The 57671-nt window shown below is 44.8% G+C and carries 51 protein-coding genes (2 of these 51 only partly in view); 35 read left to right on the forward strand and 16 right to left on the reverse strand.

The features are described from left to right. Together ACKTT9_RS17710 and ACKTT9_RS17715 are read right to left on the reverse strand one after the other, a co-directional pair. Positions 1–1054, reverse strand: the 5' portion of a protein-coding gene (locus tag ACKTT9_RS17710; RefSeq protein WP_407872607.1) for a response regulator. It extends 389 nt beyond the left edge of the window; 1054 of the gene's 1443 nt are visible here — the first part of the coding sequence; it begins with the start codon at positions 1052–1054; its stop codon lies beyond the left edge, outside the window. Beyond that, complete coding sequence (locus ACKTT9_RS17715) at positions 1051–2760, reverse strand: sensor histidine kinase (RefSeq protein ID WP_407872608.1); 1710 nt, start codon at positions 2758–2760, stop codon at positions 1051–1053. Before ACKTT9_RS17715 ends, ACKTT9_RS17710 begins: the two co-directional genes overlap by 4 nt. 204 nt (positions 2761–2964) lie before the next feature. Here ACKTT9_RS17715 and ACKTT9_RS17720 point away from each other — a divergent pair, with 204 nt between their 5' ends. The 3 genes from ACKTT9_RS17720 to ACKTT9_RS17730 all read left to right on the forward strand — a co-directional run bounded on the left by ACKTT9_RS17720 (position 2965) and on the right by ACKTT9_RS17730 (position 6621). After that, positions 2965–3870 (forward strand): sugar ABC transporter permease, encoded by a 906-nt coding sequence (locus tag ACKTT9_RS17720; RefSeq protein ID WP_157326415.1) that lies wholly within the window; start codon positions 2965–2967, stop codon positions 3868–3870. A gap of 12 nt (positions 3871–3882) precedes the next feature. Further along, positions 3883–4818, forward strand: coding sequence for a carbohydrate ABC transporter permease (locus tag ACKTT9_RS17725; RefSeq protein WP_315949994.1), 936 nt, complete (start codon positions 3883–3885; stop codon positions 4816–4818). Positions 4819–4917: 99 nt separating this feature from the next. Beyond that, the gene (locus ACKTT9_RS17730; RefSeq protein ID WP_407872609.1) at positions 4918–6621 is read left to right on the forward strand and encodes an ABC transporter substrate-binding protein; all 1704 of its coding nucleotides are present in this window, start codon (positions 4918–4920) and stop codon (positions 6619–6621) included. A 58-nt stretch (positions 6622–6679) separates the two neighbouring features. Here the strand turns inward: ACKTT9_RS17730 and ACKTT9_RS17735 are convergent, their stop codons facing one another. Continuing rightward, positions 6680–7333 carry a DUF1796 family putative cysteine peptidase gene (locus tag ACKTT9_RS17735; protein WP_407872610.1) on the reverse strand — a complete coding sequence of 218 codons (654 nt, stop codon included), beginning with the start codon at positions 7331–7333 and terminating at the stop codon, positions 6680–6682. A 288-nt stretch (positions 7334–7621) separates the two neighbouring features. On the opposite strand from ACKTT9_RS17735, the gene ACKTT9_RS17740 reads away from it, so the two are divergent. From ACKTT9_RS17740 to ACKTT9_RS17775, 8 genes are all read left to right on the forward strand, one after another. Then, positions 7622–8665: a multicopper oxidase domain-containing protein gene (locus ACKTT9_RS17740; protein ID WP_407872611.1), complete on the forward strand. Its 1044-nt coding sequence runs from the start codon at positions 7622–7624 to the stop codon at positions 8663–8665. Between the two features lie 19 nt (positions 8666–8684). Beyond that, complete coding sequence (locus ACKTT9_RS17745) at positions 8685–9893, forward strand: ZIP family metal transporter (protein ID WP_407872612.1); 1209 nt, start codon at positions 8685–8687, stop codon at positions 9891–9893. Positions 9894–9923: 30 nt separating this feature from the next. Further along, positions 9924–10103 carry a twin-arginine translocase TatA/TatE family subunit gene (locus tag ACKTT9_RS17750; RefSeq protein WP_157326409.1) on the forward strand — a complete coding sequence of 60 codons (180 nt, stop codon included), beginning with the start codon at positions 9924–9926 and terminating at the stop codon, positions 10101–10103. Positions 10104–10201: 98 nt separating this feature from the next. After that, positions 10202–10855: a M48 family metallopeptidase gene (locus ACKTT9_RS17755; RefSeq protein WP_407872613.1), complete on the forward strand. Its 654-nt coding sequence runs from the start codon at positions 10202–10204 to the stop codon at positions 10853–10855. 306 nt (positions 10856–11161) lie between these two features. After that, positions 11162–14203: a family 43 glycosylhydrolase gene (locus ACKTT9_RS17760; protein ID WP_407872614.1), complete on the forward strand. Its 3042-nt coding sequence runs from the start codon at positions 11162–11164 to the stop codon at positions 14201–14203. A 125-nt stretch (positions 14204–14328) separates the two neighbouring features. Continuing rightward, positions 14329–15141: a phosphotransferase family protein gene (locus ACKTT9_RS17765; protein WP_407872615.1), complete on the forward strand. Its 813-nt coding sequence runs from the start codon at positions 14329–14331 to the stop codon at positions 15139–15141. Between the two features lie 51 nt (positions 15142–15192). Next, a complete protein-coding gene (locus tag ACKTT9_RS17770; protein WP_407872616.1) occupies positions 15193–16206 on the forward strand; it encodes an alpha/beta hydrolase family protein in 1014 nt (337 codons plus the stop codon). A 129-nt stretch (positions 16207–16335) separates the two neighbouring features. Further along, entirely contained in the window at positions 16336–17100 is a 765-nt protein-coding gene (locus tag ACKTT9_RS17775; RefSeq protein ID WP_407872617.1) for a sugar phosphate isomerase/epimerase family protein, read from the forward strand. Positions 17101–17139: 39 nt separating this feature from the next. Here the strand turns inward: ACKTT9_RS17775 and ACKTT9_RS17780 are convergent, their stop codons facing one another. Next, complete coding sequence (locus ACKTT9_RS17780) at positions 17140–17766, reverse strand: hypothetical protein (protein ID WP_407872618.1); 627 nt, start codon at positions 17764–17766, stop codon at positions 17140–17142. A 59-nt stretch (positions 17767–17825) separates the two neighbouring features. Here ACKTT9_RS17780 and ACKTT9_RS17785 point away from each other — a divergent pair, with 59 nt between their 5' ends. Further along, positions 17826–18323 carry a hypothetical protein gene (locus ACKTT9_RS17785; protein WP_407872619.1) on the forward strand — a complete coding sequence of 166 codons (498 nt, stop codon included), beginning with the start codon at positions 17826–17828 and terminating at the stop codon, positions 18321–18323. On the opposite strand, the gene ACKTT9_RS17790 is transcribed toward ACKTT9_RS17785, so the two are convergent. The 4 genes from ACKTT9_RS17790 to ACKTT9_RS17805 all read right to left on the reverse strand — a co-directional run bounded on the left by ACKTT9_RS17790 (position 18320) and on the right by ACKTT9_RS17805 (position 22227). Further along, complete coding sequence (locus ACKTT9_RS17790; protein WP_407872620.1) at positions 18320–18790, reverse strand: hypothetical protein; 471 nt, start codon at positions 18788–18790, stop codon at positions 18320–18322. The genes ACKTT9_RS17785 and ACKTT9_RS17790 overlap by 4 nt on opposite strands. A gap of 66 nt (positions 18791–18856) precedes the next feature. Beyond that, entirely contained in the window at positions 18857–20740 is a 1884-nt protein-coding gene (shc, locus tag ACKTT9_RS17795; RefSeq protein WP_407872621.1) for a squalene--hopene cyclase, read from the reverse strand. Positions 20741–20912: 172 nt separating this feature from the next. Then, the gene (locus ACKTT9_RS17800; protein WP_407872622.1) at positions 20913–21134 is read right to left on the reverse strand and encodes a PspC domain-containing protein; all 222 of its coding nucleotides are present in this window, start codon (positions 21132–21134) and stop codon (positions 20913–20915) included. A gap of 208 nt (positions 21135–21342) precedes the next feature. Beyond that, on the reverse strand, positions 21343–22227 hold the full coding sequence (locus ACKTT9_RS17805) for a TetR/AcrR family transcriptional regulator (protein WP_407872623.1): 885 nt from the start codon (positions 22225–22227) through the stop codon (positions 21343–21345). A gap of 194 nt (positions 22228–22421) precedes the next feature. Here ACKTT9_RS17805 and ACKTT9_RS17810 point away from each other — a divergent pair, with 194 nt between their 5' ends. The 4 genes from ACKTT9_RS17810 (at position 22422) to ACKTT9_RS17825 (ending at position 26247) form a co-directional block, all read left to right on the forward strand. Further along, a complete protein-coding gene (locus tag ACKTT9_RS17810; protein ID WP_407872624.1) occupies positions 22422–23126 on the forward strand; it encodes an MBL fold metallo-hydrolase in 705 nt (234 codons plus the stop codon). Next, positions 23123–24211 (forward strand): AbrB family transcriptional regulator, encoded by a 1089-nt coding sequence (locus ACKTT9_RS17815; protein ID WP_407872625.1) that lies wholly within the window; start codon positions 23123–23125, stop codon positions 24209–24211. The genes ACKTT9_RS17810 and ACKTT9_RS17815 overlap by 4 nt, the downstream gene beginning before the upstream one ends. Before the next feature lie 93 nt (positions 24212–24304). Then, a complete protein-coding gene (locus ACKTT9_RS17820; protein ID WP_407872626.1) occupies positions 24305–25147 on the forward strand; it encodes an RMD1 family protein in 843 nt (280 codons plus the stop codon). A gap of 128 nt (positions 25148–25275) precedes the next feature. After that, positions 25276–26247: an NAD(P)-dependent alcohol dehydrogenase gene (locus tag ACKTT9_RS17825; RefSeq protein WP_407872627.1), complete on the forward strand. Its 972-nt coding sequence runs from the start codon at positions 25276–25278 to the stop codon at positions 26245–26247. On the opposite strand, the gene ACKTT9_RS17830 is transcribed toward ACKTT9_RS17825, so the two are convergent. Next, on the reverse strand, positions 26244–27500 hold the full coding sequence (locus tag ACKTT9_RS17830; RefSeq protein WP_407872628.1) for a glycosyl hydrolase family 18 protein: 1257 nt from the start codon (positions 27498–27500) through the stop codon (positions 26244–26246). The genes ACKTT9_RS17825 and ACKTT9_RS17830 overlap by 4 nt on opposite strands. Positions 27501–27664: 164 nt before the next feature. Here ACKTT9_RS17830 and cdaS point away from each other — a divergent pair, with 164 nt between their 5' ends. From cdaS to ACKTT9_RS17870, 8 genes are all read left to right on the forward strand, one after another. Beyond that, a complete protein-coding gene (cdaS, locus tag ACKTT9_RS17835) occupies positions 27665–28288 on the forward strand; it encodes a sporulation-specific diadenylate cyclase CdaS (RefSeq protein ID WP_407872629.1) in 624 nt (207 codons plus the stop codon). Positions 28289–28514: 226 nt separating this feature from the next. Beyond that, positions 28515–30257 carry a methyl-accepting chemotaxis protein gene (locus tag ACKTT9_RS17840; protein ID WP_407872630.1) on the forward strand — a complete coding sequence of 581 codons (1743 nt, stop codon included), beginning with the start codon at positions 28515–28517 and terminating at the stop codon, positions 30255–30257. 286 nt (positions 30258–30543) lie between these two features. Then, positions 30544–31653 carry a hypothetical protein gene (locus ACKTT9_RS17845; protein ID WP_407872631.1) on the forward strand — a complete coding sequence of 370 codons (1110 nt, stop codon included), beginning with the start codon at positions 30544–30546 and terminating at the stop codon, positions 31651–31653. A 12-nt stretch (positions 31654–31665) separates the two neighbouring features. Continuing rightward, positions 31666–32130, forward strand: a complete 465-nt coding sequence (locus ACKTT9_RS17850) for a GNAT family N-acetyltransferase (RefSeq protein ID WP_407872632.1) — start codon at positions 31666–31668, stop codon at positions 32128–32130. Between the two features lie 18 nt (positions 32131–32148). Further along, complete coding sequence (locus ACKTT9_RS17855; RefSeq protein ID WP_407872633.1) at positions 32149–33375, forward strand: MFS transporter; 1227 nt, start codon at positions 32149–32151, stop codon at positions 33373–33375. 114 nt (positions 33376–33489) lie between these two features. Then, positions 33490–34770, forward strand: coding sequence for a serine dehydratase subunit alpha family protein (locus tag ACKTT9_RS17860; protein ID WP_407872634.1), 1281 nt, complete (start codon positions 33490–33492; stop codon positions 34768–34770). Positions 34771–35014: 244 nt separating this feature from the next. Continuing rightward, on the forward strand, positions 35015–35653 hold the full coding sequence (locus ACKTT9_RS17865; RefSeq protein WP_407872635.1) for a cell wall hydrolase: 639 nt from the start codon (positions 35015–35017) through the stop codon (positions 35651–35653). Positions 35654–35820: 167 nt separating this feature from the next. After that, positions 35821–36456 (forward strand): FMN-dependent NADH-azoreductase, encoded by a 636-nt coding sequence (locus ACKTT9_RS17870; RefSeq protein ID WP_157326390.1) that lies wholly within the window; start codon positions 35821–35823, stop codon positions 36454–36456. A gap of 77 nt (positions 36457–36533) precedes the next feature. Here the strand turns inward: ACKTT9_RS17870 and hflX are convergent, their stop codons facing one another. Then, entirely contained in the window at positions 36534–37808 is a 1275-nt protein-coding gene (gene hflX, locus ACKTT9_RS17875) for a GTPase HflX (protein ID WP_407872636.1), read from the reverse strand. A 483-nt stretch (positions 37809–38291) separates the two neighbouring features. On the opposite strand from hflX, the gene ACKTT9_RS17880 reads away from it, so the two are divergent. From ACKTT9_RS17880 to ACKTT9_RS17920, 9 genes are all read left to right on the forward strand, one after another. Beyond that, positions 38292–38711: a DUF1801 domain-containing protein gene (locus ACKTT9_RS17880; protein WP_407872637.1), complete on the forward strand. Its 420-nt coding sequence runs from the start codon at positions 38292–38294 to the stop codon at positions 38709–38711. Positions 38712–38904: 193 nt separating this feature from the next. Continuing rightward, complete coding sequence (locus ACKTT9_RS17885; protein WP_407872638.1) at positions 38905–39855, forward strand: ABC transporter permease; 951 nt, start codon at positions 38905–38907, stop codon at positions 39853–39855. Positions 39856–39874: 19 nt separating this feature from the next. Further along, positions 39875–40750: a carbohydrate ABC transporter permease gene (locus ACKTT9_RS17890; protein ID WP_407872639.1), complete on the forward strand. Its 876-nt coding sequence runs from the start codon at positions 39875–39877 to the stop codon at positions 40748–40750. Positions 40751–40788: 38 nt separating this feature from the next. After that, the gene (locus ACKTT9_RS17895; RefSeq protein WP_407872640.1) at positions 40789–42423 is read left to right on the forward strand and encodes an extracellular solute-binding protein; all 1635 of its coding nucleotides are present in this window, start codon (positions 40789–40791) and stop codon (positions 42421–42423) included. Positions 42424–42570: 147 nt separating this feature from the next. Continuing rightward, positions 42571–44430 (forward strand): sensor histidine kinase, encoded by a 1860-nt coding sequence (locus ACKTT9_RS17900; RefSeq protein ID WP_407872641.1) that lies wholly within the window; start codon positions 42571–42573, stop codon positions 44428–44430. Beyond that, a complete protein-coding gene (locus tag ACKTT9_RS17905) occupies positions 44423–45229 on the forward strand; it encodes a response regulator (protein ID WP_407872642.1) in 807 nt (268 codons plus the stop codon). The genes ACKTT9_RS17900 and ACKTT9_RS17905 overlap by 8 nt, the downstream gene beginning before the upstream one ends. A 247-nt stretch (positions 45230–45476) precedes the next feature. Beyond that, positions 45477–46247 (forward strand): SDR family NAD(P)-dependent oxidoreductase, encoded by a 771-nt coding sequence (locus ACKTT9_RS17910; RefSeq protein ID WP_407872643.1) that lies wholly within the window; start codon positions 45477–45479, stop codon positions 46245–46247. Between the two features lie 277 nt (positions 46248–46524). Further along, entirely contained in the window at positions 46525–48003 is a 1479-nt protein-coding gene (locus ACKTT9_RS17915; protein WP_407872644.1) for an Lsa family ABC-F type ribosomal protection protein, read from the forward strand. 154 nt (positions 48004–48157) lie between these two features. Further along, complete coding sequence (locus ACKTT9_RS17920; RefSeq protein WP_407872645.1) at positions 48158–48925, forward strand: sugar phosphate isomerase/epimerase family protein; 768 nt, start codon at positions 48158–48160, stop codon at positions 48923–48925. Between the two features lie 57 nt (positions 48926–48982). Here ACKTT9_RS17920 and ACKTT9_RS17925 read toward each other — a convergent pair whose 3' ends face one another. The 6 genes from ACKTT9_RS17925 to ACKTT9_RS17950 form a co-directional block, all read right to left on the reverse strand. After that, positions 48983–49396, reverse strand: a complete 414-nt coding sequence (locus ACKTT9_RS17925) for a DoxX family protein (RefSeq protein WP_407872646.1) — start codon at positions 49394–49396, stop codon at positions 48983–48985. A gap of 189 nt (positions 49397–49585) precedes the next feature. Beyond that, positions 49586–54292: a X2-like carbohydrate binding domain-containing protein gene (locus tag ACKTT9_RS17930; RefSeq protein ID WP_407872647.1), complete on the reverse strand. Its 4707-nt coding sequence runs from the start codon at positions 54290–54292 to the stop codon at positions 49586–49588. Between the two features lie 223 nt (positions 54293–54515). Beyond that, complete coding sequence (locus tag ACKTT9_RS17935; RefSeq protein WP_407872648.1) at positions 54516–54695, reverse strand: H-type small acid-soluble spore protein; 180 nt, start codon at positions 54693–54695, stop codon at positions 54516–54518. A 125-nt stretch (positions 54696–54820) separates the two neighbouring features. After that, positions 54821–55348 carry a C40 family peptidase gene (locus tag ACKTT9_RS17940; protein WP_407872649.1) on the reverse strand — a complete coding sequence of 176 codons (528 nt, stop codon included), beginning with the start codon at positions 55346–55348 and terminating at the stop codon, positions 54821–54823. 320 nt (positions 55349–55668) lie between these two features. After that, the gene (locus ACKTT9_RS17945; RefSeq protein ID WP_407872650.1) at positions 55669–56217 is read right to left on the reverse strand and encodes a DUF3231 family protein; all 549 of its coding nucleotides are present in this window, start codon (positions 56215–56217) and stop codon (positions 55669–55671) included. 50 nt (positions 56218–56267) lie between these two features. After that, a complete protein-coding gene (locus tag ACKTT9_RS17950; protein WP_407872651.1) occupies positions 56268–56615 on the reverse strand; it encodes a winged helix-turn-helix transcriptional regulator in 348 nt (115 codons plus the stop codon). Positions 56616–56798: 183 nt separating this feature from the next. On the opposite strand from ACKTT9_RS17950, the gene ACKTT9_RS17955 reads away from it, so the two are divergent. Both ACKTT9_RS17955 and ACKTT9_RS17960 read left to right on the forward strand, forming a co-directional pair. Continuing rightward, complete coding sequence (locus ACKTT9_RS17955) at positions 56799–57377, forward strand: TetR/AcrR family transcriptional regulator (protein WP_407872652.1); 579 nt, start codon at positions 56799–56801, stop codon at positions 57375–57377. A 25-nt stretch (positions 57378–57402) separates the two neighbouring features. Continuing rightward, positions 57403–57671 carry the 5' portion of a DMT family transporter gene (locus ACKTT9_RS17960; RefSeq protein WP_407872653.1) on the forward strand. 73 nt of this gene lie beyond the right edge of the window, so only the first 269 of its 342 coding nucleotides appear in the window; it begins with the start codon at positions 57403–57405; its stop codon lies off the right edge, out of view.

Consider the following 57671-nt stretch of genomic DNA (forward strand, 5'->3'; position numbering starts at 1 on the left):
GAGTAGCGAAATCAGGCATTGTGCCAACTATTTGGTTGTGATCACTAACAAGACTGAGAAACAACTCACGAAGTCTGATCTTGTGATCACAGTCAGGGAAATGAAGGTGCAGAGAATGCATCTCTTTTTCGATTTGCTCGAAAGCAATCAAGTAATTGTTCGCTTGGACTGGAGCCAATTCATGGCCGCTAGGTTCAGCATCTTTTCGATATACGCTGAAGCTGCAGTTTTCGAAGTGCCGGTTAAATAGCATGGCAGCCACCGCTTCCATGTAAAGCTCCCGCAAGCTATCTATATCCATGATTCTGCCGCTGCCGCCAATGGCAAGCCCGCTGTTTTGCGTGTTTCCGCTCTCTACTAAATCACCACAAGCATGCTGCAGCTCTGCCTCTGATGGCACATGCATCCCGTTCAGGATAAGCACAGTTTGCCTTAAAAACCGGGATTGAAAAGTGTAAGCCCTAAACTGCATCTCAGATAGCACGTTACACATCTGTTTCATGCGTTCAACCGTTAACATCGGCGTATCTTCATTAGGTTGAAAAACGAGGATTGTCATAAACGGATCAGGTAGAAGCGTGTGCAGCTGCTCCGGCTTGAGCGGCATGTCCTCATAGGGCATATCATAAAGGAGATGCTCCTTCAGCATCAGCAGGTCATGTTCTCTCATTTGGCGCTGTTCGATCCGAATCGTCTGTTCAACTTTTTCGAGCACGCCTACCAGTTCCACCTTATTAATTGGTTTTAATAAATAGTCAACGACTTGGTAACGCAGCGCTTGTCTAGCATACGCAAAGTCGTCGTAACCGGTAATAATTACGAAGCGGTTGCCAAAATGCTGCGCTTGTACTTCTTTAATAAGCGCGAGCCCGTCCATTTCAGGCATATGAATATCCGTTAGGATCAAATCGGGCTGAAAGGTTGCCAGCTTGTGCAGCGCGTCAATACCATCACTTGCTCCGACAATTTCGGTAAAAGAAGTGTTCGCTTTCTCTATCATACGAATAATGCCATTCAATATGATCGGTTCGTCATCGACAACCATAAGCTTCATTGAGCTGCCCCCTTGCCTAATTTGAGTAAACAAGTCGTTCCCTCGTTAAGTTTACTCGTGATCTGGGTACCTGAACCTTCGCCAAAAAACATTTTGATGCGTTCACTGACATTCACGATGCCGAGTCCGCCACCGCCGCTCTGCAGGTGAGAAGCATCCATTTTACCATTTAAAACACCTTGAACCCGTGCCAACCGATCTTCTCTAATACCCGCTCCCGTATCGCTAACAGAAATAAACATGAACGTGGCATCTTCCCAAATACGAATGGAGAGGGTAACTTGTTTTCTTACGGTTGCAATCCCATGGACGATACTATTTTCAATGATTGGCTGCAAAATATAGTGGGGACAAATAAAATGATCGATCGCTGCGTCAATCATGAAACTTACTTGCAGCCGGTCACCGAGCCTGATTTGCTGAATTTTGATATAGTCTTTGACATTTTCAACTTCTTCTTTCAAGGTCGTTTCATTTTTCGATCCCGATAAACTGTAGCGGAACAGCTTGCCTAATGTATAGGACATTTCGGCCGCTTCCGGATCATCATTTGCTTCTGCGATCATGCGTATGGATTCAAGCGTATTGTAGAGAAAATGAGGTTTGATTTGTGCTTGCATCATCTGATAAGCGGATTCTTTCCGCAGCATTTCAGAGCGGTGCACGGTATTGACCAGCTCGTCCATTCGCCGGATCATGGCATTATAAGAGGAGGTCAGATGCCCAACTTCATCTTTATTAATTTCTCCTACATACAGGGGGAAGTGGTTTTCATCGACACGCCGCATATGCTTGGAAAGCTTCAAAATCCGTTTCGTAATGGAACTTGCGATTAAGTAGTACATACCGGATAACGTTAATAATAGGATGGTTACGATCATCACAAGAACATATTTGTTTTTCTTAATTCCGCTAAAGACATCATCTACTTGCTCCATCATAACAAAATGCAGCTTCAAACTGTCAGCATAAAAGGATTCAATCAACATTTTATCTCCGCCTACAGTTTGATAGTAGTACTTCATGTTGGTTTGGAAGGCATCGTCCAATAGGGACTTTTCTGAAACTTTATTTAGTGAAATTTTCTCAATACGCGAGATGACTTGGTGATCCTGATCAAGCACATACAGATTGCTTTTGCTATTCAAATTTAACGATTCAAACAGCGGTTTAATCAGCTTGGAGGTAACTTTAATATCGAGTAGGCCGATGTCCTGCTCAAAATTCCGATTCCCTATTTTGTGAACATAATGGAGGTCGATGTTTGGATCGGATACATTGCTGAACGTTATCCATTTGCCTACACCCAACGGGAGCTTCCTGATGCCTTCTCCTAACTTGAACTCGTCCATTCTGGCCATTTCCGGTCGGAAAATCATCCCATTTTGCTGTTCCATGTAAATCGTCATACCATCAATCATTCGATTGGATGACAGGATATAGGAAAATAAAGGGCGAATATAGGTCAAGAAGTTGGAAACTTGTTCAAAATCGGTCCGATAATTCCCGCTTAGATAAGCGATCGTATTGGAATTATTTTGGAATAGCTGATAGGCGGACTCAATCTGCACCGTGCTGATGCTTATATTATTTAACACTTGATTCACGATTTTTTGTCTGCCTTGCGCGTATTCTTCCAGAAAGCTGTTATAGTTCTGATTATAAAGGAATAGTCCGAAAGAGATGATCGGAATAAAGATGATCACGATGTAGCCTATCGCCATTTTTTTGACAATAGACAAGTTCTGATAGTTGAAAGCAAGCTTCTTTGGAATGAGGCACACCACCTTATGAATGGACAGTTCATCTTAAAAATGATCCCTATAAATTTGTTCGACAGTCCATTATGATAGTCCTTGTAAGCGCTTAAACAAATAGGTTATTAAATGCATCTTGGAGGGAGAGTTACCATGAGTATAGCATTGAGAATGGTAAGGAAAAACTGGCAGCTCTATCTGATTATCCTGCCGTCACTTCTATATTTGCTTATTTTTAAATATGTACCGATGGCTGGCGTGCAAATTGCGTTTAAGAATTATGTCGTAACCAAAGGGATCTGGGGGAGCGATTGGATTGGCTTCAAACATTTCATTGAATTTTTCCGGCTGCCGATTTTCTGGCGAATTATTAAAAATACGGCTCTCTTAAGCCTATATTCACTAATTGTAGGTTTTCCTGCGCCTATCATTCTTGCATTAGCTTTAAACGAGTTGAGAAATGGCGTGTTTAAGCGAGCCGTACAGCTAGTCACCTTCGCGCCTTATTTCATTTCCACCGTTATCATGGTGTCGATCATTATGTTATTCCTTTCTCCACAACTTGGATTTGTCCATCTACTGGCCGATAAATTCGGTTTTCCAGCAGAAAATATTATGTCAAAGCCGGAGTATTTCAAAACTGTCTATGTGCTCTCCGATGTCTGGCAGTTTACCGGATATGCTTCGGTCATCTATATTGCGGCTTTGGCCGGGGTAGATCCGCACTTATATGAGGCGGCGAAAGTGGACGGCGCATCACGTTTCCAGCGGATGATCCATATCGATTTGCCGAGTCTTATGCCGACGGCTGTGATCTTGCTTATTTTGAATGCAGGACAGATCATGAACGTAGGGTTTGAGAAAGTGTATCTGATGCAAAATGCCATCAACGTTGGGGCTTCCGAAGTCATTTCGACCTATGTATACAAAATGGGATTAGTCGGAGCGAACTTTAGTTTCTCCGCAGCGGTCGGACTATTTAATGCCGTCGTGAACTTGCTGCTGCTCATCGTTGTAAATTATGTGGCAAGGAAAAATTCCGAGACAAGTCTGTGGTAGGAGGCAGTGTAGATGATGAATTCCGAACAAGCCTTAGCGTTAAAATCACGAAAATCAACGACCCGCATCGTTGAAAGCAGTATAGATCGTGTTTATCTGTTTTTCGTCTATCTGTTTTTGATCATTTGCTTAGTCATCGTAGCGTATCCACTAATTTATATCGTCAGCTCTTCATTCAGTTCATCATCTGCTGTAATTTCAGGCAAAGTGTGGCTTCTCCCTGTTGAGCCGACACTGCGAGGTTATCAAGCCGTATTTCAGAACCCGCAAATTTTAAAAGGGTACGGCAACTCTCTGTTCTATCTGGTCGTAGGGACCCTAATTAGCGTATCGTTGACAATTACGGCTGCTTATCCGCTTTCTCGTAAAAACTTTTATGGACGCAATGTGATCACGGCTTTGTTTGTTTTCACGATGCTTTTCAGCGGAGGTTTAATTCCCTATTATTTGACGGTAAAAGGATTGGGGATGCTCGATACGAGATGGGCCATGATTATCCCAGGTGCGATTTCCGTCTGGCAGGTCATTCTGGCGAGGACGTTTTTCCAAACGTCGATTCCTTCCGAGCTAACGGAGGCCGCACATTTGGATGGATGCAGCGACTTCAAATTTTTAACACGAATCGTCATCCCGTTATCTAAACCGATCATTGCCGTTCTAGTGCTCATGTATGCAATTGGCTACTGGAATTCTTATTTCGAAGCTCTAATCTTCTTGAAGAGCGCTAACTTATATCCGCTGCAGCTTATTTTACGTAACATTCTAATCCTGAACTCGATTGATCCTACAATGATTAAAGACGTCAGGGAACTAGCGGAGAGACAGGGCTTGAAAGAGCTGCTTAAATATTCACTCATTGTCGTTGCAAGTGCGCCTGTTCTTATTCTTTATCCTTTTGTGCAAAAGCATTTTGTGAAGGGGTTACTGATTGGTTCATTAAAAGGCTGATTCCTGGTGAAGGATGAAAGGCGGGATGCGAGGCAGCGGATAACTCCGGTTTGCCCCCACGAAGATGGATTGGCGAAGACAAACAAGGAGGGTTTGAGTATGGGGATGAAAAGAAACAATAGAACATGGAAATCGATAGCCCTAATCGTATTCATTACTACGTTTGTGGTCGGCTGCACATCAGGAGGCGGTGAGCCGAACAGCGCTACTCCCAATGGAGGCGGAAGTTCAGATGGAGGAAGCAACGTGAATGTTACGGGCTTTCCGATCGCCAAAAGCAAAATCAACATGAGTGCTTTCGCGCCGCAATCGGCGAATATTGCGGATTTGAATACAAACTGGTTTACCAAATATTTGGAAGATAAGACGAATATTCATTTGAACTGGCAGCTTGTACCTGGCGAAGCGGCAGCTTTGAAAGAGAAAAAGCAATTACTGCTGGCAAGTGGCGACTATCCTGATATTTTCATGTCAGGGGATCTCACGAAAGAAGAGCAGTTGTTATACGGTCAACAAGGCGTTTTGCTGCCGCTTAATAAGCTGATCGATCAATATGCGCCAAATATTAAAAAGGCGTTCAAAGATATTTCTTATCTGGAAAAAGCAATTACTGCGCCGGATGGCAATATCTATGCGATTCCTTCGGTCAATGAGTGCTATCACTGCCAATTCTCCGCCAAAATGTGGGTGAACTCGAAATGGCTGCAGAAGTTGGGTCTGAGTGCGCCGAAGACGACGGACGATTTCTACAACATGTTGAAAGCTTTCAAGGAGAAAGATCCGAATGGCAATGGCAAAGCCGATGAAATTGCGTTCACCGGTTCGCCAACGGGCTGGCATACGGATATTGAAACCTTCGTCATGAACGCGTTCGTATATTTTAATGCCGATAATAACTATTTCGTGTTAAATGGCGGTAAGCTCGGAACAGCTGTAGACCAGCCAGGCTTTAAAAAAGGATTGCAATATTTGAATAAATTGTATGCAGAAGGCTTGATTGATAAGGAAGCATTTACGCAGAAATCAGATGCGCTTTCACAAAAAGGGAACAGCCCTGACACGGCCATTGCAGGTGCAATTCCGGCAGGTTGGTTCGGTGAGTTCACCGATGCATCGCCGGCGGCGACTCGCCACAAGGACTATGATCCGATTGCTCCGCTGACGGGTCCGGATGGAGCCTCGTTCACTGCGCACTATATCGGGATTGGGAATTCCGTATTTGCCATTACGAACAAAAACAAAAATCCGGAAGCAGCCATTCGTTTGGCGGACTATCTCTATTCGGATGAAGGCACGACGTTGTCCAACTTTGGAGAGGAAAATCGCAACTGGGTGAAAGCGGATGCGAATGATAAAAACACGCGTGGAACTGCCGCTAAGTTCAAGGTGAAAGAAACTTCTTACGGCGTAGGCCAGGTACAGAACGACCACTGGAACCAAATGGGACCGAACCTTCGTTCAGCTGAATATCGTGAAACATCGTATGCTGCGAGCCAAGATATCTATACGATGGATGGATTGGAAACACGTTTGTACAAGGCAACGAAGGAATTGTACGAAGGGCATCAACCGAAGGAAGAGTTCCCGACGGATATTTTCTTGACAAATGAACAAGCGAATCAGGTTAAGCAATTAAAGCCAATTATTACGGATTACGTGAAACAATCCATGCTGCAGTTCATTATGGGCGCCAAAAGCATTGATAAGGATTGGGACGCTTACTTGAAAGGTCTTAAAGATTCCGGTATGGATCAATTCATCTCCATCTATCAAGACGCGTACGATAAGGTGTATAAAAAATAATGCCGAATAGCAGGTGGATTGGCTGAATAACGCCGATCACTCCTGCTTTTCTCTTTTCCTAGTTGATCTTAACCCCTTGGAAGACATAATCCCATGTTGCATTCCGATTAGGGTCAGCAGGAACCTCCACCGCACATACTCTTTCAATGCCCCAATCCAATAATGTCACCGCATTGGTGCCCTCAGCTGGACAGAGGATCAGGACGCTAAACTGACCATCTACCAATTCGGATAAAACCGATTGTAACTCAACGGCCTGGTCATAATTGGCGGCCCATCTCACAAATAACATGCTTCTGCTGGTTTGCATCTTATCCATCAATCTGTCTATTCGACGGCTCATTTTCTCCCGATAGGAAGGGTATGTCATCGTCCAGTGTTGGTTTGGGTCAATGGGAAAATCATGTACGGAAAGAATATTATAAAAAGTATCTTTTACAAAATGCGACTTTACAGATTGAATAGGGACGCCGTCATCTAATAAATGAGCAACTCCGTCTATTAATCTCATATTGTTCAAATCCATAAAGTTATGGAATTTATTCTTCAACAAACGGTTTACGTCAGAAAGTGAAAGAGATACATGCCAATCCAGCGGACCTGAAAACGTTCTCAACTGGTGACGTTTTAATTGAAGCGAAGGATTGCAAGCACTGCCTAAACTAACGATTGCGTCATAGGAACCTTTTATTTCAACCAATTTCAATGCCATTCCCTCCTCTGGGATGCTCCTACTATACTAGATGATCTATGGATTAAATTTGATTGGACACCTTAGTAGATAGGGCAAAATAGAGGCGCGCAGATAGCAGTGGCGATATAAATATATTTTTTCTTAACAAAAAAATGGTTTACAAAAACCAGGTTACAGCATATATTTAAGTCAAAGTGTTTCCTTGGGCAAACTTTTTGTCCCATTGGAAACAAAATTTTTACGCAAAATGTTTCCTTAGTGCAAAATAATTGTAAACAAGCAATATTAATGGGGGAGGGTACAACAATGCTGCGTGGCTCGAGTGATAAGATCTCAAGACGTAAACTTTTAAAAATGGGAGGTGCCGGGGCTTTTGCTGTAATTGGAGCTGCTTTATTACATCCATCCACTTTATTTGGAAAGTCGACCTTGGTAGCGGATAAACATGACATTCATAAGGCGATGAAAGGGCAGCTGCATGAAGGCATGAAGCATGGCTATGTGCCAAGTAATGATGCTACCGAAGGATTTAAAGCCGCCCAGAAGGCATTGACAGCATTTGATTATGGCAAGGTAAGTAAACTTCCGGACGGAAGAACATTGCGTGAGTATGAAATTACCGCCTATGAGAATGAAGTTCAGATCGCCAAGGGCATTAAGTTCCCAGGTTGGACATTTAACGGCACAATTCCTGGTCCGACCATTCGTTGTACCGAAGGCGATGTGCTTCGTATTCATTTCGGAAATGCAACGAGCCATCCGCATTCCATTCACTTTCATGGGATGCATCCGACGAATATGGATGGGTTGGAAGCTGTCAATGCCGGAGATACGTTTACTTACGAATTTGAAGCCAAACCAGCCGGTATGCATGTGTATCATTGCCATGTTGCTCCATTAGCCAGACATATTCATAAGGGATTATATGGAAATTTCATCATTGATCCCAAGAAACCAAGAGCTGCAGCGCGAGAGTTCAGTATGGTCATGAACGGGTTTGATTTGGATCTCGATGGAGAAAACGAAATTTACACGGTGAACGGGTATGCTTTTGCCTATCAACAAGAACCGATTAAAGTGCAGGTCGGAGAACTTGTACGCATTTATCTCAGTAATTTGACGGAATTCGATCTGATTAATTCTTTTCACCTTCATGCGAACTTTTTCAACTATTACGCAACCGGCGCGGACCCTGAGGCTCGTCCTCAATTTACGGATACGATCATGCAATGCCAAGGGGAACGCGGTATTCTGGAAATCGTGTTTCCATCCGCCGGGAAATATATGTTTCATGCTCATCAAAGTGAATTTGCCGAGCTTGGTTGGATGGGCTTCTTCATAGCTGAATAAGAAAGGAGGTAATGGCTCAATGAGTTACGCAGATCAAAGGGAAACCAAAACGTCATCCATTTCATTAAAAGCTATCTTATGGGGAATTCTCCCGCTCATTTTGTTAATTGCAATCATTGGTACGATTGCCAAAGTGGGTACTGGTATAGAAAGTGAGCCCGCTGCACCTATTGAAGTTGTGAACGTTGAGAAAATCACGCTGAATGATGATGGTATTCAAGTGAAGGTTCTGAACTCAGGCCCTGAGGCAATAACAATTGCTCAAGTCGTTGTGGACGGAGCGTTTTGGAACGCAGAGTTTTCACCAAGTGACACCTTGCAACGATTCGAGAGAGGAACGATTCATATTCCCTACCCGTGGGTGCAAGGGGACCCGCATGAAATCAAATTAATCACGTCCAATGGATTAATTTTCACAGGTGAGGTTGCAGCAGCAGCAGCTACGCCAACTCCGACAGGAAAGCTTTTTGCTCAATATGCCTTAATTGGATTTTATGTCGGTGTCATTCCTGTGGGGTTAGGACTGCTATGGTATCCGTTCTTACGTCGGTTTTCAGTGAAAGGCATGCACGTGATTCTTTCCTTGACGATAGGGCTCTTATTTTTTCTTGTCATTGATACGTTCGAGGAAGGGTTTGAAATGGCAGCCGCAGCTCCTGGTGTGTTCCAGGGTACTGGCTTAGTATGGTTTGGCGCACTTCTCAGCTGTTTATTCTTGATCGCCGTTGACCAGTCGAATGACCGCAAATTAAGCAGCAGAACGCTTGAGGGGAGCAGAGTGTCCCGGAAAATCGCTACAGGCATCGGTTTGCATAATTTCGGTGAAGGCCTTGCCATTGGGTCCGCATTTGCTGTCGGAGAGGCAGCGCTGGGAACTTTTTTGATCATTGGTTTTACCCTGCACAATATTACAGAAGGCGTGGGGATCGCTGCTCCATTGCTTAAAGAGCGTCCTAGCTGGAAGACTTTTGTTACATTAGCTTTAATCGCAGGAGGGCCAGCCATCATCGGAACTTGGGCCGGTGGATTCATTTTCAACGATACATTGGCGGCTTTATTCTTCGGAATCGGCGCTGGCGCTATTCTTCAAGTCATTTATGTAATTTCCAAAATGATGCTCAAAGAATCCGAAAAACGCAGTTTGTCGCCTGTTTCCTGGTTGAATTTTGGCGGCTTATCGGCAGGGATTCTCATTATGTACATCACAGCGCTTATGGTGAAATTTTAATGAATTCAGGTCAGAAGGTAGGTGCTTTTCATGCTTTCAGGTATTGGTGTTTCAGGTGTTATCATCATTGCAGTAGTGGCGTTATTGTTGTTCGGACCTACGAAACTGCCTCAATTGGGCCGTGCGTTCGGTACGACGATCAAGGAGTTTAGACAAGGAACGAAGGGATTATTGGAAGAAGACACCGTTGAGAAACAAAAAAGCGAGTAAGCAGGAAGGCCAGTCCCCAACATTGGGATTGGTCTTTTTTTCTTGAGAAAGGTAAAATGAGAAGGAACCGTAGTGAAAGAAAAGGAACGATGACTAGGATGAAAATGGAGTTAGAAAATAGGACGATTGAATTTCATGTTTCATATGGCGTTAGAAAGAAAATATCCATTCAAATCGATAACACAGGCTACATGACCGTTAAAGCTCCTAACGATACAAGCCAGGAGACTATAATAAGCCTTGTAAAACAGCATGGGAAACAAATCGTAGAGAAATTACAGCTTATAGAGAAATCGAAAGAAACCGTTGGAATAAAAGAGTATCAAGAGGAAGGAAAGTTCCTTCATCTTGGAAAATATTATTTTCTCCATGAATTAATCGAGACCACCGGGCTTACTGAGGAAGAGTTGAAAATAAATCTTAAGAAGTTCTATTTCTCAAGCTGCAAGAAAATCATTGCCGAACGCATCAAGATCTATCAGGCACAATTAAAGGTTAAACCGAAGGAGATTGAAATCGAAGAGTCCATAACCAAATGGGGAAGCTGCAGCTCTGCCAAAAAATTAACCTTCAATTATCGTTTAGCCATGGCGCCAATCGACGTGATTGATTATGTCATCATCCATGAGTTATGTCACCTCACCCATATGAATCATGATCGCTCCTTCTGGAGACGAGTGGGAAGCGTGATGCCTGATTACAAGGAGAAGGAAGAGTTCTTGGCCAGATATGGACAAGCTATGACGCTTTAGAAAGTTATACTGAATTGAACTGTCGTCCGGACAAAATCGGCGTCAGTTTTTTTGTTTTTGTGCACGATTTTAGTTCCGTATCATCTACTTACATAAAAAGGGAAGATAATTGTAAAAAAGCTCGGGATATTACAAATCTATATTTTTGAAAATATGTTAAGTTAAAAACACGCAGCAAGATAGGGGAAGGAGGTTACGCGGTGTGTCACTAGGCGACGAGGCTGCTGGCTTTGTTTCTTGCATGAACTCGGAACGTTAGCAGAATATCCACGGAGTAGAAACGAATATGAGAATAGGAGATTACCGATGAAAAAAGTAATAGGGATACTTATGGCTTTTATCTTATTTGCATGTACGATCAATATGCCTATGAATGCTCGTGCTGCAGATCCAATTTCGGATGGACATGGATTGATGGGGGATTTCTTTAAATGTGTGCCGAATCCTGATAATCGAACAGATATTACCGTATTCAAATTCGATGATCTGCGTGGATCAAGAGCTATTGGCAATCTGAATGGAGACTCATTTAGCAGTATTTTTAATCAATTTTCGGGAACACCTGATTATAATACGGCACGTTTTACTGGTACAATAGTTCCTGCCTACACAGAAGACTATACCTTCCATATGGTTGGTGACGATGGGTTTCGCCTATGGGTTAATGGGCAGCTGATCATTGACTTCTGGCAGCAAACTTGGGAAAAACCGCAAGATAGTGTTCCTATCTCTTTGGAAGCTGGCAAACACTATGACATCAAAGTTGAATATTTACAAGGTTGGGGCGGTACTTGGCTCAAGATGGAATGGGAAAGTGCAAGTCAGCAGCGACAAATCGTTCCTGAATCTGCCCTTTATTTGCCGGCAGATCGTACGCTGGTAACGAAAAAAAGCGAGTTAACCGCAGAAATTCAAAAGTTGGATTATTTATCCGACAATTTTGGAGATAAAGTAACGGCAAGTGATCGAACCAATCTCCAAACGGCTAAACAAACGGCTGAAGAGCTGCTGAATACGATTGATGCTGCACAAATGAATGACCGAGATAAGGTTGAAGCGCTAATTCAAGGAATTGAAAACGTATCCATCGCTCGTTCCGCTTTTATGAAAGAGATGGGTGTCACAAGTTCTTCTATACATAACAAATTTAGCAATCCACTCTATCAAGGGCAGGACCCATTTGTAACTTACAAAGACGGCTATTATTACTTCGTTTCTTCCAGTAACCTGGACTCTGAGAATAAAGTGTATGTATCCAAATCCCGTACCCTGACAGACCAAGGGGAAAAGAAGCTGGTTTTTGATTCACAAGGAACCCAAACCCGGATTTTTGCTCCGGAAATCTTCTTCTTTGACGGGAAATGGTATATCTACTACTGTGCCGACTTGAAAGCTTATGATTACAAGCATATGGCGACAGTTCTGCAATCCGTTACGGATGATCCGCAAGGGGCTTATGTTGACAAAGGTGCTCTATATGCGGGTGAAAATGGTGTCTATAAGCAAGCGAACGATTTTACGGTTTTTGAAAATAAAGGGAAGCTGTACGCCGTATGGGGCACTTTGGGCTCCGGAGAACCAATCGGTCCGGCCATTGCTCCAATGGATAATCCTTATACCATTACGGTTGACCGTTCATTCTTGCCGGGCGGAGGCGGGGAAGGTCCTCGTGTCTTGCAGCGTGACGGCAAAGTATTCATCACGATGTCCGAGGGTGACTATCAATCCGACGGTTACCGGTTATCTTATTTTATGAATACGGATGGGAACTTCTTAAACCCGAGCTCTTGGACGCGCAAAAATGATGTTTTCGTATCGACAAGTGATGTTTCAGGGCCAGCTCGAGCAAGTTTTGTGAAATCCGTAGATGGTACCGAAGATTGGATGATGTATCATTCACGGGTGTATCAAGATACAGGGCGGAACTGGTGGCGACAGGTCAATATTAAAAAATTCGGTTGGAATGCCGATGGTACGCCAAACTTTGGTACGCCAGTTGCTCCAAATGAGTGGCAGGACCTGCCTTCAGGTGATCTGGGACAAGGAGATATGTATCAAGCCGAAGATGCTGTTCTATTAGGGGATATCACGAAAGAAAACAGCCACTTGAACTTCCAGGGAACAGGTTACATTCATTTGCCCAAGAAATCAGGCGCTGAAGCGAATTTTGTTGTCAATGCAGCTGAAGCTGGGGATTATATCGTTGGTTTAAGATACGCTTATGGGGAACAAGTAAACGGGGAATCGACTTCGAATCCTACCGTCCAATTACCTGCAAGAGCAAAAATCAATGTCTATGTCAACGGAGAACATGTGAAGACGATTGCTCCGGACAAAACAGCGATTAGCTGGGATGAATGGTTTACAGGTTCTGAACGTTTGGCCTTACAAGCGGGTAAAAATGTCATTAGTTACCGAATTGATGAAAGCAGTATCGGGAATGTCAATTTGGATTATTTAACGATGTATAAGGCTGATGTGCCTAATGTGACCGTGCCAACTGAACCGACTGAATTAACAGGAACGCTGACAGGTGTGTCTCAAGTTGCAGTTGGCCATAACCTTGATGTGAACTATGGACTGGCGCATGTTTCGACGAACGCGTCGGATGCTATCTTCGCACAGGATTTAACGTTCAGCTATGATGCGGATACCTTCCTTTTTGATTCAGCATTATCACTGAAAACTGGTCTTGAAGTCGTTTCTGTGAATAAGGATGTGCCTGGCAAAGTACGTATTCTGCTGGCAAGCCTAGGCGCTGATCATGCCGTTTCCACGGATGGAGGACTGCTTAAATTAACATGGAAAGCTCTTAAACAGTCGGCTAATGCAAGTATTCGGCTTTCTTCCGTGCAAATTGCTAACTCAGCGGGTGTAGAGAGTACACTTAATGCTGTTACGTATAACGTAAAGGTTACTGGCACTGATGATCTGAACAAAGAAGGTTTGAATACATTAATTGCTCAAGCGCAAGCAACTCTACAAGCGGCTGTTGAAGGTAGTGCACCAGGTCAATACCCAACAGGTTCCAAAGCTACTTTGCAAGCAGCAATCAATACAGCCATTGCGGTTGCCGCAAACGCGGTTACGCAGGCAGAAATCGATCAAGCAACAAGCAGCTTGAATCAAGCTTTGCAAGCATTTACGAGCTCTGTAAATACCAGCCCTTCAGGAGACGTCAATGGAGACGGCAAAGTAACGGTCGGTGATATCGCAATTGCCGCTGCGAACTATGGCAAAACAGAGTCAAGCCCAGATTGGAACTTGGTCAAGAAATTTGATCTAGTCAAAGACGGTATTATTGATATTAACGATCTTGCGGTAATCGCGAGGGCTATGTTCGAATAAAGGTGGAGCGAGACCGTCAGGGAGACCTGACGGTCTTTTTTGGGTTTGACGAACTTTTTTATATCGATTCAAGCGTTGATCCTATGTTAAAATAAGGAAACAAGTCAAAAAGAGAGGAACACTGGATGAAGCGAATAGCTGAGGGAAGAACAGCCGAGATTTTCCAAGAAAATAATGAAAGCGTAATCAAGTTATACCGCAGCGGATTTCCAAAAGAGGCAATTATCTATGAATATGAGATGACCAAACAAGTTGCATCGCTTGGTATTTCTGTCCCGAGAGTTAATGAGCTAGTAGAGATGGAGGGAAGAATCGGCATTAACTTTGAATACATAGAAGGCAAGCCACTCCTTCAGAAAATGGCAGAGCATCCGCAAGAACTGGATGATCTTTCACAAGTGCTAGCTGACATGCATGTTACACTTCATCGTTGTGAAGTCCCTGCCGATGAGAGGGGCAAGCCTTTTCGTAAACAAAAGGAAGTGCTAGCGCATAACATTCATCAAGCTCCTCAGCTTTCAACGGATGAAAAACATGCAATTCTTCAAATCCTTGAATCCCTGCCAAACGGCAACCGTGTCTGTCATGGCGATTTTCATCCGGATAACGCGATGGTTGGGGAGAAGAGGTGGATCATTGATTGGATGACAGGCATGGTTGGCCATCCTGCCGGGGACATTGCTCGCACATTGATTTTGTTCCGTTACGGTACGCTTCCTGAAGCTGCTCCGAGCCATGTGAAGGATCAACTTCAAGCCATGAGAGAGAGGATGGGGCATGTGTACTTCAATTATTATCTTGCCCACTCCAATCTACAATTGGACGAGATTGATCCATGGATGTTACCAGTTGCTGCAGCCAGATTAACAGAGTGGATTCCCGAAGAGGAGAAAGAACAGTTGAGATTTGTGATAAGAGAACGTTTGAAGCTGAAATAAAAAGCAGTCCATCGGTGTTAATTTTAAATCGAAAACGAGGTGCTGACTGTCATGTGGAACCCGGATCACTATTTTAAACATCTGTACGATCGTGTAACGCCGTCCGGAAAATTTCAAGCAAGTTCAGAAGAGGAATGGTTTAACTGGAGTGAGCGGTTACGTTCGCGTTTTGTTGAGTTGTTAGGTGGGTTTCCAGCGAAGATTCCTGAACTTGGTCCTGATCTTCTGGAATCTGTGGATTGCGGCACGTATACGAGAGAAAGAATTCAAATTCAAACATACCCAGACCTCTACATGCCCGTTTACATACTTATTCCGAAGGAACGCGAAGAGCGAGTGGGGGCCATTATCGCCTGCCATGGCCACGGATATGGCAGTAAGGATATTGTAGGCCTAACGATAGAGGGTGAGGAAAAAACAGGAGACAAGGGCTATCAGAAAGATTTCGCTGTAGAGCTTGTCAATAAAGGCTATATCGTTGTTGCACCAGAACTTTTAGGCTTTGGTGATCGTAAGTTGAGCAGTGAAAAACAAGATGCAAACTCTTGTCACAGTCTATCTACGTTTCTCTTGGCCATGGGCCAAACGATGGCTGGCTATCGTGTGTTTGAAACTTTGCGCTGTGTAGATTATCTACTCACACGTGATGATGTAGATGCCGCGAGGATTGGATGTATGGGGATTTCCGGAGGCGGACTTGTCTGCTCATTCGCTGCGGCTATTGATCATCGCATAACGGCAGCTGTCGTAAGTGGGTATACGAACACTTTTCAAGCTAGCATTTTATCCATCCATCACTGTATAGACAATTATGTGCCAGGTCTGTCACTTGTAGCTGAGATGCCGGATCTGATTGGCTTGATTGCCCCTAGACCACTTCTCATTGAAGCAGGGAAAGGTGATCCTATTTTTCCTGAACACGCAACCATGCAGGCTTATGAGCAGATTCGATGCATTTATCAGATTTTAGAAGCAGAAGAGAAATTGGCATTAGATCTTTTTGAGGGCACTCATGAGATTTCAGGTAAAATGGCTTACGATTGGTTTCAACGAGTTTGGGCTTGAGTTTCCCGAGAATCTGAAAGAGAAGACAAGCAACTTTTTCCACTCCATAGCGTCTTAATTAACATGGGCTTGTATGCGCTATCATTAGTTCTTTTTCATAAAAATTGAACATAAGAAGGATGGATGACTATGTATACCTTTGGTTGGTGCAGTGAGATTCAGCAGGCTGAGAAATTGAAGGATTTGGGTTTTGATTACATAGAATGTGCGCTAGTTTCTTTAAATTTGGAAAATGAAACGGAATATGCGGCAAGATTGCCGTTATTTATGAACAGCCCGCTCCCAGTCAGCGCATTTAATATTTTTTTTCCTGGCGATTTAAAAGTTGTTGGGCCTGAGGTTGATGAGGAGCGTCTCCAGCGTTATATACATAAAGCGGCTAAGGCGCTAAATCAAGTCGGAGCCAAAAATGTCGTTCTGGGGAGCGGGAGATCGCGTAATATTCCCGACGGATGGGAACAGAACCGCTCAGAGGAGCAGTTCACGCAGCTGTTGTCCCGTATCGGTGAAGAGTTTGCTGGGACTGGCGTAACGTTGGTGATTGAACCGTTAAATAAAAAAGAGACTAACCTCATTAACAGTGTCTCCGAAGCTGTTCGTTTCGCGAAACAAGTTAATCACCCGTCTATTCGGGTATTGGCGGATTTTTATCATATGGATGAAGAGAAAGAATCGCTTCAAACGCTAATCGACAACAAAGCTTGGCTGCAGCATATCCATTTAGCGGATACAGGGCGATTCTCACCGGGAACAGGTCAGTATCCTTATGCACAATTCGTTGCAGCGCTGAAGGCTTCGGGATATGAGGGGATGATTTCTGCGGAATGTACAGTCCGAGATCCCGAAACAGATCAACGTGACAGTTTAGCTTTTATGAAACGAGTATTTGCTTAGTACTAAATCAAAAGCGTTCACTCACTTATGGGGTGAACGCTATTGTTCCTTGTTAATTAGCGAAGCAGCTACCCATCTCTTGCCTACTAGCCAGATCTGTAACCCTGTGCTCCAAAGAATCAGTGAGGATCCAAAACCGACGACGAGCCACCAGGTAATGACGGGATGACCGCCAATCATTGCATGTTCAGGAACAAACAGAAGGGTAACAATCGCAAGCAAGGTAAGAAGTGTTCCTGTTACATAGTGAGCTTTAATCCGAAACAACGGTGCGAGCGGAATGAAATGAACACCTACGATAATGGCCATTACGGGAAAAAGCAGATTAAAATGGTTTGCAGCGGTGCATATGGCGCTTGCGGCTCCAATTGCCGCACCCTCTATGGTGAAAATGATACCAAACCACATCCACACACGTCTCCAGCGGCGTGTAATGGAATCGGCTGGTTGTGATAATTGTTTGGAGGCAACAAGCAGTGAAATGCCGCCAGAGAGTAGCAGTAGACCAACGATTACTGCCGTGATGATTAGCCAAGTGGAACCCCATCCCTGAAGCCCGCCGATTCCGATCCCTGCCCAAAGCGTGCCGAATAACGCCATGAAAATAACACCCAACGATGAACCCCGAACAGCTGCTCTTGGAATTGTTGAAGTCGTGTGTCTCATACCCGCAAACTTCCTTTCCGCATCATGTTTAGATGATTTTAACTGAAGGAGGAGAGAAAATGAATTTATTTTTTCGTGATAATTTTTTTAATGCAGGTTTTACGGAGATATTGGACAGCGAGGAAAAAAACATGGGGCATCTGGATTTAAAGAGTTCCTTTGGTTCGGCCATCGATGTGTATGGTATAAATGATCGGCTGCTCTACAAAGGAGGATTTCCGTTCTTGTCAGGAAAATGGGAGGTTTCGCATCCGGGTGGGAGTTTGGCCGGTGTTCTGCGAAGCCGATTTGCGATGTTTTCCAAAAAGTTCACGTATGAAACGCAAGGGAGAGGAAGTTATGACATCACCTCTCCGGCATTTTCAAAAGAATATGAAATATCCGATTCCTCAGGCGTGCTTGTCGCTCATTTCGAGAAAATAAACGGATGGTTTTCTTCAGGAGCATTTACACTGCGAAACCAATCTGCGGAATTAGATAGTTACGAACTTGTGGCTGTCATTATGGGCATGCATGCGATTCAAAAAAGGCAGGACGCCAGCCATGCTTCCCATTAAGGAGCGGCCAATCTTTCTATTTTAATAAAGTGTATCTGTAAAGATCCGAAAAATACCCTTCCTTGATTGTATTGAAGTTCACATATGTACCCATAAGTTCGTGAGATCGATTGCAGTTCTTTGAAACCTGGGAGCCTTTTAACTAAAGTTGTAATTTGTTGAATGACATGATTCGGCAGATGCGTGAACATCCTTGTATGGATGCCGTCGACGACGGATATGAAACTGGGAAATGTGGTTTTGTTGAAGTGCGAAAGCTTCGCGCTATCTTGGGCAATTTCCAATATTTCCTTGTTCAAGCGATTTAAATTAATGGTGATGTTCTTGTAAAAATAAATGCCAAATCCGATTCTGTTCGTTATAGGGTTGATGCGTTTTTTCCACTTTAACATCGTTGCTTCGAGATAAGTCTCCAGCTGATCAGCAAATGACCGCTTATGAAATAGGGATTTGATAAATTTCCTCATGATTATTCTCCTTCGTATAGCAAAGTTGCCTTGGATTTGACGTAAGCGTGGCGTGTATTGTTCATTTTACAAATGCTCATATTTCTTCTTGTAGTTGCTTAGTGTGAATAGGGGCCAAATATATCGATAACTGTGATAGTCGGAATAAAAGCTGCCGGGCAGTCCGGCTCCGGTTGGATACCGGGTCGTCCAGTCATCCTTGTGCAGCAGCAGGAGCAATTGCCGCATGCCCTTGCGAATGGCAGGCAGAGGTTCATCGCATACCGCGATAAGCGCATCAAGCGCCCAAGCGGTTTGGGAGGGCGTGCTGGCGCCGAGCGGTATGTAGTGTTTGGAGCTATCGCTGCTGCAGGATTCGCCCCAGCCGCCGTCTTCGTTTTGGATGCTTAGCAGCCAATCGACGGCTTTCCGAACTGCAGGGTGATCGGGTTTCGTTCGAACAGCCATTAGCCCTGTCAAAGCAGCCCATGTGCCATAGATGTAGCAAACTCCCCAACGGCCGTACCACGAACCATCTGCCTCTTGATTCGAGAACAACCAATCCGCACCTCTAAGCACGAAAGTTTGACGGATGTCCAGACCAGCTGTTGCGCCAAGGAATTCCAATGTCCTTCCGGTTAGATCCGCGGTGGACGGATCAATCGCCGCTGCGGAGGCGCCGTCAATCGGGACCAGCGTCAGCAGCTTGTTGGTAACTCCTCTTTCGAAAGCAGGCCAACCGCCATCTTTATTCTGCATGGACAGAACCCAGTTCAACCCGCGATTCCATACGTCTTGGTATTCAGGATTCCGCTGCGCGGTTGCATGGATGGCCCGCAAAGCTGCAGTCGTATCATCCACGTCGGGGTTAATCGTATTCGATTCGGAGAAACCCCAACCGCCGGGTACTGGATGAGCGACATGAAATCTCCAATCTCCTAATTTGGATTGCTGCAAACCGTGCAAATAATGGACTGCTTTTGCGATCGAAGGATGATCGGGTGAAGTTCCCGCTTGCTGCAGCGCCGCGGCAAGCAGGGCTGTATCCCAGACTGTCGACGGTGAGTTTTGGAGATGAACCTTTCCGTTTATGTTCCACAGCATGGAGTAGAGCCCGTTCAGCGCCGCGGTAATCGTAGGATGATTCTTGTCATAACCCAGCGCTAACAAGGACAAGATCATCAGCAGCGTACACGTTGCATAGCTGTATAACGTTCCATCTGCTTCAATACGTTCAAGCATATAGGTTTCTGCATATCGAATAGCTCGTTTATGCAGTTGTTGGGGAAGACTGGTTAGCTGCTTAATACCGATATGCACCTCATTCAGCAGCTCCTGGAATCCGCGGGGGGACTCAGAATCCTTACGGACGGGGAGAGTCAGATCCGATAAGTCCGGAGTGGCCGTGTTTTTTCTGACAAATTTGAGGTCGGCCATGATTAAGACCGGTGCAAAGTGAACGCGGGCAAAGCCGGAGAAGTCAAAAAAGTTGACGGGAGAAGTCATCGGCAGTAACAGAAATTCTAGCGGAATCATGATCGAGGATGGCCATGGATATTGTCCTGCGGTGGCCAGAAATACCTTCGTAAGGAAGGTTTTCACTTGCTTGATCCCGCCCTTAGAAGTGATAAAGCGCGCAGCTTTCATCATCGGTTCGTCTGTTTTTTGGCTGTAGCCCGAATACAAAAGCGCAAAGTAGGCATTTACGGTCGTATCCAAATGTCCGTCCGCTTCATCTTGATGAACTTTCCATGCGCCATTGGGTGCTTGTTCGGCAGCGATGCGATCATGCAATTGTTTGATTAGCGCCTCCTGAGGAACTTCCAGTGTCCGAAGGACGATAATCATGTAAGCGTCGGTTAACAGACTATTTTCAAAGCAAAATCGCCATGAACCGTCTTGCTGCTGCCATTGTTCGAGGCTGGCGCGCATGCGGCGAATTTCCTCATCCACTTCATTCCATACAGGCATATGCAGTCCTCCTGCCGCTTCAAGTCAAGATTAGATGGATCTTTACATGATATGAACAACGCAACAGTTTAATCTAAAAAATCAATATTCATCTATGGGAAAGCGTTACCTCTGATGCTCGTGAAACAAGAAAAAACGCCAGTTTTCACTGACGTTTTACTTGTCTAGCCCATTAGCTGTGATATGGAGGTGTAAAATCGTAATGATTTTGCGGCGCTTTAGGGACAAGCAGGCAGCCGATCATATAAATAAGGACTACGGTACCGAAGCTGCACAAAGCGGCGATGACGACCAACAAGCGAATCATCGTTGCATTTATACCTAGCCATTCTGCTAGTCCTCCGCAAAGGCCTGTTAATTTACTGTCTGTTCTAGAACGGAATAATTTGTTCATGGTGTATATGCTCCTCTCCATTTTGCGATCTATGGCATGTCATTGTTTCGTTTTCATGTCTTTATTGTAGCTCTTGCAAGGTACTGCGAAAACGGACCTATGACGGTTATTGAAGCCGGACTTAAGGCGGGGAAGAGCCACTACGAAAGCCAAGAACCCCGCAATTAAGTTCGTAATCGCGGGGTTCTTTTTTGATGGGCTGTGCAGATTAAGATAGGAGATAGTTAAGCTGCCGAAGATGGGGCCGTAGTTCCGGAACAACATCAAGATAAGCGGTAAACACTTTGATGAGTGTTCGATTGGAAGTTTGGCGAAGGCATTCCTCTTGTAGCATGACCGTAACCTTGCGAAGCTCCTCGCGCACATCATCCGGCTTTGACAGCTCACTGATCTTGACGGTCATTAGCGAAATCAACTGCTCAATTGTCGTCTGACGGGCGGGAGAATCACTCGGATTCAAATAGTTGAAATGTGTATTGCTTTCATTAATGATGGGCTTCGGTGCTGTCCGAATGAAGTCGTCGATTAAGGCATCCAAGCGATCCACGATGAACGCAGCTAACTCGGACATTGGTAAGGCAATCACTTTCTGCTGAACATAAGCTAAGTATTCAATATGAATGCCGCGGAAAATGGCAACAATATCCCATATGTAGGGCTCAATCTGTCTGCCGTAAGTTTCGATTAACAGTTCGCGGCGCCAGGTATGCAGCGCGTTTTTCTTCCGCTTCCATGCCGCGATGAATTGTTCATTGGTTGTAATGGGCAGTTCTCTGAAGTCAATCATGAACAGGTGATTCTCAACTGTATATTGCAGCTGGAATTCGATCTTTCGCCGCAGCTTCAATTTGGGAGTCAGGCTCAATTGAGCAGCTCCACGATCAAGTGCTGCTGCTTGATCTAGCAATGTCTGATGACATGCGACGAATGCGGCTGTAAACAGTTCTTCTTTGGTCGCAAAAAATTTATAGATGCTGGCTTTGGCCATACCGCAAGCCTCGGCGATATCCTGCATGGATGCGGCGCTGTAACCTTTCGATCGGAACAGCTCGATGGCTGTATTCAGAATTTTATCTTTTTTCGAGTCTACCATCGCGATCCCTCCACCCCTATCTTGACATGAGTCAAGGGGAACGTCAATGTTTCTCATTGACGATAAAACTATCGAGTTCTATAATGAACTCATTGGTTTTAGACTTGAATAAAAGGAGGTGGCCGAGATCTTGCCCTAAGAAGGATAGAGGTTAAGGTATCGGCAATCACATGAGAATAGCTGAAGGCATTGAAATGTTGTCATTAAATTTGGGACCTATGACGATTCATCCTACGATACTTTTTGACAAAGAGTCCTGGGTGTTAATCGATACGGGCATGCCGGGTTCTGCTCCTGCGATTCGGGAGCTAGCGAAGCAAGCAGGGGTCTTGAATGTCCCGCTGCGTTCTATTATTTTGACACATCAGGACATCGATCATGTTGGCGGACTGCCTGAGTTTCTCGCGGCTGAAGACGAATCTCCCATCGTCTATGCCCATGAAGACGATAAAGATGTTATTAACGGAGAGATGCCGATGATTAAGGTGAGCCCGGAGAGACTGACTGGGCTCCTGGCTCAGCTGCCGGAAGTAATCCGTAACCAATTCGAGCAGACTTTTCTATATCCGTCGCACCCCAACGTGGAGAGTACGATCGCAGATGGAGAGAAGCTGCCGATTGCAGGCGGCCTAACTGTCATTCATACGCCGGGACATACGCCCGGGCATGTCTGTTTGTATCATCATGCGAGCAAAGCGCTGATTGCCGGAGATGCCATGGTCGTCGACAATGACGAATTAATGGGGCCGCGGGCAGCTGTTACACCTGATATGGAAGAAGCACTAAGATCGCTTAAGAAGCTGCTAGCCTTCGATATCGAGACCGTTATCTGTTACCATGGCGGGTACTACCAAGGTGAAGTGAACAAACGTATTGCCGAATTGACTGAGCAGCCGTGATTCGTTTCATCGTCACACTTGCTTTGTCGCTTGTAGGAGGAACGTTATTCACGCTCATTCATTCTCCTTTACCTTGGCTCTTGGGACCGATGCTGTTTGCTTTCTTGGGAGCTCGTTTCTTGAAAAAGGTAAAGCCGCTGTGGCCTAGTTATTTACGTGATGCGGCACTGATTATTATTGGTTATTCCATTGGATTAACATTCACGGTGAACACGTTGCAAGAAATGGGAAAGCAACTGCCCAGCATGATTCTTATGACCGTTTTACTGCTGCTTTTCAGCGCACTAATCGCCTACTGCATTTCCAAGGTATCGGGCTTACCGCTGCCAACGGTGTTGATGGGGAGTATTCCCGGCGGGTTGTCGCAGATGATCATCCTTGCGGAAGATACGGAAGGCATAGATCTTACGGTGATGACGTTTCTCCAAGTGTCTCGGTTGATGATCATTATTTTCTGCGTACCGCTTCTTATCTTTAGTCCATTATTTGGCGGTGAACGGTCGGCCATAGAGCAGATAGCGGGAGTAAGTGCGCGTTGGAGTGATCTTTTCCCTAATATTTTCTTGTTCGCTATAGTTTGTGTGATTTGTGCTGTGATGGCGAAAAAGATTCGTTTTCCATCGGCTTTTTTGCTGGGGCCAATGATTGCCACAGCCGTGCTTCATCTGTCCGGTGTGTCAGGGCCTGCTCTGCCATCTGGTCTTCTAGATGTTTCGCAACTATTGATAGGTACGTACGTTGGTTTACTCCTTCGTCCAGAGAGTTTAACGCATAAAGTACGAATCATTGGGCTCTCGATCGTAAGCGGCTGCGTTCTCATCTTGGGCTCGTTAGGTTTAAGCCTTATGCTATCTAACATGCATAACGTTTCAGGAGCGACTGCCTTTTTGGCTATGGCGCCTGGAGGTATGGATCAAATGGGAATCATGGCCAAAGAGGTTCATGCGGATATTGCGATTGTCACCTGCTATCAAATATTTCGAACCTGGTTCATTTTCTTCGCGGTTCCGCCGCTTCTGAGGCTTGCCTTTAAATATTTGCTGCCTAGGGAAAAAGTAGGGAATGAGCCGGTCCCCAGAAGCTGAAAAGTGGAAATTACAGGTTCTGCAGAGGATTGAAGCCATCTTATTCTGTCAAGACTAGTTAGCATAACTTTTTTTAGCAGATGAGTGGTGAACATGAAAGATATTACTTTCAGAGCTCTGGCGGTCACGAATGAAATTGATTTAAACAAAATCGCAATTCAATGTCATATTCCAAAAAAATACACGTGGGAGCAACCGCTAATTCTGAGGGGGGATATTTTATCCTCAATCCTTCAAAAAGAAACGGATTCCTTGCAGCAAGTGCTGGTGTTTTCGTTTGGAAGTATTGTATTTGTGAATCACAAAAACAAGGATGAAATTACAGCTTTCTTGAAATTTATCCAAACCTTTGAACCTGATCTGGAGCTCCAGCATGTGGATAGATATATGGATGATTACAGTCTGCATATCGAGGAAATCGAGAGCATGGAGTTGACAGACAAGTATGTCATTGTTGCCGAGTATCAATTCTTTTACCCTGAACTCATCTCCACAGTGCTTGCCAAATCCGTAGCGTTAGAGAAGATTGAGGAACAACTTGGCGATATTCATGATGGCCTTGAAGGAATGATCGATCGATTAGAGAAAGGGAAGCTTCGCGTGGGCAACAAAGAATTGGCGAGAACCACAGCCAAAATCGTACGCCATGAATACAACACCCTTGCCTATATCATGATTTTGGATAAACCTGATCTAACTTGGACGAATAGCACGGCCAGTGAATTTTATGACGGGATGATGGATTTCTTTGAACTGAATGATCGCTATAAAATTTTGAAAAGCAAAACAGACATTTTGTATCACATTCTTGAGGGATTTTCCAATATCAGCCATTCTATTCGAGGGTTGTTCGTTGAGTGGATTGTCGTGATTCTAATTGTTATAGAAGTGGCGTTAACGGTATTACAAATTGTAGGCTGGCTTCCTTCCCATTAGGAGAATGGAATCTTAAAAGCTTGAGGGAAAATTCCTTCAGGCTTTTAATTTTTTAGATCCAAATTGGCATAAAGTGACCCGAAAAATGATAACATCAAGCATTATAGGGTTATCGTTGGAGGTATGATATGAAAGCAATGGTCTATACGAAATACGGAACCAAAGACGTTCTTAATCTTGTCGAGCTAGAAAAACCAACACCCAAAGACAATGAAGTCCTGGTTCGCGTTCATGCCGCATCCGTCAATTCATGGGATTGGGATCTCTTGCGAGGAAAACCCTATTTGGTACGCCTTGGGGGGATGCTAAAGCCAAAATATAGCATTCTCGGAGCTGACATTGCAGGGAACGTTGAAGCGGTGGGACGAGAAGTCAAACAGTTTCGCCCTGGCGATGAGGTGTTCGGGGACATATCAGGCAGTGGTTGGGGCGGATTCGCGGAGTATGTTTCTGTTCGTGAAGCTGTTTTGTCACACAAACCACCTCATCTGACATTCGAGCAAGCTGCTGCTCTCCCGCAAGCGGGAGTCCTTGCTTTACAAGGCCTCCGTGATAAAGGGAAGATCCAGAAGGGGCAGAAAATTCTTGTCAATGGGGCCGGTGGGGGAGTAGGGACGATCGCCGTACAGTTTGCCAAATCTGTTGGTGCGGAAGTGGTGGCTGTCGATCGCCACGAAAAGTTGGATATGCTTACATCGATTGGCGCAGACGAGGTTATCGATTACACAACGAATGATTTTACCAAGAATGGCCACAAATATGACTTGATTCTTGATGTTGTAGGAAATCGATCGATTTTCGATTACAAGCGCGCACTCAGTCCATCAGGATTTTATGTGATGGTTGGAGGTTCTATGGCTCGTATTTTCCAAGTTATGTGCTTAGGGCCTTGGATTTCAATGACGGAGAAGAAGAAAATGGGCATCTTGATCCACAAGCCAAATCAACATGATCAAAAGGAATTGGGTAGGCTTGTTGAGGCTGGAGTCGTTACACCCATTATAGATAAATACTATCCATTAAGTGAGGTTGCTGAAGCTATTCAGTATTTGGGAGCAGGCCACGCCAAAGGGAAAGTGATGATTCGCATCTTGGACTAAATGACTCTTCTGTTCCTGAAAAAGTGCATGATTAGATAGGCGGATTGAGGGAAATTCAAGCCAAGCTGCCACGCACCAATTCCGAGCAGCTGATAGTCAATGACCAATTGACATTTCGCTGCCCGTGCCCTCGCATCCTCAAACCAGACGATATGTCTGCGTCCTTGTTCATCCCAATAACCAAAATACGGCTGCTGATGCTGCTCGGAGTATTGAATATTCACTTCATATTTAATTGCGGTATCTGTTGCTGATTTTACGGAAACCGCTTTGGCAGTCAGCGGGACATTCCCCTCCATAGTCCAATCGAAACCATACCGCGGGACACCAAGAATGATTTTATGACGGGGCATGTGTTGAAGTGCATAATCAACCGTTTTTCTTATTTCATCGATCGGACCGACAGGTCCAGGACCTGAATGTGCTTCATGGAAATCATAGGCCATGATGAACACGAAGTTGACAGCGCTAGCAATTCCGCCGTAATCATATCCCGGATGGTCAAGTTCGGACCTTTTAACCGGTACCGCAACTGACGTATAATAACCGTCAGGTTGTAACTTTTCTTTCAATGCTCTCAAGAAACCGGAGTATAAGTCCCGTTCATTTGGCCGAATTCGCTCGAAATCCACATTGACACCGGCGTAATTTTTCGTTTGCAGTAAGGAATAGATGTTATTGATTAAACGGTTTCGAAGTTCCGGTGACTGTAGCAATTGTTTCGTCATGTCGGAACTGAACCCTCCTGGCGTTAAATTTGTTACTGTAGCAAGAGGAGCTACAAGGTGAGTACGTGCGGCTTTGACAGCGACATCATCGAGGGGGAGATCACTCAAACTGCCGTCAGGCGTAATATGATATTCAAAAACACCATAGTAGGTATTCAAGTTTGCAAAGTTTTGAACTGTTTTCTGAATCTGATCTGGCGTACTAGGCAAAATATAGCTTAGCCCTTCCTCCAAATATTTGGGTCGATCCGGCAACTTTAGCTTCATAACGACAGTCAAGTTATCGCTTTGGAGACCGTTAGCGGTTCTCAACAGCTGTATGGGAATATAGCTGATGCTTGCGATATAGGAAAGTGTGTCACCCGGTTGAACGATGTAGCTCGATGTTGAGATGATAAGCGCTTGACCTGGTACGAGGTCAGACTCAATTAACCCATTCACGGAGCGTATTGTTTCAGGTGAGACTTGAAATCTTCTGGAGATTGCATACAAAGAATCGCCTGATTTAACCGTATAAATAAACAAAGGGATCAGCCCCCTGACCGAGAAATGGGAATTTTATAATAGTTATTCCGTCTTCGGCATGTTTAAGAACAAAGGCTAGCTTTCAAAATGATCCTCTCCTTAGTTGATGATCTTTTCAAAACTGGGAATGCTAATAAGCAATACGGTATCCAGAGGTGTACGAGTTGAATCAGATCCGATGCGATGAATCCCCAATGAAAGAACAGCTCAAACTACACATCCAAGAAATTTCTGATGCGCTGCATCATAGCTTACAAATCATAGATAATGAGAATCACTGCATGTTAAGCGATTTAGAGGCGATTCAAGAAAGGTTCAGGAGAGTTGAATCGATTGCCGCTTCCTTTTACATGCAATGTTATTTGTCAGCTTTCTCCATCCAATATTCCGATCTGACCATTGCCGTTGATCACTTGTCGAAACGCCGCCATGGTGCATTGATAGTCATCCAACGCAACGATCCTATAGAGGAACATCTTCATAATGGCATTCCAGTAGGTGCCAAAGTATCGTATTCCTTGTTGGAATCGATCTTCTACCCTGGGAATCCCTTGCATGATGGCGCCGTGTTCATTAGCTACGATCAAATCGTTTCAGCAGCGAATGTCCTTCCCTTATCAGCCACGATTGTAGAAAATAAAAAGTTAGGTACGCGGCATCGGGCGGCAATTGGGATTACAGAACGAACAGATGCTTTGGCTCTGGTTGTATCGGAAGAAACCGGCCAAACTTCATTCGCCTACAAGGGCCAACTGCATCCCATCATCATGTCGGATATTATTATATAGATCCCATAGGATAATAGACCTAAAAAGGCTGCCGAGAATTGAATTCTCGGCAGCCTTTTTTCATAGCTCTGATATGCATTATAGCAACGATTTACATACAAATTTAAATTAGCTATAAAAAATTCGACGGGTTTCGCCGAAATTAAACATAGGATAATTTATCCTGTAAATTAAAGGGAAAACATGACCCCTTACAACAAAAAGAGAAACTTCGGAGGCTAGCAGAATGAAACTCACGCTGTACAAGAAACTTCTTTTTAGCTTTGTCATTGTTTTAGTGCTTCTCACCGCAATTAGTATCACATCTCAAATGCGGATGAAATCGATGGGCGACACCGCCAAACTAACGACGGATAAAGGACTTCCTTCCGTTATCTTACTGGGCAATTTGAACTATGATTTGAAAAGTCTTGACGATCAAATCCTGCGTATTCAATTTAATATGGAGGATAAGACGAAGCAAAACCTAAGTGGTACCGGCATGTTAGAGGAGGAGGCCACGACGTCTCCTGCGGAGAGAGCTCAGTCCTTATTTAATGATATCGAAAAGAAAATCAATCTTCTGGATGGGACTTTCCAGGATGAGAAAGATCTTCAGATGCTCAAAGTATTCAAAGAGCAGTGGACGCAGTACGCTACCGTTTTTCCTTCTACGCTGGAAGCTGCGCAAAAACACGGTGCTGAAGGTCTGGCGCTTATCCAGGTAGCGGATAGTAATTTGGGAAGCTGCTCGTTGCTGATTGAAATGTTCACCAAACGCATTCAGGAAAATGCGGAAGGATGGGCCGCAGAAGTGGAGCATTCTTACCAGGATGGCATTAAGTGGAATACGATTCTTAGTATCTTTGCTATCGTATTAGGCTTAGTTATCTCGTTCCTGATTGCTCGTCACGTCTCCAAACCGATTACGACGATGAGTGCAGCGGCAAGACGCATATCGGATGGGGATCTTTCTGTGAGCTATATAGCATTGAAGCAGAAGGATGAAATCGGAGATCTCAGCGCTTCGTTTGCACAAATGACGGAGCATATGAGAAGTATGATCGAAACGGTGAATGGGCATGCGCAAAGCGTTGCTTCTTCGGCGAAACAACTTCGCATCAGCTCTATTGATATGCAGGAAGTATCCAATCATATCACGCAGACGGTGAAAGACGTAGCTACAGGGGCGGATCAACAGACGCTTACGATGGAAGAAACTTCGCGCTCCATGGAAGAAGTGGGCAGCGGGATATACCGGATGGCTGAAAGTGCTTCAACGATTGCGGAGTCGATCGAGTGGACCAAACAGCAGGCAGAAGCGGGAGGCACCTATGTACAGAACACCGTACAGCAGATGGAATCCATTCATGACTCTGTGCATCAGACAGATCAAGTAATGTCTATGTTGGAGAAAAAATCGCAAGAGATCGGACATATTTTACAAGCAATTCAGGATATTGCTCAGCAAACGAATCTTCTGGCACTTAATGCAGCGATTGAAGCGGCTAGAGCAGGAGAGCAGGGACGCGGTTTTGCTGTCGTAGCTTCTGAAGTGCGTAAGCTTGCCGAGCAATCCGGGCAATTTTCAGGTGAAATTTCCGCTTTGTTGAGTGAAATTCAAGCAACTGTACATGACTCGGGGGATGCGCTCAGCCAAGTCAAAAACGAAGTTCAAACGGGCATTGAGCTCGTGCAAAAAACCGAGCAAAATTTTGGTGAAATTTTGCAGTCCACTACACTAGTGGCGTCACAAATCCAGGAAATGGCTGCAACTTCCGAACAAATGTCGGCTGGCGCGCAAGAGATTACAGCATCTGTGCAACAGGTTGCTTCCATCGCCAAGAAAACGGCGGACTCTTCCCAGGACGTGTCATCCTCCGCTGTGAATCAGCTTGAGACTACAGGTGAAGTAAGAGTCGCAGCACAATCCTTATCGGAGATGGCTGAAGAACTGCAGCAGATCCTGGCTCGATTCCGTATTGCATAGTCCAATACACATGGAAACCCCACAAACCCTTGCGGTTTGTGGGGTTTTATTCGGAAGGACGCCTTGTGCGTTTTTTTGCGTAGATAAGAAAGTATAAGTTTTTTACATTTGCTTCGCTCTAGCTTGACAAACGCGCTCGTCCTAAAGGACGACGAAGTCGTTTATCCTTGTATCTCTGTAATAAATTATTCAACCTTCGGTAAATATGACGTACTGTTGTCAGCTTTACTGTGCTATGCTAGATAAGTTCATGGTAGTTGAAACGGAGACGGAGGACCTTTCAGAGATGGCAGACGCATTAAAAGATATGTACAATCAAGCATTTCTCCAGGAATTCGCAAAAAAAGTTCATAGCGCTTACCAATCTTTCGACGAGGATTCGTTCGTGGAGAAGGTTATGAATGATGACTGGGCAGATTTAGCGTTGAAACAAAGGATGAGGAAAATTACGCTAACGCTCGGCGAGCATCTGCCGCCATCTTATAGCGAGGCGTTGGCCATTTTATATGCAATTGAAGATACTTGTATTGGTTTTCCTTATTTGTTCTTTCCTGATTTTGTGGAAGTATACGGTCACAACAGCGAGCATTGGGAGATGTCCATGCTAGCGCTGGAAAGATTCACATCAAGATCTTCCGCTGAGTTTGCTGTTCGGCCATTTATTTTGCATGATCCCGAACGAATGATGGGGCAGATGTCCGTTTGGGCCGATCATCCGAATGAGCATGTACGCAGGCTCTCTAGTGAAGGATGCCGTCCGCGTCTTCCTTGGGGGCAAGCGCTGGCGGTGTTTAAGCGGGATCCTGCGCCGGTACTGGCCATTTTGGAGAAGCTGAAGGCCGATCCGTCACTTTATGTCCGCAAAAGTGTCGCTAATAATTTGAACGATATTGCCAAGGATCATCCGGCGATCGTTCTGGAGACAGCCGCGCGTTGGAAGGGGAGCAATCCGGATACGGATTGGATCGTGAGGCACGGCTGCAGGACGCTGATTCGCCAAGCGACTCCGGAGGTGCTTGCCCTGTTTGGGTATGCGGTATCACGGGATGACGATCCAATTGCGGATCATGCGGTACTTATAGCCGAGCCGTACGAGCTGATGATTGGCGAGAACTGTGAACTTCGGTACGAGGTTCATGTTCGGCAGGGTGAACCTGTGCATCTGCGAATCGAATACGGGATTGATTTTGTGAAAGCAGGAGGAAAACATTCCCGGAAGTTGTTTCTGCTCTCTGATAAAACCGTACCAGGAGGCTCACGACTATCCGCTGCTAGAACCCATCGATGGGCGGACCTGACGACCCGCCGGCATTACCCTGGCGAGCATCGAATTGTTTTACTCGTGAACGGAAAGGAAGTCGCAGAGACCTCCTTAAATTTAACGACTGGAAACTAGGGGGCTGATTCCGTGAGTCCTATTAATGTCCAGAAAGTTGAGAATCTGGATACTAATTTATTGCTGCCTTTGGCAGAAGAGAGTGCGAGTGAAGGCTTTCGTCACCTAGGCCGATTGATCAAAGAGTATGCGGATGGGAGCAATCAGTTTAATCAAGTTGGAGAAGCTCTTTTCATTGCCACGCTTGGCAGTGAGATTGTAGGGGTCTGCGGACTGAACCGGGATCCCTACGCCGATGGCGTAGATGTCGGACGTGTTCGACGGCTTTATGTTCGGCCAAGCGCACGCAGATTTGGAATTGGGCGAATGTTAATGGCGTCTGTTATTGCGGAAGCGAGAAAAAGTTATCACCTACTTGTGCTTAAAACGGATAACCCTCAGGCTGATATTTTTTATCGCTCAATCGGTTTTTCCTTCAACACGGATTCGAATAATCATACGCACTTCCTTGTGTTGAATGTAACTAACGAATATTGAATGGACTGGAGATTAGGAATGAATTCTTCTTTGTTTCGAAATCGTGCGTTTATCATTTTGATGATTGGTGAAGCCATCCAAGGCGGAGGCATCTGGACCAGCATCATTGCCAATTTGCAATTCATGCAAAGCCATGTTCCGTCTGATTTAGGCAAAAGTCTAATCCTGATGTGCGGGTTATTTCTTGGTGTGCTTATTTCACCGCAAGCCGGTGTGTGGGCCGACCGTTATGATAAGAAAAAAATCCTGCTCATATCAGGGTTCTTTCGTTGTCTTGCTCCGATTTGTATGTTCGCTGCTTTGTATTACCAATCTGTTGCAATCATGTTATTGTCTGTGGTCATTATGCAGTTAGCCGCGACAGTCTATATGCCTACCGTGCAAGCAGCACTGCCGGCAGTCGTTTCAGCATCCGATCTGCTGAAGGCGAATACCGTAAATTTCAACGTGACTACAATTGCAAGGATTGGCGGTACAGCTGTCGCAGGCATTTTGGTTGCCGTCATGAATTTATATACGGTGTATGCATTGTCGCTTGTATTTTACGTGATTCTTGTCCTGCTCATTACGCAGTTGAAGATTACAAATATTACGGATTCTACAATGGTTAAAAAGAAGGAGAAAATCCGTTTCTCCGAGCTGTTTCCGTTCATCCGGCAAGAGCCGGCTGTCCTCATAGCGCTTATCAATAGCGGTATTATCACTTTGTTCTTGGGTGGTTTCAATTTGCTTGTGCTTAAATTTAGCCAAGTCCAACATAAACCGGAACTGATGGGATGGATCTATTCCATTGAAGGAATGAGCATCTTAATCGTAGGTTTATTTGCCAAACGGGTGATCGGCAAGCGAAATCTGGTAACCAGTTCTACGCTATTTATGTTACTATTCGCGATTTCATTTGCTGGCATGTCCTTTAGCGAGAACACCTCTGCCGTACTTGGTTCTTTTGTTTTATTCGGCTGTGCTGTCGCTTTTTTCTTTCCGATGGTTTCGACCCTTTTCCAAATCAAAGTCCCGCAAGACGTTCAAGGCCGTTTTTTCTCATTTCGAGGAATGCTTGACCGTGTCATGTTCCAGGTTGCGCTGCTTGCGACGGGGGCATGTCTGGATTGGTTTGGGATCTCAACCTATTTATTAACATTGGCCGTCCTTACCATTGCAAGTGGTATCTTGACCTTGATCTTGGCCAAACAAAAGTCTGTGGATGTGCGGCAGCCCGCCATTCGAGAAACGGTTAAAGGTTAAGTGAAATTGCGGCTGCACCCAATATTAGAGAGTTGTACGAAATGAAGCAATTATAGTATATTTTAGTCATCATTCAAAAGGTCATTGTACCTTTCGGGCTAGGGGGGGTACATCTTGAAGTCGGAAATATTCATACAGATACTTAGAAATGAGCTAGTTGTTGCGCTTGGGTGTACAGAGCCAGTTGCGATAGCGTTAGCAGCAGCCAAGGCTAGGACGTATGTTAACGGTAAAATAGACAAAATTACGGTGAACGCTAGCGCAGGCATTATTAAGAACGCCTTAGCCGTCGGCATACCCGGAACGGGTCAGACAGGGATTGACTTTGTAGCTGCGCTAGGGGCGATTGCCGGCAATGCGGAGAAACAATTGGAAGTACTTGCGGATATTGACCCAGCCGCTATTTCCGAGGCTCGGACAATGGTGGATGAGGGGATTTCTGTGGTCCATCTCGCTGATACACCAACCAAACTATACATTGAAGTCATGATTGAAGCTGAGCAAAGGTACGCAAAGGTTGTCATTACAGATAACCATACGAATATTACGTTGATAGAAGTCGATGGGAAGATCGTGGATACCGGAGGCTGTGCAAACGCGAGCTTTAAGAGCTCTAAGGAGGACCGGAACTCACTAACGATCGATTCAATTGTTGACTTCGTGAATGCCGTTGATCTTGTAGAGCTCAGTTTGGTCAAGCAAAGCATAGAACTGAATCGCAAGGCAGGGTTAGACGGCTTAACACATTCGTACGGACTTGAGGTCGGTAAGACGATAAAAGAAAACGTGCAGCGGGGAATTTTATCCGATGATCTCATTTCCCATGCGATGGCGCTCGCGGCAGCAGGTTCGGATGCCCGCATGGCCGGCTCCACGATGCCTGTTATGGCGAATTCAGGAAGCGGCAATCAAGGGATTGCCGCGACAAATCCTGTCATCGCGGCAGCAGAGAGGCTCGGCGCCTCCGAGGAGCAACTCATTCGCGCGGTTGCTCTAAGCCATTTGGTCACGATTCATATCAAATCGAAGTTTGGGCGATTATCCGCGTTATGTGGAGTGACCGTATCGGGTACGGGCGCCAGCTGCGGGATTACCTATTTGCTGGGCGGAGGGAAACCCGAGATTCGGGCTGCAATCCAGAACATGCTTGGCAATGTGACCGGGATGATGTGCGATGGGGCCAAAGGCGGCTGCGCCATGAAAGTTGCGACTTGTACAAGCGCAGCGGTACAATCTGCGCTTTTGGCGTCAAAAGGGAAGTCCATCTCCTCAACGAATGGATTCATTGAAAATGACGCCGAGAAAACCATCGAGAACTTCTGTCGGATCGGGAATGAGGCAACGTCCGAGATGGATAAACTTGTTCTCGAAATGATGTTAAATAAGGAATTATAAGCGATTAGCAGCGGTTATTTCATGCGTTTCGAACGGTAAGGACTTGGGGATTAAGCCTCAAGTCCTTTTTTTGCGACCTTTACCGGGATCATCTCCCGAAGTGTATAGGTACAGCTAGAAGCTGGTCTTTATCCGTAGAGCGTGTATGGCGACAACTTGAGTCGGATCAACACCCCTAAATTTGTAATGCTGTATGTTGTTTTCACATGCAGCGCGTAAAAGGAAGAGGAGGTTATCTTGAAACATGAAGAAAAAAGTACAGGCTCTAATTTGCATTTGTTCCTTAGGTATCATGGGGATGGCGGTTCCGGTTAGCGCACAATCATTATCCCAGGGCACACAAAGTGAGCAAGTATTGGATCTGCAAGAAAGATTAAGTGCACTTGGCTACTTTCATGCTGGAATTACGGGTTACTATGGCAGCCAAACGAAAAGTGCTGTTAAGAAATTTCAAGCCAGCTACGGCTTGGCGGTTGACGGTGAAGCCGACTCACTGACATTGTCGAAGTTAAAAAAATCTATTTCACCCAAACAGTCGGTGCTGGATGAGCTGGCACGAATCATTCATTCCGAAGCTCGCGGTGAATCCTTCTTGGGTCAAGTTGCCGTGGGAGCTGTCATTCTGAATCGTGTTCAATCCGAACAATTTCCAGATTCCATCACGGAAGTCATTCATCAACCTGGCCAATTTTCATCTGTTGATGATGGTCAATTTGCTCTCAAACCTAACGAAACAGCTTACCGTGCAGCAGCAGCCGCTTTGAATGGCGTGGATCCAACAACAGGAGCTCTTTATTTTTATAATCCGGTCACTGCCAAAGCATCTTGGAGTAAAAGCAGAATCAAGAAGATTGCGATTGGTCATCACACGTTTACCATTTAGACCTTGAAAGGCTGCCTTGTGCAGTCTTTTTTCAGTATGAATAAAACGCTTACTTATATTGTGTTATACAGTGAAAGTAGATAAATAACATTTTGCTTGCAACTTATTAAAAATAAGTTATAATAGAAATTGTAACAAATAAAATTACAGAATGTGAGAGTGAAACCATGGCAACTGTACTTTATATTACGGCAAACCCTAACGATCACCAAGCTTCCTATAGCATGGCGGTGGGTAAAGAATTTATCGAAACATACCGTGAAGCAAATCCTGGTGACGAAGTTATCCATATTGATTTGTTCAAAACTAACATTCCACAAATCGATGGCGATGTATTGAGCGGCTGGGGTAAACTTGGCTCTGGAACTGAATTCAGTGCACTAACGGCAGATGAGCAAGCTAAAATCGCGCGTCTTGGTGAAATCGTGGATCAATACATATCCGCTGATAAATACGTGTATGTATCACCAATGTGGAACTTCTCTTTCCCTCCAGTTATGAAAGCTTACATCGATGCGATCTGTGCTGCTGGTAAAACGTTCAAATACACAGCTGAAGGTCCTGTTGGTTTGCTGAACAACAAAAAAGCACTTCACATCCAAGCTTCTGGCGGCGTATACTCCGAAGGTCCAGCAGTTGGGTTCGAAACTGGTCACAGCTACTTGAAAAAAATCATGATGTTCACTGGCGTACCTAGCTTCGAAGGTATCTTCGTTGAAGGTATGGCTGCTGCACCTGATAAAGCTGCAGAAATCAAAGCTAATGCAATCGTTAAAGCGAAAGAAGTTGCAAAGCAATTCTAAGATTTATACCTTATATCGAAACAGCGCATCTTTTCAGATGCGCTGTTTTTCTATTTTCAGTTGAGGGTTCTCACGCCTTAAAGTTGCTGAAAATCATCGCGAAACTGATGATAATCGGAGACGCGGCATTCCAGCTTCAGACGGGTTCCGTCCGGTTCATAGTTCGTTGACTGAATGTGGGCATGTTCATTGAAATAGGCGACCAATCGACCCTGCTCATAGGGGATTAATATTTCGCATGCCATGTAATTTTGGAAGATGCGATCGCGAATCAGCTGTGTGAGCTCTTCCATGCCGCTTTGCTGTCTGGCAGAAAGGTAGACGAGATCCTTTTCTACTCGAGGATAGGCATGCTCGGTCAAATCAGATTTGTTATAGGCAAAAATCATGGGAATATGATCTGCGCCCAGCTCTTTCAACGTGTCATTGGTCACTTGAATATGTTTCTCGTAATCGGGATTAGAGATGTCTACGACTTGAATTAACAGATCAGCTTCTGAAACTTCCTCCAAAGTAGAGCGAAATGCTTTAATTAAATGGTGGGGAAGTTGGCTAACAAACCCTACCGTGTCTGTTAATAGAAATGTTTTACGGTCGGGCAAGGTGATACTGCGAACTGAGGTCTCCAACGTGGCGAACAACATGTCTTTGGTAAAAACTTGTTTATGCTGCTTATCTGCTCGCGGATTGTACTGTTCGATCATGGCATTCATCAGACTTGATTTCCCGGCATTCGTATAACCAACGACACATATAACCGGCACCTCATTTTTGCGCCGCTGCTTCCGTTGTGTTTGGCGCCGGCCAACGAGCTTCTCTAACTCGGATTGTAAAGCCGCGATTCGATCCTCGATTTTACGGCGGTCAAGTTCGAGCTTCGTTTCACCTGAACCCCGATTTTTCAAGCCGGCTCCGCCACCTTGGCGTCCTAAAGACTCACGCAATCCGACGAGTCTCGGAAGCATATAGTGGAGCTCCGCGACCTCAACTTGCAGCTGCGCTTCCCGTGTTTGAGCGCGCTCCCCGAAAATATCCAGAATCAAGATCGTTCTGTCAATGACTTTGCAGTCAAGGGAAGATTCCAGATTTCGAATCTGAGAAGGAGTCAATTCATCGTTACATATGACCACTGAGGCGTCCTTGTCGCTAATTAGAGCGGCTAACTCCTGAATTTTTCCCGTTCCGATGTAGTGGGAAGGATTCACACGCGTAACTTTCTGTGATAACTCGCCAACCACTTCAATATGACAGGCTTCAGCCAGGTTGCTTAATTCCTCCATCGAATAAGCAAAATCCGATCGGTTCCATAGATGGACACCGATTATAATCGCTTTCTCTTTCTGTTGTTCCATAGGTCATCATCCTTTCAAATTGGGAAATAAAAAGAAACAACACAAGCAGCAGGCTTGTGTTGTCAGTGGTTGAGAGGACGTTGACTATCATAGTGAATACAAGAAAACAAACAACAGTTGGCCGAGAAGGATACTTCACCTTCCTACAACTGAGCTTCTTGATTCACAGATAGGTGCAACAAATCAGGGTTATAAATGGACAAACATATCCTGAGTCCTCTGTACACAGACAGAATCTTGAGCGCTATTCAATTAGCCGCGCAAAGATCTAACTCGGATAAAATCTATCACACGTAACCCCTCCGTTCGTTTTCGTTATTATCAGATTACCACAAGATCAACCAACTTAGCATTATGAAGGAATCATTATAGTTATTTTTTATTGGCGGACAATAAAAAGGAGTCGTTTTGACAAGTTGCAACGACTCATGATACGTTACTTTTCAAGTCGGTATATCTTATGGAAACGGGTGATTGTATCCCATGTATGAACAAAAGACGAAGGAAAACGATACAAGCGTTTTAGCGTTTATTGAGGATGTCGATAGTCCCAAGAAACGTGAAGACGCCTATAAGCTTCTGGATATCTTTACGGAAACATCCGGCTATCCCGCGAAGATGTGGGGGCCGAGCATCATAGGGTTTGGATCGTATCATTACAAGTATGAGAGCGGACATGAAGGCGATGCGCCGCTTGTTGGATTTTCGCCAAGGAAAGCCAAAATTAGTTTGTATTTCGCAACAGGTGACTCGCAGCGGGAATCACTCCTGCAGGATTTAGGAAAACATACGACAGGGAAAGCCTGCGTTTACATTCATAAAGTGGATGACATCCAAGTAGATGTTTTAAGGTCGTTAATCAAGCAATCGATACAGTTCCTGAAAGAGACATATCCGGATTAAATAGGGGATGGAGCACGTTCTAGCGATGCTTCATCCCTTATTTTTTGGAAACTCCCGGCCGAAATAAGACTTTTCCCCTGCTTTTTTGTCCTTCGCTCGGGTTTTCCACCCTGGCAATTTCCGATAAGCTTAGTCTTGTAAACAATCTAACTCAGAAAGGTTAGCGATAGAGGTCGGACTGGAGGGGATAGTAATGGAACTGGTGACCGCCAGAATCACAGACGCAAAAGAAAAGCCACTACACAAGCAGATAAGGAGGATTTGGAAATATAAGCTGTTGTATGTTCTGTTAGTTCCAGCATTTTTATGGGTTCTTATTTTTGATTATCTTCCGCTTTACGGGGTTAGCATTGCTTTTATGGATTACAACGCCATACAGGGTTTTTCGGGCAGTCATTGGGCAGGTGTCAAATATTTTCACTTGTTATTTGAATCGGAGATGTTTCTGAACGCGTTCAAGAACACACTGCTCATTAGCTTGTACAAAATGATAAGCGGTTTTTTATGCCCTATTTTGCTAGCGCTTGCATTAAATGAAGTCCGAGTTGCCTGGTTCAAAAAATCGCTCCAAACTGCTGTCTATTTGCCAAGGTTCGTTTCCTGGGTCGTTTATGGAGGGATTATCACCCTGCTCCTATCGCCGGAAACTGGGGTTATTAATAAAATCATTGCGTTTTTCGGAGGTGATCCGACTTATCTGCTTGTTGAACCTGCGTATTTTCGAACAATCCTGGTTGTTACGGATGCCATGAAGGAAATGGGCTGGGCGGCTATCATCTATATTGCGGCAATTGCCGGACTCAACCCGGAGGTCTATGAAGCGGCCATTATGGACGGTGCGACACGGTTTCAGCGTATTGTTCATGTTACCTTGCCAGGAATTACAGGAACAATCATCGTCATTTTCATCCTTAGGGTTGGATACATCATGAGCGCAGGGCTTGATCAAGTCATTAACTTATACAATCCGATGGTTTTTGAAGTCGGAGATATACTGGATACGTACATTTACCGTGTTGGGATTGAGCAGTTTAATCTTAGCCTTGCCGCTGCAGCAGACGTTATCAAAGGAGTAATTGGTCTTGTATTGATGGTTGCCGCCAATCAGATGGCCAAACGGTTCAATGATTCCGGCATTTTCTGATAAAAGGGGAAAAGTACCGATGAAGCAAACGAAAGGCGAGAACGTTTTTGTCGCCACGAATTATTTGATACTTACGATCATTACCTTCGTCATTATCATCCCTTTCTGGTATGTAATTTCCGTATCTGTGACGCCTTATCACATTTTCAGTGAAAAGGATGGTTTGATTTTATTCCCAACATCGTTCAGTTTGGAGTACTATGCGTATTTGCTGAAGGAAGGATCGTTAATTTTTGCGGCTTATGGCAATACGATCCGGAATACGGCAGGAGGCGTTCTGCTTGCCTTGTTCCTTACGACCACAGCTGCTTACGCACTTGCGGAGAAGAAATTGCCCGGGCGCAGAATCCTTATGCTTTATTTCATCTTTACCATGTTGTTTAAAGGGGGAATGATTCCCACCTATATTACGATCAAACAGTTAGGGTTGTTGAACACAAATTATGTGCTAATTTTGGTCATGGCTTATAGCGCTTTCAATATGATCATCATGAAATCTTTCTTTGAAGGTATCCCCGAAAGTTTGCGTGAATCCGCTTCCATGGACGGGGCGTCCGAACTTCGAGTCCTATGGCAGATTGTTCTGCCGCTATCCAAGCCAGTTATCGCAACGATAGGGCTGCTCTATTTGGTGGTTTACTGGAACGATTTCTTCAATGCTATGTTGTATGTTACGGATTGGCACAAAGCGCCTGTACAGCTCGTATTACGTACCATTATTGCCAGTTCCAGCCTTCCGCCGGAGCTGCTTGAAGCCGCAGGGGCTACGCCGCCACCTACCATAGGCATCCAAATGGCCGCAATTGTGATTGTTGCACTGCCAATGATGCTGATTTACCCGTTTATTCAAAAGCACTTTGAACAGGGGATGCTGATTGGTTCTGTGAAGGGTTAGAAATATACGATGAAGACAAGTCTAGGAGGTCATATAACATGTCAAATCAAGGTAAAGTTTGGTCGTACAGCGCAATTGCCGCCATATTGGCAGGGAGCGTGACGCTTGCAGGATGCAGCAAAGCTGTCGATCCGGTTGCTGCGACGTCTTCGCCCACTGGAATCACAGGTTCAGCGGTGCCAATAAGTGATGCGCCTTATGAACTGAAATGGCTAAAAGGGCAGGACATATCCAAACCTTATGATCCTTCGAAAGATCTCATCATGCACACCATAGAGAAGAAACTGAACATTAAAATCGTCCCGGAAATGGTCGATGTTCAACAGTATAAAACGAAGTTGAATCTGAAGATGTCGAGCGGAGACATTCCCGATGTGGTGCGGATTGATTTTGCCGATGATTTCCAAAAGTATGCCCAGCAGGGCGCTTTTTACGATCTTACGAATCTCATTAATGAAAAGGATACCCCGAATATTCTCAAGGAGGTACCCAAAGAAGTTTTCGAGCAGGCCAAAGTAAACGGCAAAATTTACGGCATTCCTTATCAAGGGGGGCCGGGAGCAGGATACCGCTGGAATCTAGTCCTGCGTAAGGATTATTTGGAGAGTACGGGCACCCAGGTACCTAAGACACTAGATGAGTATAATGACCTGCTCAAAAAAATCAAAGCGGCTAAACCGGATGTTATCCCGTTAGGCGGCTATACGGCGCAAATCGGCCAGCAGAAATATGCGAATAACTCTTTTGACCATATTTTTGGTGCATTTGGCGTAACTCCGGGTTATTTCACTGAGAAGAATGGTACATTCAGCAATTATGATATTGATCCGAAAATGAAAGAAGCCCTGCTTTATTTGCAAAATATGTACGCGGAAGGTCTCATCGATAAAGAATTCGCGACCATTAAAGAAGAGCAGCTCCGGGCAAAGCTGTTCAGTGGAAAACTATTTTCGTGGATGGGCTGGTGGTCAACACCCAACGATTACGATACCCAAGTGGAAACCAATGAGCTCAAGAAAAGCGGGAAGCTCGCTTCCGACGGGAAGTTGCCGGATCAGTCCTTTCAACCACTTAAATATTTGACTTTGACGGACTCCATTGTTGGTGCGGATGGTAAAGCCGTAGCGCCAGCTGGAGCGCCATTCGGACAAATGCACGCCGTCAGCGCGAAAACGAAAGATCCTAAAAAGGTTCTGTCCATCATCGAAAATTCCTTGTCACTGGAGAACCAAATGCTAACCGTATGGGGCATAGAAGGGGAAGACTACAAAATCGATAACGCCAAGATGAAGCTGGTTACCGATTTGCTTGATCCCAAGACACAACAAGATAAGAACGGGAATTTCCGTGGTGTTCAAAGCTATCTGTTCGCGCCAGGCTTAAAGGGCTGGCCTCGATATTTGGAGTCGCTGCCGCTAAGACAATCGCAGGCTTTGGATATAGCCATCAACAACAAATTTCAAATTACGGATGCCTCCAACTATCTGGATTCACCTACGAAAATCGCGAAACTTGTGGAACTGAACACAATGCGGGATTCCGTCTTTACCCAAATTATTATGGGTGCGGACGGGAAGAAGTTCGACGAATTTGTGGAAAAATGGAAGTCACAAGGCGGCGCACAAATCCTTAGTGAATTAGAAGCTTCTTTTAAGAAAAAATCTGGTAAGTAGTACGACAACCAACCTGTGCAGGACTGTGCTAATCATTTGGTGTATGATTAAGCTATAGTCGGACCGCAGTTGAATGGCTGGAGCCCCTCTGGAGATATGAAAAGCTGGGGCTTCTGCAATAACACCGGTGAAAAAGGGTAGGTATGAATGGCTATTCGGATACGAAAACAAAGAGGCAGCTCAGGGTTATTGTCAAGGCTCAGTCTTCCTATATTTGCTTTGATTGTCACATTCATCGCCCTATTTGCGACGGCAGCCAGTTACATCCTTATCCGCGTGCAGAACGACCATTCCATCAAGATGGCGGAGCAATCCATGAAATTCGTTTATAGAAATATCGAATATCAATTTGATACGATGAATAACGTAGCGGCTTTTGTATTAAGCAATCAATCCATTGAAAATTTGCTCATGAATACCTATCAACAGCCTTACGAAGCGGCAGACGATTACTACACCTTGCAGACGAATTTGCAAAATCTGTCTTTATTGTCACTCCTGAACGATTTCGGCTCAGGTAATATCGCGCAGCAATCGTACGTCGTATCCGTTATATTGGAACCGGAGAGCGGGCTATATGCGATGGCTCCGGATCATTTTTATCCGACTACAGGAATTTATAAAAATAGCGATTTGCAAAATCAAGAATGGTTTCAAAATCTGAGCAGCGGGAAACAACAGAATGCTTGGTGGGGTCAAAAGACGGATTCAAACCTAGCCATGATTTATTCCGCAAGGAAAAAAGCAAGCCTCAAAGACGGCCGTAGCATCGGTACGGTGATTGTCGGTGCGGATACCCGCAGCATAAAAGGCGTGTTCGATAATGCTCCTCTAGATCAGGGCTTTCATCTGCTGCTTGACGAAAACAATCGTGTCATTTATGGCGAGCGCCACGACTTTCTCACGAATGCCGGAGAACTGCCCTATGTTTCTCAATTAAAAGGAGCCGAAGGTACCCTCGAAACGAAAATAGATGACGAAACTTACAGGGTCATGTTCGAGACGCTGAAGAATGGATGGAAGCTTCTCGCCGTAGCTCCCAACAGTCATTTCAGCAGGTACACTTTCGCCATTTCAGCAATTGGTGCAGCCACGGCAGCAGCTGCCTTACTCATTGCAGGGTTATGGCTCCGAAAAATTGTCGTGAGGGTCACGGTTCCTATCACGAAACTGGTAACAGCCATACAGCGCCCGGAAGTTGTGGAGTTCAAAGTGCCGCTTCCTTCACAAAAAACGGGGATTTATGAAGTTGATGAGCTGAACCAGAAGTTCGCATCTATGCTCGTAACGATTCATAAACTGATCGAAAAGTCGTTTACCGAAGAAATAGAACGCCGTCAGCTTCAATTGGAGCTGTTACATGCCCAAATCAATCCCCATTTCCTATACAACACTTTGGATTTAATTAACTGCAGGGCCATTATGATAGGAGATCGGGAGACAAGTCAGGTTGTACGTTCGCTTGCCAACGTATTTCGCTATGGCTTGAATCGGGGACAGACCTGGATTTCCTTGGAAGATGAGATCAAACAAGTTGAAGCTTATCTCCATATTCAGCAAATGATGATCGACGATTTGACCTTTGATATCCAATTGCCGAGTGAACTTCGGTCCGCATCTGTCGTTCATCTAATTTTGCAACCGCTAGCAGAAAACGCTATCATTCATGGATTTGTTGAACGCAAGACAGGCTGCCGAATTGTCATTTCTGCCAGAGTAGAGCAGGGAGAGCTTGCAATCAGGGTCGAAGATAACGGCCGTGGCTGTGATGCGGATAAAATGAATCGTATGCTTGGGCACCATTTTGTACGAGACGAACAATTTTCACCCGAACCAGGAAGCGGGTACGGCACCATGAATGTACACAGGAGAATTCAATTGTTTGTCGGAGACGAATTTGGTTTGCGGTATCTAAAAGTTGCGGAGGGTATGGGCACCTGTGTCGAAGTTGTTATGCCTTATCGTTCAGAACAAGCTGTAGCCAGAAAGGATGCTTCGAATGTTTAAGCTGCTGATCGCGGAAGATGTGAAAATCGTGCGAGAGACTTTGGTTCGTGCGATTCATTGGGAGGCACTAGATATAAAGCTACTAGGAGCTGTAGAGAATGGGCAAGAGGCGCTTGACTGGTTAGAACGCGAGAAGCCGGATCTTCTCTTGACAGATGTCGGCATGCCCAAGATGAACGGATTGGAATTGATTGAGATTATCAAATCCCGTAACCCGGATATTCGCTGTATCATTTTATCAGGACTAAACGAATTTGAGCATGCCAGACAGGCCATTAAGCTGCAAGTGCTGGATTATGTGCTGAAACCAATCGATCCTGATGCTATTGAGAAAGTACTTGCAAATGCGGTTGACGTGCTGCGCAAGGAGAGGGAAGAACGTCTCGCGCTAAAGATGGCAGAGAAAGCAGCCAAGGAATCGCTTCCCAATTTGACTGAAACCATGCTTCATAGGGAATGGAGCGGGAATTTAAAAAAGAAGAAGCTGGTTGAACAGGCGATACAGTATATGAAAAAAGGTTATATGCGCAAGGAGTTGTCACTATCGGATGTAGCGGATGCCGTAGGGTTAAGCGAAAAATATCTTAACCTGCTGGTTAAAGAAGTAACAGGGGTTACGATGAACCATGCCATTATTCGTCTTCGTATGGAAGAGGCGGCAAGGCTTCTGAAGGATCCAGCCATTAAAATCTATGAAGTCTGCGACAGAATCGGGTATACAGATCAGGATCATTTCAGAGAGAGTTTTAAGAAGCAGTATGGGGCCACGCCTTCTGAATATCGGAACAAATTTTTATAACGGTGCTCATCCTAGTTGTTTTCCCCACATGTTCAGTTCATTATTCAGCGGATAGAAGGGTATTGTGAAATACGAGAATGATCGTCGCAAAATAATTCTTTACTGATCGTTCTCAATATGCTAAGATACTTTCAGTAAGGACGACGTCATCCTGTTTCAAAAAAAAGAAACAGAGCGTGACTGTTTTTTTTGATAATTTAAGAATGATCATTCTTAAACAAATTATATGCTAAAGGAGAGATAAAAGATGGGAAAATTGAATGGGAAAGTTGCTTTAATTACAGGTGGAAGCAGCGGAATTGGTTTTGAAACGGCGAAATTATATGTGGCCGAAGGTGCGAAGGTGGTTATTACCGGTCGTAATCAGGAAGCGTTGGACGCGGCAGTGGAGAGGCTTGGTGCATCTAACGTACTTGCCGTGCAGGCAGATGCGACTGATCCAACAAGTGCAGAAGAAGCTGTATCCAAAGCGGTCGAGACATTCGGTCGTCTAGATGTTGTTTTCGCAAATGCGGGTATTTCCGGTTATACGCCTGTTGGAGGGACTGAACTTACTCTTTTTGAGAAAATTATGCAAGTAAACGTGACTGGCGTATTTTTCACCGTTCAAGCTGCTTTGCCTCATCTGAAATCAGGAGCTTCCGTGATCTTAAACGGCTCCGTACTGGCTAAAGGAGGAAGCCCGGGTTATGCAGCTTATGCCGCAAGTAAAGGTGCAGTGACCAGTATGGCCAGAGTGTTTGTTTCAGAATTATCACCACACGGTATTCGAGTAAACACGATTGTCCCTGGAGCTACGCGGACGCCAATTTGGGGTCAACCAGAGGGATTGTCAAAAGTTGAAGCCGCGTTAGCGCCTAAGATTCCAATGAATCGCTTGGGTGAACCTGTGGAGATCGCCAATGTGGCTTTGTTCCTGGCTTCTGATGATTCTTCCTTTGTGCAGGGGGCTGAAATTAGCGTAGATGGTGGCGCGGGATCATCCCCGATGGGCGCACCAGCTTATCGCCAGGCTTAATTGTATTGATTTTTAAAAATGAGTTTGTTATACTTTATTTAAATTTTCAGGAGTGGAGTTGAAGGCATAATGTAGGTTTTCTTGCTAACGGTAAAACATTAAAGCGATTTTTCGCATGTTTTATTTCGTATGCAAGAAAGTTACATTATCTTTCACTCAAACGATACAAGATATCCTTATTTAACTCCGTCCAGGGGTTAATTAACTGTATTTATTTGAGCTACAAGAATGTAACTTTCTTGTAGCTTTTATTTTTTTTATACAGGAGGATCTATCTATGTCATTAATAAACGTTACAAACTTAACGTTCGCTTACGAAGGAAGTTACGATAACATATTTGAAAACGTCAATTTCCAAATCGATACCGATTGGAAATTAGGCTTTACAGGAAGAAATGGAAGAGGGAAAACAACGTTTCTCAATCTGCTGCTTGGTAAACTTGAATACAGTGGATACATTTCCGCTAATGTAAGCTTCGAATATTTCCCGTTTCCCGTTGAGAAGAAAAGTAATAATACGATAGATGTCATCAATGACATTTATCCCGACTATATTCATTGGCAGTTAATGCGCGAGCTTTCACTTTTAAAGGTTTCCGAGGATGTGTTGTACCGGCCATTTGACTCCTTATCCAACGGAGAGCAAACGAAAGTGCTGCTGGCTACGTTGTTCATCAAAGAGAACAGTTTTCTTTTAATTGATGAGCCGACCAACCATCTCGATATGAAAGCAAGAAAACTCGTTAGCGATTATCTCAAATCGAAAAGTGGATTTATCTTGGTATCGCATGACAGATCCTTTCTCGATAACTGTGTAGATCACATTTTATCCATCAATAAGACCAACATTGAAATTCAAAAAGGTAATTTTTCAAGTTGGTGGGAAAATAAGTCGCGGCAAGATCACTTCGAGCTGGCAGAGAACGAAAAACTTCGAAAAGACATCAAACGATTGTCAGATTCCGCCAAAAGGACGGGGAACTGGTCGCACGAAGTGGAAAAAACAAAAAACGGAACAAGAAATTCCGGATCCAAGGTAGATAAAGGTTATATTGGCCATAAAGCTGCAAAAATGATGAAACGATCTAAAGCCATTGAGCAAAGACAGCATTCGGCTATCCAAGAGAAGTCGAAACTCCTCAAAAATATCGAGAGCTCAGAAAGCTTAGAAATTTCGCAGCTTGCTTTTCACAAAAACCAGCTGGTTGAGCTTGATCATGTTTCCATTTATTACGGCGAGAAGACCGTATGCTCAGATCTAAGTTTCACGATTGATCAAGGTGAGCGTATTGCGCTTTCAGGTCAAAATGGCTCTGGAAAATCAAGTATCATCAAGCTAATTTGCGGCGAGGATATGAACTACACAGGCAATATTCGAAAGGACAGCCAGTTAAAAATATCCTACGTGTCGCAAGACACATCGCACCTTCATGGAAATCTATCTGACTATGCTGCCGAATGTGGGATTGATGAAAGTCTTTTTAAATCCATTCTAAGAAAGCTGGATTTTTCCAGAATTCAGTTTGACAAGGATATTTCATCGTATAGCGGCGGACAAAAGAAAAAAGTATTAATTGCAAAAAGTCTGAGTGAGCAGGTACATTTGCATATTTGGGATGAACCGCTTAATTTTATAGATGTCATTTCTCGGATGCAAATTGAAGACTTGCTGCTCGAATATTCACCGACGATTCTGTTTGTAGAGCATGACCGGGAATTTTGCCATAACGTTGCAACTAAAATTGTAGAGCTTTAGATCTTAAGCTGCCGTGCCTAGAAACGGCAGCTTTATTAGTTCAAATGCAATTCTCATTTGAAAAATGGGATGTCATCGAATTTTTGTGTGGCTCAAACCCATCATTCTATGTTATATATGAAATGACTCAAATTTGACGAATGGAGTGATAGGAATGAGAATCGCCGCGCAACTGTATACGCTTCGCAACTTTCTGAAAACACCCGCTGATATTAGCGAAAGCTTGAAAAAAGTTAAGCAATTGGGTTATAACGCTGTACAAGCTTCCGGTATTGGACCAATCGACATCCAAGAATTTAAAGCGCTTGCAGACCAAGAAGGGTTGACGATCTGTGCCACTCATATCGGATATAACGACTTGTTGAATGATATGGACGGCGTCATTAAGAAGCATCAAGCATGGGATTGTAAATATGTCGGGTTAGGCGGACTCCCGCCAGAGTTTCGGGAGAACAGTCAAGGTTATGCCACATTCGCCAAACAAGCTTCGGAATTTGGCAAACAGCTGAAAGATGCCGGGCTGCAGTTTATCTATCACAATCATGATTTTGAGTTCGCCAAATATGATGGGAAGACAGGCATGGACATTTTGTTTGAAATGTCAGACCCTGATAGCGTCGATTTCGAATTGGATGTTTACTGGGTACAAGCAGGTGGGGCAGATCCCGTGGAGTGGATCCGTAAAATGGATGGACGTATGAAGGTCGTACATTTTAAAGATATGATTGTGACTCCGGATCGGAAACAGCGTTTCTCCGAGGTCGGTGAAGGCAATATGAATTTCAAAGGAATCATTCAAGCCTGTGAAGACATTGGTGTGGAATGGGCAGCGGTTGAGCAGGATGATTGCTATGACCGGAATCCATTTGAAAGCTTAGAGATTAGTTTTGCTAATTTAGCTAAACTAGGGACAAAAGCTTAGTTGTAAACTACAAAAAGAACGGCTGCTTTGCACAGCCGTTCTTTTTTATTTAAACGCTTAAACGGTACGTCCTTCTAGATGCTTTACTTGATTCGTTTGACTCAGCATGCCAGCTTTTTGCCTTTTGTGATAATACACATAGGAACCCGCGATAATAATATAGCCTGGAAGAAAGCCTAAACCAGCCATAAAGCCATCCACAGCGATGGTTGAATACACAGCTCCGGTCAAATCGAAGATCAAACCGGCATATGCCCATTCTTTGATTCGAGGAAAACCGGGAATAAGGATAGCTATGACACCTAATATCTTGGCAATTCCAAGAAAGGGAAGAAGATAATCAGGGTATCCCAAATGCTTGAAAAGTTCTACCGCAGACGCTGCTTTTACCGTATCACCGATTGCGCCCATCCCCATAAATAACACCACTAAAACAGTAAAAATCCAGTAAGGAATCGTAATTTTTTTCATTGCTTTCAGCCTCCTAGGATCGCATCCATTTGATTTATGCTATGAATATACCTTATTAGGAATATTCCTGTCAAGGAATATATTGTGCTTAGGCAGGCATAGTGAAAAAGAATTATCTCTAAGATAGAAAAGGGCATCTCAACGAAGTTGAAATGCCCTTTTTCTTAGCGTGTGATAGGGGTGTCAGAATCACTCCACAATCTGTTCTCCACCGGCAGCCAACGGCTCAAACGAGTGGCGGACCGAAGCTTCTTCAATGTCATGAACAGCCCAATGACTGTTCGGAACATCAGTCCATGGCGAGTGGACGATTCCATGAAGTGGTCCACGGCCGAGTACCCGATTGATCACGGTAACGGCTTCTGCGCGAGTGAGCGGATTAGCTGGGCCGAAGGAGCCATCTGCATAACCGTTCAAGTAGCCCGCAGCTTGAGCAGCTTTGATTGCGTCTTCGGCCCATAGGCCGGTCGTATCCGAAAAGCCTGCTCCGGATCCTGCGGTACCCACCGCAAACCGGGCGGCAAGAGCTGCCATTTCCGCCCTAGTGATTGGCTGGTCCGGTCTGAAGGTGCCGTCTGCGTAACCTTGCATCAGACCCATGCGTGACACTTGGGCAATCGCATCATAAGACCAAAGATCCGGCTTCACGTCAATGTATTCACTGCCGCTGGCTAGTGCCGGTTTGGCCGCAATACGCGAGAGAATCATTGCCATTTCGGCGCGGGTAATGCGATTGTCGGGACGGAACAAGTTGTTCTCGTAGCCTTGGATGTACGGCTCATGCGAGAAGGACAATGTCCGGCCATCGACTTTCAAAAGGGCAAATGTACTAAATTTGTTCGTCGTAAATTGAATCCCGCGGCCCCCTTGGAGCGTGGTCACAGTGCCTTTTTTAAACTCCTTAGTTCCGTCACTATGTTCGATATAGACACCGATTTGTTGCAACTCCATATCGCTCAAATCATCTGGAAACGGGAGAACGATGGTAACCTCTTGATCAAGCAGGTTCGTCGTAATGTCTACTGGACGGCCAATCAACGAGGTTTTTGCGCCTCCGGTAACGCCTAGTACAACTGTCGCCGCGTTCGCGCGACGTTCCAAGTCCTGGCCTGAAGCCGAAGCTTTCACCGGAACAAGGTTGAAATAACTATCATCTTTCATACTTTTGAGTGATTGGTTAGCAATAAGGACTTTAACATTAGCCGTATCGAGCATAAGGTCAAGACCGCTGTCGACAAGCAAGCTGAGCGACTCTTTAGTCAATTGCACAGTTGTCATGGATACTTCATCTTTGGAATCTGGTAAGGAGATAATAGCCGAATTGGCGTCAGCAGTCTTGGACTTCTGAATCAACGTTTTCGCATTATCACCTGAGATCTTGACTTCCTCTTTGCTTGTTCCGTCAGTTTGAGTAGTACGCACGACATTCCATGCGTTGGTGTTCACAATCGGGCCTCCATAACCTCCTCCATAGCCGCCGCCACCCGTCTGAGGAGTGGAAGGCGTGCCGCTATTCGCCGCAATTTCATATTTGAACGCGTCTACAAGCATGTAGCTGCCTGATTTTTTGACCGCTTTCAATGTATGAGTGCCTTTCGGAAGTGATGAGATGCGGTAAAGACTTCGCCCGGCATTTCGAATGGCTGAATAGGCATTGATCGTTTGCTCCAACTCCCCGTCGATATAGATGTCGATGTCACCCAGCTCCGGACCGGTTGGTGCGAGGAGTTCGATCCCGGTTCCTGTGAAAGAGTAGAGGTAGGAGTCGCCATTCATGGAAGTTGCATGGATATCGTCTGCATAGTCACCTGCGAAAGAAAAAGTAAGCTTCAAGCTGCCGACAGGTTGAGCAGAGAGATATTCTTTTTTAATGGTCACTTGCTGGCCATTAATGACATAATCAGCAGGATTCGCGAGCTTGCTCGCGCCGTTCGAAATACTTTGCAGGCTGTCCGGATTGCCCAGAAGGTTAACGCTCACATCTGCAGCCGTCGTTTTATTAAAATCAGCGGCAGAGATATCCATCAGGTCGGGCTGCTGGACTTTAAGCGCATCAAGCAGCATGAACTGTCCTGACTTTTTGACTGCTTTCAATGTATGAATTCCAGGTGTCAAATGACTGACTGTATAGACTTCTTGCTGAGCTAAGTTATGCGAATTCGCTCCGAACGTATGAGCCGTTCCATGTAGTTGACCATCGATATAGATGTCTACATCGCCTTGGCCTTGATCGACTTCAGTTATATAAGTAATGCCTGTGCCATTAAAGGTGTAGGTGAAAAAATCGTTGTTCTGCTCGACATAATGAACGTCCTTGCCATAATCGTTAAAAGGTCGATTTGTGCTGCGGTTCCAAGCCCCGGTGTAGTGGATTTCCGAGTTGTCGTCATTGATGTAGGTGAACCTTCCGGGAGAGGCGGAGTTGCTAATGGTTATGGCGAACGTTCTTGGACTGCCTGATTGGAAAGTGAAGGTCAAATTCGTAAGACCAATAGGCTGTTGATTCAAGTAGGATTTTGAGATTTTCACAACATCGTTCGTAACGGTGTAGTCCTGTCCAGGGGTTAAGCTGTCTGTGCCATTCATAATGCCTGTCAGGCTGTTAGTGCTTCCGAGTGTAAGCGTTGTAAGGACGTCCGCTTGTGCGGATGTTTTTTTGTCAAAAGCAGCAGTTACTGGATTGAGGGACGTTCCAGTGATCGCGATAGACAGGGATTGCGAGTCACCACCAGCAAAAGTGAACGCCAGTTGGACCGGTTGCCCCGATGGCTGCTGGAGGAGGAATTCTTTCTTGATTGTTACAAGATTGCCTCCGCTTATCGTGTAGTCCGTATTTGGCTGCAGGGAAACTGCGCCATTATTGATGCCTGTCAGCGAGTTTGAGCCAAGGAGGAGATTCGTCGTGATGTCTGATGGTTGATCTTTGTCAAAACTGTTAGCAGAAGGTTGGCCAAGCAGCGTTTCAGCCGTTACCTTTAAAGCATCCAGAATAAAATAGTATTGGCCGGTGCCGTTTCTTAGCACTCTAAGCGTGTGCTGACCTTGCGGAAGATCAGCGATACGATAGACCGAGTATAAGCCGGATTGCTGAGGACCTTCGGCATCGACAGTGCCTTTCAGCTGTCCATCGATATAAACGTCCATCCGTCCATTGGATGTGCCCTGCTCAGAGAACAGTTCAATGCCAGTGCCCGTGAACGTGTAGCTGAATTCCGGCTGCGTCCCGTTGTCCGGCTCACCGTAATGAACATCATCCAGATAGTCCCCGAAAGGTCTTCCGCCGCTGTGACCCCACTTATTCGAATACTGAATGAGTGGATCCGTATCGTTAATATAGACCGAATGAGAGACTGTAGAGCCCAATGAATTCACTGGCTGCAATGCATGAGTTTCGATTTGACTAGCAGGAGAGGGGGAGGTGTCCGTAATCGCAATGGACAAATCCTGTGCATCGCGAACCAATTCTTTGCCGCCGTTACGTGTCCAAGTGCCGGTGTATCGCACGCCTGTGTCGTCGTCATTGACGAAAGAGGTACCGTTTTGCGCCGTTACTTTAAATAGACGGGAAGCGTGCGGTTCCAAGGAAACTGGGCCATAGCTTGAAGTGTAAGCGCCAAGTTCGGTATGGCTCCACAGGTCGCGAACGGAAGCAGGGCCATTCAGGCCGATGTCGTTCCAGTTAACAGTGACAGGCGCTGCTTTGTTGCCCAGATTGAAAAGCGCAACCGTGTACGTACCGTCACCGTTATTCGCATACCAGACTTGCTGATTGGTCGATGTTGAAACCGGGTGAACGGGCCGTCCAGCCTGATTAACCGCGATAACTTCGTCATTTGTCAGCAAATCAAGACCATAAGCGTCGAGGTTGGACAGGTCGTCACCTGTATAAAACTGCGCGGCCGAAGCGGCCCACAGCGTAGCTGCAGTTTGCCTTTCGTCTTTGGTCAAACCGGAGGTTGCGCCATTGCCGACATTCAAGGAGTCGAAATCATTCCAACCTCCCGGTCCGGCATCGCGCCACCAAAGGGCGGCGTCAGGGAACAAACGCGCAATGTTCGCCCATTGTGTCATGCCGACCTCGCGGTCATAGGACTCCACGTCCCAATCGACCCGCCAACCGTTCGCGTATTTTTTCCAATAGTCCACGTAGTTGTGGTCGAGAGCCCAAGATAACTCAAACCAAATATTGTGTCTGCTAAGCGCCGTTGACCAGGCTTTAACATCGTCACGTGCATCGATGCTGACATCATTATGCCCGGAGCCTGGCGTGACGCTGTCGAATTTGACGAAATCCACGCCCCAGGAAGCGATGGCATCCGCGACGGAATCGATATATTTTTGCGCGCAAGGGTTGCTGAAATCAATTTTGTATCCGATGTTCCAATAATCCGCGAATTTGTAGGGTTTTACGACGATATCACCGATGTTACAGCCAGGGGCATTATAAATAGGTAAGTTCTGAGTGACCGCATCAGGCGAAACGCCGGGAATGAAATAGAGGCCGACTTTTTGGCCGTTACCGTGGATGTAATCAACGAGATTCTGAAAACCTCCCGGATAAAGCACAGCACTTGGCACCGGTCTTCCGTATTCGTCCATGCTGCCGTTCCAGCCCGCATCGATATTGATATATTTGTATCCATGAGCTTGCAATTTCTCATGCATAGCGTCCGACATCTTCTTGATCTTGGCTTCGGAAATCCAGTTGCCGGACGGACCATCGTAGACCTGCATGCTGTAGCTGCTCCAGCCCATATATGGCTTCTGTGCCAAGCCATTGTCTGCGGCTTTGACCGTGCCTTCTCCGGAAGGGATGTAGCCGATCTGCGCAATGACAACGATAGCGAGCAGCAATCCCAGCCATACCTTCCTTCGGCGTTGCAATCTGCTTTTCATCTTCACTTGTCTCCTTTGTCGTTGAAATAACTACATATATGTAAGCGCTACCGCACTTGCACATGTCCGATTATATAAGATCATTTCTGAATGTGGATAGGTACACTTCTGCCCGAAACCGTACCAATTGCCCGTTTTATAAGAAAAGGGGAAATAAAAAAGAAGCTGTCCCCTTAGTAGCTTTAACTACAGAGGCAGCTTCGCGGATGTATTTCGGTTAACTTTAATGTTCGGTCAAACTGTGAAGAGGGACTTCTTGTTCCTGATCAGGTTGATCTAAGGCATAAATTCTTGCGGTTTCATTCGCTTCATCGACATTTTGAATATAGATAGGAACGCCGTTGCAAGAAACGTTAGCCATAACCGGAGAAGCAGCGATTTGTGAGGCACGTAGTTTGTTCACGTCAATTAATCTCCTTCAGGTAGGATAAACACGAACATATTGTTTCCTCTCTATTGCCTAATTATTTGAGAGCATAAAAAAAGAAGCTAAGCACATGTAAGCTGCTTAGCTCCTCATTCAAAAGACTATTTAATCACACGTCGCGCTGTCATATAGTGAGAATTCCAATAGGAGTTAATCGTACTGATTTTCACACCGCCAGCACCGTAAGTATTAAGCATCTTGTTATTCCCAAGGTAAACGCCTACATGACCGACTCCTGATCTGCCAGGAACGGAGAAGAATAGCAGGTCGCCTTTCTTCCAATTGCTTTTTGAAACGAAACTACCAACTTTGGATTGCTGAGCAGCCGTTCGAGGCAATGTGATGCCGTATTTACCAAAAATGTATTTCGTCAATGTCGAGCAGTCAAAGTTTTTCGTTTGCCCAACTGCTGCACCGAACTTATAAGGTGTGCCCAGATATCTTTTACCTAATGCAATAATGCTATCCGCTTTGGACGTACTTGTGATTGTAGCGTCAATAGTAGCAGTATCATTATTCGTAGCAGCTTGAGTAGGCTGTGGACTACTAATTACCCCTCCTGAGATAGCAACGGTCGCTCCAATTGTCAAAATAGCCAATCGCTTGCTCCATTTATGATGTAATTTCATAGTTATTGTCCTCCTCCTTGTTGTGAGCGCTAATTTCTTAGCTGAGCCTAGTATAGCAGACTGGAAGTCTCCTATAATTTGCTAGGAGAGGAGAAAACCGTGGGCTGGCAAGGGTCAAGCCTACTTTATTAGAAAACCATGAGAATCTTCTAAAAAAATTATTCTTGACGAGCTAAATCATCATGAAACCCTGTTAAATCAACAGTTTTGCCATGTGAAACAATGAATTTTCTATTCAGAATTGGATTATTTGTTCATAAAAAAACAAAGAGCAACTTAAACTAAGTGCTAGTTTAAATTGCTCTTTGTGATTGAATTGATCATTGCGTAGGCAAGCCATTCGGAACATAGTACGGAGGAATTTTCATCCAGCCGCGCTTCCGCATTAAGGTTTTTAATGAAGCTCCATACTTCAACTTTTCTGCCTGAAAACCGGCAAACATGAACCCTACATCATTGCGCACGGATTGAACGGCACCGGTTGCACACATCATGTAATTGGCGACAACTTTAATGGAAAGCGCATTGGCAATCTCATCATCCGTTAATTTGACACCCATTGGGATGGTCTGTGGGTCGGACTGGGGCTTTTTTTCGGATACCGGAGGGAGACTTACGCCTTCTCGCAGCATAAAATCCCTTATTATATTTGATTGCGCGGTTGCTATCTCCATAGCTCCATGAAGAGCATCTAACAATTCGATATCAGTTGTCGTATTGAGTCCAATTTGTACGCTTGCTATTTCTTCTTCTAGCATGGTTAAGTACGTCCAACAAGTCATGGCTTCGCCTATATGTAAAGGTGGTTTAGGTTCGTTATCAACGAGTGTTTTCATCACATCAAGAACCGTTTCAAGTATGTTTGTCAATCTAATATCATCCTTTGTTTTATTCGTTAGTTTGTTTAATTGTATAAAAATTATTCGGATTTGCTTTTTTCTATTCCATATAACTCGTTCATATACGCTGCATGAGACATTCCCCAATCGTTTATGGCTTGTAAAAGAGGTATCATTTTTTTGCCATATTCGGTTAAGGAGTATTCAACTTTTGGAGGGATGTGAAGAATGATTTCACGGTGCACGATATCATGAAAGGCTAACTCTCTTAATTGCGCGGTCAGCATTTTTTTCGTTATATCCGGGATTGCTTTATGAAGTTCAGCAAATCTCATCGTTTCATGCTTGAAAAGGTGTAAGAGAATAACGGGTTTCCACTTGCCGACCAGAATTTCAAAAGCAGCTTCGACACTAGAACCATCAGGCAATTGATGTCCTCCTTTTATAACGCCAATTTCATTTGCCGTATATGTTAATAGATGATTCTAAATTAAAAACCAGAACAAGGCGGCCGAATAAGGTGGCTTTTTTTGTGCTGCAGCGTTGTGAGTTGCCATAAGTGTAACAACGTGATACAATGTCCTGACGAACGTTCGGAAGGGAGCGGTACGATGACTGCTGATCGAATTAAAGAGATTGCCCTCAAGCATTTTGCCAGTAACGGATACGAAGGTGCCTCACTCGCGGATATTGCAAAGGATGTAGGGATCAAGAAACAATCGATATATACACACTTTAAAGGAAAGGATGAACTTTTCCTTGCGCTGCTTGACGATGTGCTGGCCCGGGAATTGGCGTTTGTTCTTGATTATTTAGAAAGCCATAAAGATCTTGCCGTTGACCAGCTGCTTTACGGTTTCCTTATTCAATATCAGGATTGTTATGAAAAGGATGATAATACGAAGTTTTTTTTGCGTGTAGCCTTTTTCCCGCCGACTCATCTCTATGAGGTCATTGTCAAAAAGGGTTATCACTATTTAGATACCTTGGACACGATGTTAATCCCGCTATTTGAGCAAGCAATTGCAAATGGAACCATAAGCAAAGAAGTCAGCAGTAGCGCGGCGACCGTTGCTTTTTTAGCTGTGCTGGATGGCATGTTCGTAGAATTGCTGTTTGGCGGAGTCGAAAGATCCATGAAAAGAATAGAAGCTTCTTGGTTTGTCTATTGGCGCGGCATCAAGAAGTAAATCAACAAGAGGAGGTTCACACACCATGAATCGCAATTGGATTTATATTTTTATAGGGGCCTTTTTTGAAGTTTTATGGGTCACAGGTTTAAAACATTCGCATACAACGATGATGTGGATAGGCACAATAGTTGCGATGTATATCTCGTTTCATCTGGTTATTAGCGCATCTACGAAACTGCCGGTGGGTACCGTCTATGCGGTCTTTACGGGAATGGGGACTGCAGGAACAGTTTTGGTAGAAATGCTGGTGTTTGGAGAACCGTTCAGGTTTCTCAAAGTATTTCTCATTCT

It is taken from the genome of Paenibacillus sp. P36 (assembly GCF_045866505.1).
Lineage (GTDB): Bacteria > Bacillota > Bacilli > Paenibacillales > NBRC-103111 > Paenibacillus_E > Paenibacillus_E chondroitinus.

What these genes read in the sequence shown, in the direction of transcription:
- ACKTT9_RS17720 (WP_157326415.1), top strand. Translation starts at nt 2,965, where the DNA reads ATGAGTATAGCATTGAGAATGGTAAGGAAAAACTGGCAGCTCTATCTG.
- ACKTT9_RS17725 (WP_315949994.1), top strand. Translation starts at nt 3,883, where the DNA reads ATGATGAATTCCGAACAAGCCTTAGCGTTAAAATCACGAAAATCAACG.
- ACKTT9_RS17730 (WP_407872609.1), top strand. Translation starts at nt 4,918, where the DNA reads ATGGGGATGAAAAGAAACAATAGAACATGGAAATCGATAGCCCTAATC.
- ACKTT9_RS17735 (WP_407872610.1), bottom strand. Translation starts at nt 7,333, where the DNA reads ATGGCATTGAAATTGGTTGAAATAAAAGGTTCCTATGACGCAATCGTT.
- ACKTT9_RS17740 (WP_407872611.1), top strand. Translation starts at nt 7,622, where the DNA reads ATGCTGCGTGGCTCGAGTGATAAGATCTCAAGACGTAAACTTTTAAAA.
- ACKTT9_RS17745 (WP_407872612.1), top strand. Translation starts at nt 8,685, where the DNA reads ATGAGTTACGCAGATCAAAGGGAAACCAAAACGTCATCCATTTCATTA.
- ACKTT9_RS17750 (WP_157326409.1), top strand. Translation starts at nt 9,924, where the DNA reads ATGCTTTCAGGTATTGGTGTTTCAGGTGTTATCATCATTGCAGTAGTG.
- ACKTT9_RS17755 (WP_407872613.1), top strand. Translation starts at nt 10,202, where the DNA reads ATGAAAATGGAGTTAGAAAATAGGACGATTGAATTTCATGTTTCATAT.
- ACKTT9_RS17760 (WP_407872614.1), top strand. Translation starts at nt 11,162, where the DNA reads ATGAAAAAAGTAATAGGGATACTTATGGCTTTTATCTTATTTGCATGT.
- ACKTT9_RS17765 (WP_407872615.1), top strand. Translation starts at nt 14,329, where the DNA reads ATGAAGCGAATAGCTGAGGGAAGAACAGCCGAGATTTTCCAAGAAAAT.
- ACKTT9_RS17770 (WP_407872616.1), top strand. Translation starts at nt 15,193, where the DNA reads ATGTGGAACCCGGATCACTATTTTAAACATCTGTACGATCGTGTAACG.
- ACKTT9_RS17775 (WP_407872617.1), top strand. Translation starts at nt 16,336, where the DNA reads ATGTATACCTTTGGTTGGTGCAGTGAGATTCAGCAGGCTGAGAAATTG.
- ACKTT9_RS17780 (WP_407872618.1), bottom strand. Translation starts at nt 17,766, where the DNA reads ATGAGACACACGACTTCAACAATTCCAAGAGCAGCTGTTCGGGGTTCA.
- ACKTT9_RS17785 (WP_407872619.1), top strand. Translation starts at nt 17,826, where the DNA reads ATGAATTTATTTTTTCGTGATAATTTTTTTAATGCAGGTTTTACGGAG.
- ACKTT9_RS17790 (WP_407872620.1), bottom strand. Translation starts at nt 18,790, where the DNA reads ATGAGGAAATTTATCAAATCCCTATTTCATAAGCGGTCATTTGCTGAT.
- shc (WP_407872621.1), bottom strand. Translation starts at nt 20,740, where the DNA reads ATGCCTGTATGGAATGAAGTGGATGAGGAAATTCGCCGCATGCGCGCC.
- ACKTT9_RS17800 (WP_407872622.1), bottom strand. Translation starts at nt 21,134, where the DNA reads ATGAACAAATTATTCCGTTCTAGAACAGACAGTAAATTAACAGGCCTT.
- ACKTT9_RS17805 (WP_407872623.1), bottom strand. Translation starts at nt 22,227, where the DNA reads ATGGTAGACTCGAAAAAAGATAAAATTCTGAATACAGCCATCGAGCTG.
- ACKTT9_RS17810 (WP_407872624.1), top strand. Translation starts at nt 22,422, where the DNA reads ATGTTGTCATTAAATTTGGGACCTATGACGATTCATCCTACGATACTT.
- ACKTT9_RS17820 (WP_407872626.1), top strand. Translation starts at nt 24,305, where the DNA reads ATGAAAGATATTACTTTCAGAGCTCTGGCGGTCACGAATGAAATTGAT.
- ACKTT9_RS17825 (WP_407872627.1), top strand. Translation starts at nt 25,276, where the DNA reads ATGAAAGCAATGGTCTATACGAAATACGGAACCAAAGACGTTCTTAAT.
- ACKTT9_RS17840 (WP_407872630.1), top strand. Translation starts at nt 28,515, where the DNA reads ATGAAACTCACGCTGTACAAGAAACTTCTTTTTAGCTTTGTCATTGTT.
- ACKTT9_RS17845 (WP_407872631.1), top strand. Translation starts at nt 30,544, where the DNA reads ATGGCAGACGCATTAAAAGATATGTACAATCAAGCATTTCTCCAGGAA.
- ACKTT9_RS17855 (WP_407872633.1), top strand. Translation starts at nt 32,149, where the DNA reads ATGAATTCTTCTTTGTTTCGAAATCGTGCGTTTATCATTTTGATGATT.
- ACKTT9_RS17865 (WP_407872635.1), top strand. Translation starts at nt 35,015, where the DNA reads ATGAAGAAAAAAGTACAGGCTCTAATTTGCATTTGTTCCTTAGGTATC.
- ACKTT9_RS17870 (WP_157326390.1), top strand. Translation starts at nt 35,821, where the DNA reads ATGGCAACTGTACTTTATATTACGGCAAACCCTAACGATCACCAAGCT.
- hflX (WP_407872636.1), bottom strand. Translation starts at nt 37,808, where the DNA reads ATGGAACAACAGAAAGAGAAAGCGATTATAATCGGTGTCCATCTATGG.
- ACKTT9_RS17880 (WP_407872637.1), top strand. Translation starts at nt 38,292, where the DNA reads ATGTATGAACAAAAGACGAAGGAAAACGATACAAGCGTTTTAGCGTTT.
- ACKTT9_RS17885 (WP_407872638.1), top strand. Translation starts at nt 38,905, where the DNA reads ATGGAACTGGTGACCGCCAGAATCACAGACGCAAAAGAAAAGCCACTA.
- ACKTT9_RS17890 (WP_407872639.1), top strand. Translation starts at nt 39,875, where the DNA reads ATGAAGCAAACGAAAGGCGAGAACGTTTTTGTCGCCACGAATTATTTG.
- ACKTT9_RS17895 (WP_407872640.1), top strand. Translation starts at nt 40,789, where the DNA reads ATGTCAAATCAAGGTAAAGTTTGGTCGTACAGCGCAATTGCCGCCATA.
- ACKTT9_RS17900 (WP_407872641.1), top strand. Translation starts at nt 42,571, where the DNA reads ATGGCTATTCGGATACGAAAACAAAGAGGCAGCTCAGGGTTATTGTCA.
- ACKTT9_RS17905 (WP_407872642.1), top strand. Translation starts at nt 44,423, where the DNA reads ATGTTTAAGCTGCTGATCGCGGAAGATGTGAAAATCGTGCGAGAGACT.
- ACKTT9_RS17910 (WP_407872643.1), top strand. Translation starts at nt 45,477, where the DNA reads ATGGGAAAATTGAATGGGAAAGTTGCTTTAATTACAGGTGGAAGCAGC.
- ACKTT9_RS17915 (WP_407872644.1), top strand. Translation starts at nt 46,525, where the DNA reads ATGTCATTAATAAACGTTACAAACTTAACGTTCGCTTACGAAGGAAGT.
- ACKTT9_RS17920 (WP_407872645.1), top strand. Translation starts at nt 48,158, where the DNA reads ATGAGAATCGCCGCGCAACTGTATACGCTTCGCAACTTTCTGAAAACA.
- ACKTT9_RS17925 (WP_407872646.1), bottom strand. Translation starts at nt 49,396, where the DNA reads ATGAAAAAAATTACGATTCCTTACTGGATTTTTACTGTTTTAGTGGTG.
- ACKTT9_RS17930 (WP_407872647.1), bottom strand. Translation starts at nt 54,292, where the DNA reads ATGAAAAGCAGATTGCAACGCCGAAGGAAGGTATGGCTGGGATTGCTG.
- ACKTT9_RS17940 (WP_407872649.1), bottom strand. Translation starts at nt 55,348, where the DNA reads ATGAAATTACATCATAAATGGAGCAAGCGATTGGCTATTTTGACAATT.
- ACKTT9_RS17955 (WP_407872652.1), top strand. Translation starts at nt 56,799, where the DNA reads ATGACTGCTGATCGAATTAAAGAGATTGCCCTCAAGCATTTTGCCAGT.